This is a genomic window from Sorangiineae bacterium MSr11954, assembly GCA_037157815.1.
GTDB classification, from domain to species: domain Bacteria; phylum Myxococcota_A; class Polyangia; order Polyangiales; family Polyangiaceae; genus Pendulispora; species Pendulispora albinea.
On the sequence record CP089984.1, the window covers coordinates 7,598,701 to 7,656,371 of the forward strand.

The 57,671-nt window shown below is 66.0% G+C and carries 42 protein-coding genes (2 of these 42 only partly in view); 23 read left to right on the forward strand and 19 right to left on the reverse strand.

Going from position 1 to position 57,671, the window contains the following annotated elements; genetic code table 11:
- From def to LZC94_29420, 3 genes are all read left to right on the forward strand, one after another.
- Positions 1-267, forward strand: the 3' end of a protein-coding gene (gene def / locus LZC94_29410) for a peptide deformylase (GenBank protein ID WXB11962.1). 339 nt of this gene lie to the left of the window's left edge; only the last 267 of its 606 coding nucleotides appear in the window; its start codon lies off the left edge, out of view; its stop codon occupies positions 265-267.
- 104 nt (positions 268-371) lie between these two features.
- The gene (locus LZC94_29415) at positions 372-722 is read left to right on the forward strand and encodes a GFA family protein (GenBank protein ID WXB11963.1); all 351 of its coding nucleotides are present in this window, start codon (positions 372-374) and stop codon (positions 720-722) included.
- Positions 723-748: 26 nt separating this feature from the next.
- The gene (locus tag LZC94_29420; GenBank protein WXB11964.1) at positions 749-1,492 is read left to right on the forward strand and encodes a hypothetical protein; all 744 of its coding nucleotides are present in this window, start codon (positions 749-751) and stop codon (positions 1,490-1,492) included.
- Positions 1,493-1,966: 474 nt separating this feature from the next.
- Here the strand turns inward: LZC94_29420 and LZC94_29425 are convergent, their stop codons facing one another.
- The gene (locus LZC94_29425) at positions 1,967-3,364 is read right to left on the reverse strand and encodes a M20/M25/M40 family metallo-hydrolase (protein ID WXB11965.1); all 1,398 of its coding nucleotides are present in this window, start codon (positions 3,362-3,364) and stop codon (positions 1,967-1,969) included.
- 66 nt (positions 3,365-3,430) lie between these two features.
- On the opposite strand from LZC94_29425, the gene LZC94_29430 reads away from it, so the two are divergent.
- Positions 3,431-4,360: a helix-turn-helix domain-containing GNAT family N-acetyltransferase gene (locus tag LZC94_29430; GenBank protein ID WXB11966.1), complete on the forward strand. Its 930-nt coding sequence runs from the start codon at positions 3,431-3,433 to the stop codon at positions 4,358-4,360.
- 1 nt (position 4,361) lies between these two features.
- On the opposite strand, the gene LZC94_29435 is transcribed toward LZC94_29430, so the two are convergent.
- Complete coding sequence (locus tag LZC94_29435) at positions 4,362-5,273, reverse strand: LysR family transcriptional regulator (protein ID WXB11967.1); 912 nt, start codon at positions 5,271-5,273, stop codon at positions 4,362-4,364.
- A gap of 92 nt (positions 5,274-5,365) precedes the next feature.
- On the opposite strand from LZC94_29435, the gene LZC94_29440 reads away from it, so the two are divergent.
- From LZC94_29440 to LZC94_29455, 4 genes are all read left to right on the forward strand, one after another.
- The gene (locus tag LZC94_29440; protein WXB11968.1) at positions 5,366-5,794 is read left to right on the forward strand and encodes a hypothetical protein; all 429 of its coding nucleotides are present in this window, start codon (positions 5,366-5,368) and stop codon (positions 5,792-5,794) included.
- Between the two features lie 297 nt (positions 5,795-6,091).
- Entirely contained in the window at positions 6,092-6,907 is an 816-nt protein-coding gene (locus LZC94_29445; GenBank protein ID WXB20264.1) for a DUF4280 domain-containing protein, read from the forward strand.
- 4 nt (positions 6,908-6,911) lie between these two features.
- Positions 6,912-8,456 carry a hypothetical protein gene (locus tag LZC94_29450; GenBank protein ID WXB11969.1) on the forward strand — a complete coding sequence of 515 codons (1,545 nt, stop codon included), beginning with the start codon at positions 6,912-6,914 and terminating at the stop codon, positions 8,454-8,456.
- Positions 8,457-8,731: 275 nt separating this feature from the next.
- On the forward strand, positions 8,732-9,103 hold the full coding sequence (locus tag LZC94_29455; protein WXB11970.1) for a hypothetical protein: 372 nt from the start codon (positions 8,732-8,734) through the stop codon (positions 9,101-9,103).
- Positions 9,104-9,424: 321 nt separating this feature from the next.
- Here LZC94_29455 and LZC94_29460 read toward each other — a convergent pair whose 3' ends face one another.
- On the reverse strand, positions 9,425-10,093 hold the full coding sequence (locus tag LZC94_29460; protein ID WXB11971.1) for a TetR/AcrR family transcriptional regulator: 669 nt from the start codon (positions 10,091-10,093) through the stop codon (positions 9,425-9,427).
- A gap of 63 nt (positions 10,094-10,156) precedes the next feature.
- On the opposite strand from LZC94_29460, the gene LZC94_29465 reads away from it, so the two are divergent.
- Complete coding sequence (locus tag LZC94_29465) at positions 10,157-11,665, forward strand: MFS transporter (GenBank protein ID WXB11972.1); 1,509 nt, start codon at positions 10,157-10,159, stop codon at positions 11,663-11,665.
- Positions 11,666-11,705: 40 nt separating this feature from the next.
- Here the strand turns inward: LZC94_29465 and LZC94_29470 are convergent, their stop codons facing one another.
- Together LZC94_29470 and cpaB are read right to left on the reverse strand one after the other, a co-directional pair.
- Positions 11,706-12,608: an arginase family protein gene (locus LZC94_29470; protein WXB11973.1), complete on the reverse strand. Its 903-nt coding sequence runs from the start codon at positions 12,606-12,608 to the stop codon at positions 11,706-11,708.
- Between the two features lie 644 nt (positions 12,609-13,252).
- Positions 13,253-14,056: a Flp pilus assembly protein CpaB gene (gene cpaB / locus LZC94_29475; protein WXB11974.1), complete on the reverse strand. Its 804-nt coding sequence runs from the start codon at positions 14,054-14,056 to the stop codon at positions 13,253-13,255.
- Here cpaB and LZC94_29480 point away from each other — a divergent pair.
- The 3 genes from LZC94_29480 (at position 14,028) to LZC94_29490 (ending at position 15,712) form a co-directional block, all read left to right on the forward strand.
- Complete coding sequence (locus LZC94_29480; GenBank protein WXB11975.1) at positions 14,028-14,288, forward strand: hypothetical protein; 261 nt, start codon at positions 14,028-14,030, stop codon at positions 14,286-14,288. The two genes, cpaB and LZC94_29480, sit on opposite strands and share 29 nt — an antisense overlap.
- 14 nt (positions 14,289-14,302) lie before the next feature.
- Positions 14,303-14,836 carry a response regulator gene (locus LZC94_29485; GenBank protein ID WXB11976.1) on the forward strand — a complete coding sequence of 178 codons (534 nt, stop codon included), beginning with the start codon at positions 14,303-14,305 and terminating at the stop codon, positions 14,834-14,836.
- 111 nt (positions 14,837-14,947) lie between these two features.
- Positions 14,948-15,712, forward strand: coding sequence for a C39 family peptidase (locus tag LZC94_29490; GenBank protein ID WXB11977.1), 765 nt, complete (start codon positions 14,948-14,950; stop codon positions 15,710-15,712).
- 44 nt (positions 15,713-15,756) lie between these two features.
- On the opposite strand, the gene LZC94_29495 is transcribed toward LZC94_29490, so the two are convergent.
- From LZC94_29495 to LZC94_29545, 11 genes are all read right to left on the reverse strand, one after another.
- Entirely contained in the window at positions 15,757-16,983 is a 1,227-nt protein-coding gene (locus LZC94_29495) for an MFS transporter (GenBank protein WXB11978.1), read from the reverse strand.
- A 275-nt stretch (positions 16,984-17,258) separates the two neighbouring features.
- Complete coding sequence (locus LZC94_29500) at positions 17,259-18,263, reverse strand: helix-turn-helix transcriptional regulator (GenBank protein ID WXB11979.1); 1,005 nt, start codon at positions 18,261-18,263, stop codon at positions 17,259-17,261.
- A 648-nt stretch (positions 18,264-18,911) separates the two neighbouring features.
- Complete coding sequence (locus LZC94_29505; GenBank protein ID WXB11980.1) at positions 18,912-20,579, reverse strand: aldehyde dehydrogenase family protein; 1,668 nt, start codon at positions 20,577-20,579, stop codon at positions 18,912-18,914.
- A complete protein-coding gene (locus LZC94_29510) occupies positions 20,576-21,967 on the reverse strand; it encodes an FAD-dependent monooxygenase (protein WXB11981.1) in 1,392 nt (463 codons plus the stop codon). The genes LZC94_29505 and LZC94_29510 overlap by 4 nt, the downstream gene beginning before the upstream one ends.
- Positions 21,968-21,978: 11 nt before the next feature.
- The gene (locus LZC94_29515) at positions 21,979-22,794 is read right to left on the reverse strand and encodes a fatty acid desaturase (protein WXB11982.1); all 816 of its coding nucleotides are present in this window, start codon (positions 22,792-22,794) and stop codon (positions 21,979-21,981) included.
- Positions 22,791-23,348 (reverse strand): hypothetical protein, encoded by a 558-nt coding sequence (locus tag LZC94_29520; GenBank protein WXB11983.1) that lies wholly within the window; start codon positions 23,346-23,348, stop codon positions 22,791-22,793. The genes LZC94_29515 and LZC94_29520 overlap by 4 nt, the downstream gene beginning before the upstream one ends.
- Positions 23,341-24,675, reverse strand: a complete 1,335-nt coding sequence (locus tag LZC94_29525) for an FAD-dependent oxidoreductase (protein WXB11984.1) — start codon at positions 24,673-24,675, stop codon at positions 23,341-23,343. Before LZC94_29525 ends, LZC94_29520 begins: the two co-directional genes overlap by 8 nt.
- 1,034 nt (positions 24,676-25,709) lie before the next feature.
- Positions 25,710-26,498, reverse strand: a complete 789-nt coding sequence (locus tag LZC94_29530) for a M15 family metallopeptidase (protein WXB20265.1) — start codon at positions 26,496-26,498, stop codon at positions 25,710-25,712.
- A 339-nt stretch (positions 26,499-26,837) separates the two neighbouring features.
- On the reverse strand, positions 26,838-27,788 hold the full coding sequence (locus tag LZC94_29535; GenBank protein WXB20266.1) for a PEGA domain-containing protein: 951 nt from the start codon (positions 27,786-27,788) through the stop codon (positions 26,838-26,840).
- 21 nt (positions 27,789-27,809) lie between these two features.
- The gene (locus LZC94_29540) at positions 27,810-29,525 is read right to left on the reverse strand and encodes a hypothetical protein (protein ID WXB11985.1); all 1,716 of its coding nucleotides are present in this window, start codon (positions 29,523-29,525) and stop codon (positions 27,810-27,812) included.
- Positions 29,526-29,690: 165 nt separating this feature from the next.
- Positions 29,691-31,448, reverse strand: a complete 1,758-nt coding sequence (locus tag LZC94_29545) for a serine/threonine protein kinase (protein WXB11986.1) — start codon at positions 31,446-31,448, stop codon at positions 29,691-29,693.
- A gap of 1,099 nt (positions 31,449-32,547) precedes the next feature.
- Here LZC94_29545 and LZC94_29550 point away from each other — a divergent pair.
- Entirely contained in the window at positions 32,548-33,987 is a 1,440-nt protein-coding gene (locus LZC94_29550; GenBank protein ID WXB11987.1) for a hypothetical protein, read from the forward strand.
- 4 nt (positions 33,988-33,991) lie between these two features.
- Here the strand turns inward: LZC94_29550 and LZC94_29555 are convergent, their stop codons facing one another.
- On the reverse strand, positions 33,992-35,299 hold the full coding sequence (locus tag LZC94_29555; GenBank protein ID WXB11988.1) for a phytase: 1,308 nt from the start codon (positions 35,297-35,299) through the stop codon (positions 33,992-33,994).
- A 216-nt stretch (positions 35,300-35,515) separates the two neighbouring features.
- Between LZC94_29555 and LZC94_29560 the strand changes: the two genes are divergently transcribed.
- The 4 genes from LZC94_29560 to LZC94_29575 all read left to right on the forward strand — a co-directional run bounded on the left by LZC94_29560 (position 35,516) and on the right by LZC94_29575 (position 39,049).
- Positions 35,516-35,944 (forward strand): VOC family protein, encoded by a 429-nt coding sequence (locus LZC94_29560; GenBank protein ID WXB11989.1) that lies wholly within the window; start codon positions 35,516-35,518, stop codon positions 35,942-35,944.
- The gene (locus tag LZC94_29565; protein ID WXB11990.1) at positions 35,945-36,547 is read left to right on the forward strand and encodes a TetR/AcrR family transcriptional regulator; all 603 of its coding nucleotides are present in this window, start codon (positions 35,945-35,947) and stop codon (positions 36,545-36,547) included.
- A 93-nt stretch (positions 36,548-36,640) separates the two neighbouring features.
- Positions 36,641-37,876: an MFS transporter gene (locus tag LZC94_29570; protein ID WXB11991.1), complete on the forward strand. Its 1,236-nt coding sequence runs from the start codon at positions 36,641-36,643 to the stop codon at positions 37,874-37,876.
- 246 nt (positions 37,877-38,122) lie between these two features.
- Positions 38,123-39,049, forward strand: coding sequence for a 1-acyl-sn-glycerol-3-phosphate acyltransferase (locus LZC94_29575; GenBank protein ID WXB11992.1), 927 nt, complete (start codon positions 38,123-38,125; stop codon positions 39,047-39,049).
- On the opposite strand, the gene LZC94_29580 is transcribed toward LZC94_29575, so the two are convergent.
- Positions 39,006-39,479 carry a MarR family transcriptional regulator gene (locus LZC94_29580; GenBank protein ID WXB11993.1) on the reverse strand — a complete coding sequence of 158 codons (474 nt, stop codon included), beginning with the start codon at positions 39,477-39,479 and terminating at the stop codon, positions 39,006-39,008. The two genes, LZC94_29575 and LZC94_29580, sit on opposite strands and share 44 nt — an antisense overlap.
- Positions 39,480-39,592: 113 nt before the next feature.
- Between LZC94_29580 and LZC94_29585 the strand changes: the two genes are divergently transcribed.
- Positions 39,593-40,327, forward strand: a complete 735-nt coding sequence (locus LZC94_29585; GenBank protein ID WXB11994.1) for a DUF4336 domain-containing protein — start codon at positions 39,593-39,595, stop codon at positions 40,325-40,327.
- A gap of 8 nt (positions 40,328-40,335) precedes the next feature.
- Here LZC94_29585 and LZC94_29590 read toward each other — a convergent pair whose 3' ends face one another.
- Positions 40,336-42,648 (reverse strand): patatin-like phospholipase domain-containing protein, encoded by a 2,313-nt coding sequence (locus LZC94_29590; protein ID WXB11995.1) that lies wholly within the window; start codon positions 42,646-42,648, stop codon positions 40,336-40,338.
- A gap of 439 nt (positions 42,649-43,087) precedes the next feature.
- Here LZC94_29590 and LZC94_29595 point away from each other — a divergent pair, with 439 nt between their 5' ends.
- The 5 genes from LZC94_29595 to LZC94_29615 all read left to right on the forward strand — a co-directional run.
- Positions 43,088-44,044, forward strand: a complete 957-nt coding sequence (locus tag LZC94_29595) for a fatty acid desaturase (protein WXB11996.1) — start codon at positions 43,088-43,090, stop codon at positions 44,042-44,044.
- A complete protein-coding gene (locus tag LZC94_29600; GenBank protein ID WXB11997.1) occupies positions 44,041-44,748 on the forward strand; it encodes a hypothetical protein in 708 nt (235 codons plus the stop codon). The genes LZC94_29595 and LZC94_29600 overlap by 4 nt, the downstream gene beginning before the upstream one ends.
- A 10-nt stretch (positions 44,749-44,758) precedes the next feature.
- Positions 44,759-45,814, forward strand: coding sequence for an alpha/beta hydrolase family protein (locus tag LZC94_29605; protein WXB20267.1), 1,056 nt, complete (start codon positions 44,759-44,761; stop codon positions 45,812-45,814).
- A 319-nt stretch (positions 45,815-46,133) separates the two neighbouring features.
- Positions 46,134-47,273, forward strand: a complete 1,140-nt coding sequence (locus LZC94_29610; GenBank protein ID WXB11998.1) for an alpha/beta fold hydrolase — start codon at positions 46,134-46,136, stop codon at positions 47,271-47,273.
- 565 nt (positions 47,274-47,838) lie between these two features.
- Positions 47,839-57,671, forward strand: the 5' portion of a protein-coding gene (locus LZC94_29615) for an SDR family NAD(P)-dependent oxidoreductase (protein ID WXB11999.1). The gene runs 3,691 nt beyond the window's last position; the window shows 9,833 of its 13,524 coding nt (coding positions 1-9,833); it begins with the start codon at positions 47,839-47,841; its stop codon lies off the right edge, out of view.

Below are 57,671 nucleotides of genomic sequence, written 5' to 3' on the forward strand. Positions count from 1 at the left end.
TGCTTGAGCGTCAGCGGCTATGTGGCCTTGGTGGAGCGGCACCTCGAGGTGGAGGTGAGCGGCCTCGACGAAAATGCCGAGCCGCAGACCTGGCGCGTTCGTGGATGGCCCGCCCGCATCTTGCAGCACGAGGTCGATCACGTGGGTGGCACCCTGTACATCGATCGCATGAAGACGCGCTCGTTCGCCACCGTGGACCAGGCCAAGGAGCACTACGGCGACAAATCGATCGCCGAGATCGTTCAGGCGCTGAACATCGCGCGCTGAAACGCGGAGCGCGGAACAGGTGCTCGGAACAGGGCGCGCCGAACGTGGGCCCGATGCCGGGGCGGACACTTGACGAGTTGCACAGAAGATGTTTCGAACAAGTGATGAAAACGTACGCTGGCGGATGCCACTGTGGAAAAGTTCGTTACGAGGTCACCGCGGACATCGACAAGGTAATGCAGTGCAACTGTTCGATCTGCTCGAAGAGAGCTCATCTCTTGAGCTTCGTCGGCGCCGACCAGTTCCGGCTCCTCGCGGGCGAGGACGCACTGTCGGATTACCAGTTCGGAAAGAGGAACATCCATCACCTGTTCTGCGCGACGTGCGGCATCGAGTCGTTTGCGCGAGGCACCACGCCGACGGGTCAGCAGATGGTGGCCGTCAACGCCCGCTGTGTCGACGGTCTGGACATTTCCGGCCTCCCCGTCCAACACGTCGACGGGAAGAGCTTCTAAGCTTCGCGTGCTAAGTCATCGCTAAGGTGCAGGACGACGGGCTCACCGATATCAATCGATTTCCGACCACGCGCGCGTCGGCCATTCTCGGCGTCAAGAGCGCGGACGGGGGCGAGCGGGCGCGGAGCATCGAGGAGATCAGCCTCGCGTATTGGAAACCCGTCTACAAATACACGCGGCTGCGTTGGCGGCGCTCTCCGGAGGAGACGCAGGACATCACGCAGGACTTCTTCCTCAAGGCGCTCGAGAAGAATTTTTTCGCAGCCTACGATCCGAGCAAGGCGCGCTTTCGCGTCTTCGTTCGGGTGTGCCTCGATCGCTTCATCATCGATCGCGATCGCGTCGGGCGCGCCGTCAAACGCGGCGGGGTGTCCGGGTGGATGACCATCGATTTTTCGGGGGTCGAGGGGGAGATCCAGGAGAGCGCGGTGCTGGCGCCCGACGCCTTCGACGCGTTCTTCGACCGGGAGTGGATGCGCCACGTGCTCGGGATGGCCGTCGATCGGCTGTCGGCGGAGTGCTCGGCCAAGGGCAAGGAGCTCCACTTTCGCATCTTCGAGCGCTTTTACCTGCAGCGCCCCGCCGAAGAAGAACCAACGTATGCAAAGTTGGCAAAAGAGTTCGCCGTATCCGAGACCGACGTGACCAACCGACTCAGCTTCGCCCGCCGCGAATTCCGGCGCGTGGTGCTCGACACCTTGCGCGGGATCACGGCGAGCGAAGCAGAGTTTCGCAACGAGGCGCGGGCGCTGCTCGGCACCATCGAGTAGGGCGCGGCCCACGTCCAACTCGGGGCGCAGGCCCGTCCGGTGCTCGGCTCAGCGCCCCGCGGAATCCAGGTCCTTCGCGAGCTCCTCGTCAAAGCGGAGTTTCGCAACGAGGCGCGGGCGCTGCTCGGGACCATCGAGTGAGGGCGCGGCCCTCGTCCAACAAGGGGCGCGCGCCCGCCCGGTGCTCGGCTCAGCGCCCCGCGGGAGCCAGGTCCTTCGCGAGCTCCTCGTCAAAGCGGAGTTTCGCAACGAGGCGCGGGCGCTGCTCGGGACCATCGAGTGAGGGCGCGGCCCTCGTCCAACAAGGGGCGCGGGCCCGTCCGGTGCTCGGCTCAGCGCGCCGCGGGAGCCAGGTCCTTCGCGAGCTCCTCGTCAAAGCGGAGTTTCGCAACGAGGCGCGGGCGCTGCTCGGCACCATCGAGTGAGGGCGCGGCCCTCGTCCAACTCGGGGCGCGCGCCCGCCCGGTGCTCGGCTCAGCGCGCCGCGGGAGCCAGGTCCTTCGCGAGCTCCTCGTAGAGGTAGATGGCGCTCTTGATGGCCTTCTCCCAGTCCTGAAGGTGCAGGCTCTCGTTCTCGGAGTGCGCGTTGGTGTAGGGATCCTCCACCCCGATGAGCAGCGCCGGAACGCCGCCAAGCTCGTTGGCGAATGGCTCCACGAAGGGGATCGAGCCGCCGGCGCCGATGGCGAGCGGCTCCGCATCGTAGCCTCGTCGAAGCGCGCGGAAGGCGGCTTGAAAGGCCACGTGCGACGAGTCGGTGTACCACCAGCGCCCGTTGTGCTCCCCCGTGATCTCGATGTGCAGCCCCCACGGCGTGGCCTTCTTCAGCGCAAAGACCAGGCGGCTCTTCACGTCGTCGGGATCCAGGTCGGGCACCAGGCGAATGCCGACCCGCGCCCACGCCGATTCGCACAAAATGTTGCGCGCGTCCTTGCGGCTGCTCGCCTGAATGGCATTCACGACCAAGGACGGGTGGCGCCAGTTCGTCTCCCACCAATGCCGCCCGCCGAGGATCTCCACGCCCGGGAGCATGCCCGCCTGCTCGCGAAACTGCTGCTCCGTGCCCGGCAAGGACTCGATGCTCTTGCGCTCTGCCGCCGTGAGCGGCTTCACCTTGTCCAGGATGCCGGGGATGGCGATCGAGCCATCGGGGTTGGTCAGGCTGGTCAAAATCCGGCATAGGCCCATGACCGGATCGGGGACCGGGCCGCTCCACATGCCCGAGTGGAGCGACTGCTTGATCGCGCGCACCTCCACGTCCACCACCACGATGCCGCGCAAGGAGGTCGTGATCGACGGCACGCCGGTCTCGAAGTTGCCCGTGTCGGTGAGCACGATGGCGTCGGCCTTCAGCAAGGCCGCGTTCTTTCGCAGAAACTCGGTGAGGTGCCCGGAGCCAATCTCCTCCTCGCCCTCGATGATGACCTTCACATTGAGCGGCAGCGCGCCCGCGCCTTTGAGCCATGCGTCGACCGCCGAGGTGTGCACCACGATGCCGGCCTTGTCGTCGGCGGCGCCGCGCGCGTAGAGGCGGCCGTTTCGCTCGGTGGGCTCGAACGGGGGGCTCTCCCACGCCGCCGGATCCCCGGTGGGCTGCACGTCGTGGTGCGCGTAGAGGAGCACGGTGGGCTTGCCCGGCGCCTTGAGGAGATCGCCGTAGACGTAGGGGTGCGCGCCCTCGACCTCCAGCAGCTGCACGTTCTCGAAGCCGCGCTTTCGGAGGAGCCGCGCCGTGGCCTCCGCGCTCGCCCGCACGTGGCTCGGATCGAACCCGTCGAATGAAACGCTGGGGATTCGTACGAGCTCCTTCAGATCGTCCAGATACTCGCCCTTGTGGCCCTCGAACTGCTCGATTGCTCGGTCTGTCGCCATGGTACCGAGCCTTTAGCACGTCCGCTTGACGAAGAAGCAGCGCGTGTCATATCTATGACTCAGTCAATGAACAACTTGACCAAGTCTGACGACCCGGTAGGCGCGATCCGCGCATTCAATCGATTCTGGACGGCGAAGATTGGGGCTTTGGGAGGGAGCCATTTGCAATCGTCGTATTCGCTGACGGAGGCGCGCGTGCTCTTCGAGCTCTCGCAAAAGCCGGCCGTCGAGGTGGCCGAGCTGCGCCGGGGCCTCGAGCTCGACGCCGGGTATTTGAGCCGCATCCTCCATCGCTTCCGGACGGAGAAGCTGGTGGCGGTGGAGTCGTCAGAGGCCGATGCGCGCAAACAAATCGCGCGGCTCCTGGCCCGGGGCAAGGAGGTCTTCGGCGCGCTCGACGCCAAGGCCTCGGAGGCGGTGTCCAGCATCCTCACCAAGGTCACGGACGAGGACAGGCGCCGTTTGGTGGCGGCCATCGGCACCGTGCGAGCCATCCTCGAGGGCGCACCGCGGCCTGGCTCGTATCTTTTGAGGCCGCTGGGCCCAGGGGATCTGGGCTGGGTCGTGCGCCGCCACGGCATCCTCTACGCGGACGAGCACGGCTACGATCAAAACTTCGAGGCGCTGGTGGCCCGCATCATGGCCGACTACGCCGAGCATCGCGATCCCGAGCGCGAGAACGCATGGATCGCCGAGGCGGGCGGCGAGCCGGTGGGCTCCGTATTCTGCGTGAAGAAGAGCGCCACCGTCGCCCAGCTTCGGTGCCTCCTGGTCGAACCCTCCGTCCGCGGCATGGGCGTGGGCACCCGCCTGGTCGACGAGTGCCTCCGCTTCGCGCGCCGCGCCGGCTACAAGCGCGTCATCCTCTGGACGCACGAGGGCCTCGATCCGGCGCGCCGCATCTACGAGCGCGCGGGCTTCACCCTCGCCAATTCGGAGCCCGCAAACGCCTTCGGCCACGACGTGGTGGAGCAAACCTGGTCGCTCACCCTTTGAGTCATCCGCGCGCCTTCTTTCCGGAGCGCGGGGCCAGCGGGCACTGGTTCTTCGCCGCTTCGAGGATGGCGTCGCCGAGGAGGCGGGTGCGGAGCGAGACATGGCGAGACGCGGGGTAGACGATTTGGGCGAGATCGCCGCGGACCATGTATTTCGGGAGCACGCGGACCAGGGCGGCCGTGTGTTGGTAGTAAAAAGGGAGGATGCCCAGACCTGCACCGGCGGCGATGGCTGCCGCGACGGCGGACCGATCGTTGACGTGGATGGGACCCGTGACGCGGACGGTCTCCGTGCCCGAGGGCCCCGAGAGCTCCCAGCGTAGGTTTTTGCCGGTCGCGCGATAGAGAACGCAATCGTGGGCGGCGAGATCGGAGGGGGTCATGGGGGTGCCGCGGGCTTCGAGGTAGCCGCGGCTCGCGAGGATGCAGGCGTCGACGGTGCCGAGGGGACGCGCGATGAGGGACGAGTCGGAGAGCTTGCCCATGCAAACGGCCAGATCGAAACCATCGCGCACGGGATCGACCGTTCCGGTGCCGAGCGATAGCTCGATCCGCACGTCGGGATAGGCGCGTACGAATCGGGCAAGGGCGGGCGCCACCAAGGTGGTGCCGAGATCCGTGGGGGCCGCGATGCGCACGAGGCCATGAAGTCCGGATTGCTGATCGCGAATCCCGTCGCGCGCTTCCTCGAGCGCAGCGACGCCGGCCGCCGCCGCCTCGAAGAAGGAGCGCCCCGCGTCGGTGAGCCGAAAGCGGCGCCCGCCTCGCAGCACGAGCTGCACTCCGAGCTCGGCTTCGAGCTGGGTCAGGCTCCGGCTGACCGAGGATTTCGGGAGGCCTCGACGGCTCGCCGCCGCCGTGACCCCGCCCGCTTCGACGATCTGCACGAAGGTGGCCGCTTTGTTCAGATCCATGGTTCCAAATTTAGCAACGAACCGTTCGAAAGTACCGATCTTGTTCCATTTCGCGCCCGGACCGATAGTCGTGGAAAGGCAGCGCACACACCATGAAACCACGCGAACTCCCGCGCTCGGCGCGGATCCTCACGGGGCTCGTCGCCCTCGTCACGATGGTGGGGCCATACCTCGCCGACTGGAACGAAACGCACATTTACAATCCAACGTGGCCCCCGCACGCGAAGTTCCACAACGCGCAGACCATGCTGATGGGCGCGGCGTTGGGCGCGTGCACCTTGTATTTCCTACGTGGAGGAAGCGGGGCGCGCCCGCGCTTCACGGTGGCGGTCCTCCTGGCGGCGCTCTACTGGATCACACAGGCGCTCAGCATCCTATTTCCGGGTACTGCGTTCGTCGATCCGGATCGCGCGGGTACGGGGCTGGTCGCGGGGGTTCCGGTGCAGTTCGTGCTCGATGTCGTGCTCCTGGCGTTGCTCGGGGTGGCGATGGGGCTGCGTGCGGCCGCTGCGTCGCGTTGAGGTGAGGCGTCTCATGCGCCTGCGCATCGGTTGCGCCGAGCCGGCGTCCTGCGCCTCACGGCAGGCATAGCGCGATAAGAGAATACGTCCCGTTTCGAATTGCGGGAAGCGTTGAGGCACCTGGTGGCGATGTCAAACCGAATGCCGTGACCTCGCGACAGCGAAACACGGCACCGCGAGCGGGAAACGCGGCGCCATCCGAGCTATCTTGGGGCGCGACGGTGGAACGTGAAAATCCTGGTTCACGGATCGAAGCTTCGATGCACGCTCGGAAGCGCGGTGGCACCTCTCTCCGTGGTGCGTTCGAGCCTCGGCGTCGTCGGAGACGCCTCCATGGCGACGTCGCAAGACGCCTTGCCGCTCATCAACCTTCCCTCCTTCGGAACGTGCAGCGCGACCGCCTTGGCTTGCGTGCCCGCGCCGCCCCCTCCCCCGGCGCCGCCGTGGTCGAAGACGAGCGATGTCTTCGAAATCGATGGTTTCCCCGTCCTCACCGAGGCATCGAAATGCGCGTGCCAGTTGGGCGGGACGATTCAATCGGCGAGCGCCGAGCAGTCCGTCGTTGAAATCGCGTCGCCCGGGGGCGGTGGAACGGAGAAGGCCGGGCCATGGCACGACGAAGCATCTGCCAACGAGAAGAACGAGAAGGCTCGGGAGCTGGCCCGCGTGCGCGATTCGGAGACGGAGACGTTCTCGTACGAGCTGCGGCTTCATGACGATCACCACGATCCATGCGGCTCCACCCCGTACCGGCTCGAGCTCGAATCCGGACAAACCCTCCGCGGCACGACCGATGGGAGCGGGCTGATTCAGCAGCGACTTCCGAAGCGCCGTCAGACCATTCGAATCGTCTACGCGCCGGGCAGGCCAAGCGGAGCAAACGAGACCGAGCGCGTTCGCGAGATCACGGTAATCCCGGAGACGACGAGCGGCGACGACTACATCGCCCATCTTCGGAACTTCGGATTCGACGAAGCCGACGAACAGCGTACCCTACTCTCCTTCCAAGCCGCGCACCCGGAGCTCGTCCTCTCGGGGGCGCTCGACGAAAAGACCCGAGCCGCCATTCGCGCCATGCTCGACGGCCAAATGAAATTACCGAAGCGAGGATAGCCCCATGCCGGGACCCGCAGGCGTCACCGCAGTCGCACCGCGCAAATGTTACTATGCAGCCATCGACGGCACGAAGGCGAAGGACAGCGCCGTCTTTGGCGCGCTGCTCGAGAAGCACCGTGGCTGGCGGAACTTACTCAAGGATTTTCTGGCGGTCGCGAAGGGTGATCCGCGGCGACTCGACGATCCACGTCATCCGTTTCTGCCTATTTGTCTTTATGACGAAGGGGGCACGCAGGTCGCGGTCGTGAGCCCTGTAGGACGCGATGCACTCGGGACCGATCCCTTTTGGGCAACCTATCCAGGCCGCAATCCAAAGACAGGCGCTCCCGATCCCGTCGGACATCGGGCATGGTCGACGCGAGCCCCGACCGTGGGACGCCACACGGCTGCGGAAGAGAGCGCGCTCTACATGAGTCAGTTCATGTTGCGACCCCAAGTCGAAATTGTTCTGCCGGGGGCCGCAGGAGCACAAATGGTCGCACAATTGCCCGAAGGGAAGCCAACGCCAGGTTCGACCGTTTTCGCGGCCGATCTTCTGTATGTGAGCTCGCACGGTTGGCTCGGCGGTTTTGCGGGTGGAGACCACATGTCGGAGTGGGCAGCAGCGAGCCCGCCGGATGCGCAAGGCACCTTCCCTGCGAGCATCTATTTTTCAGTTGGCAAGTACGCGGACGCGGGCGAAGGTTTCTCGGGACCCAAATGGATCATCTTGGCCCAATGTTCGACCGTCAATAGCGCAACGTGGCCATTGTGGGCCCGTGTTCTGGCCCGGAGCAATCCTCATGTCCGCGGAATTTTGGCCTACGAAGAGACAGCTCCGCCACCGGAGGCTGCCGCAGGGATCGCTCGAACCTTTTTTGACAATCTCGATAGAAAGCAATCTTTCCTCGATGCGTGGAAAGGAGCAAACCGCGGACGCCATTGGGCAGCGATCGTACACCAGGACGCGCGTGAGGATCGTCTCGATGGTTGGGGAGCGTTTGCACCTCTCGCCGATGTGGCGACCACCGCTACCGTATCGAATTATCGTGGGTACATCGCAAATTCGCCCAACGGCGAACGCATCTTCGACGCCCCTCCGCCGTTCGAGCTGGTGATGGAAGTGTGGACAGACAAAACATCGGGCTTCCTGCGCGTCACGAGTGCAAATTTGGGCGGGCTCACGGAATACTGTTCGAACGGGGCTTGCCGGCTCACGATTCGAGCGCCTCGGGGCGAACGGATTCAAAAGACCACGGTGCGTTGGATACACATTCGACCGTCGCACGCTTACCAGCCATCGGTGGACGAGCTGTTCGTCTCCGTAACGTCTCCGGTTCCAGACGCGACGATACGGATTGGGAAGGGCTCCAAGGAGGTGGAGGCCCTCGCCGTTGCCGCCAATCAGTCCGAGATGACGCTCGATTTCCTTGCGCCGGCACGGGTTTCGAATAAACAGTTGCATGCACACCACTCGTATTTGTGGCCGCACGTCGAATTGGAGACCAATGCCCGCACGTCGACATACGATTTCAAGACCGTAGGCCTCTTGTTCTTCGAGCGATGAACGCGATGAAGGCGAGGAGCGTGTCGATCGTGATGACGGCATTGGCCGCGGTAGGATGTCGCGACGCCTCTCATCGGCACTCGCCGGCACCATCGCCGTCTGCATCCTCCTCGACAGCGTCTTCCACCGGCGCCGATGCACCGGACGCCTCGGCGCAGACGAAAAAGGAACATGGGCCATCCCTTTCGAACGAGGAAGAGGTCGCGCTCCTTCTGGAAATGAGGAAGGACCCATGGCTCATCGTCGATGCATCCCAAGCCTTCCTGGGAAGGGCGGTGTTCGATGTCGAGCGAGACGGCCAGGTATTCTATCGGGACGAGACCACGGGACTGAATCCTCGCATCGCGTGGCGAGGCCACGTCGACGCCGACGCCGTTCAAAAAGTCGAGGATGCCCTCCGCAAAAATAAGTTCTGCTCGCTCAAAGCACTCGAAAAGACGCGCAGGGTCAAGGTCGACGGTTTTTCGATCACGATGCGCGGCTTCGACTGTGGGGGACCGAATATGGCTGCGCCGCAATCCGTCGCTCTCCAGTACGCTGCATGGAGAGAGGATCCCCGAGCCAAAGCCATCTACCGTGCCGTGCGGGAACTGATGGATGCGACGTGCGGCCCATATTGTCCGCCTCCCCCCCAATTGCGCGAGTGATGCGCGGGCATCTCATGCTTCAATCGATCGGGCCATGTCGTGCGACCCGTTCGTGCCAACGTCGAATGACTCCCTCTGCAACACTCGCCGCCCTGCCCTCGACAGGCGCTTCCGTCATCGGCGAACTGGCGGATGAATCGGGCGACTGTTAGGCCGCGACTGTACGGCCCCAGGCTCGGGGGCGACGGATGCCGTTCCTCCCGCAGGAGCACGTGAGCGAGGACCGCTTCCCCACGGCTGGCTCGGTGTGAATGAGTATGCGACGGAGCGCGTCTCCTAGGAAGGGACCTTTCTCGGATGAGAAAAGCGCCGCGCGGAGCGCTATCCACGTGTCGCGTCCGTGTTCGAGCGAGGAGCCGCCGTTGCTGCGCCCAGGATTCGATCGCGGGATGCCCGCTTCGCAAAGGCAAACTCCTCGCGGTCGCCCATGAGCGCCGCGACATTTGCCGCGGCTTGGTGGGCGACGAGATCGAAGGAGAGCGCCGATGCGTCGACGTCCCGACCGAGCTCGCCCGCTTCTTTGGCTTCCTCGATCAGCTCTCGAAAACGCGCGCGCGTTCCGTTGCGATAGCCGCGAACGCGGTCGTGGATGCGCCCCGGACGGGCGCGGTATTCGCTGCTGGTCGCGTTGAGGAAGCAGCCGCCCGGCAAGGTTCTTTTTTCGACGAACGCGTACCAGCCATCGACGAGCGCCACGAGCCGCGCCAAGGGGCTGGCCTGGCGTAGCGCAGGCTCGATCACGGCTGCCTTGTAGAGCGCGACGGCGTGCTCCAAGGTCGCCATCTGCAAGGCTTCCTTGTCGCCGAATAGAACTTGGATATTGCCTTTGCCGACGCCCGCTTCGGTGGCCACACGGCCGATGGTCAAGCCCTCCAGCCCCTCCGTCGAGGCGATGCGGGTGGAGCAATCGAGGATCTTCGCGCGCGCTCTGTCGCCGCGTTGGCGCCTGCCATCGGGGACGCCTTTGTCGCTTGGCTGCGATGGACCCATTGACGCTTTCTCCTCCTGGTTCATATACGTTCGTACGTATATATTAATTCACGAGGAGAGTCCATGCAATCAAGCACCGCAGCCCAGGATCCAACCAAAGCCGAGCCCGCTGAACGGGCCGCCGGCGAGCTTCGAAAGGAACGAGAGCCGCGCGCCAGGCGCTGGCAGGCCTTGGCCGTTTTGCTGACGGGGAACTTCGTTACCGTCCTCGACCTGTTCATCGTCAATGTCGCGCTCGACAGCATTCGAAAGGAGCTCCACGCGAGCTTGGCGGACGTTCAGCTCGTCCTCGTCGGTTACAGCGCCGCGTACGGCGTGCTCTTGATGAACGGCGCGCGGCTGGGCGATCTCTTTGGGCGGCGGCGCATGTTTCTGGTCGGAATGGGGCTGTTCACGGTCGCCTCCGCGCTGTGCGGTCTCGCGCAGGCTCCGGGTGTGCTCATCGGCGCACGTGCGCTGCAGGGCATCGGGGCGGCGCTTCTCATGCCGCAGGTCTACGCGTCGCTCCGCGTGTCGTTCGAGGGCGAGGAGCGCCGGCGCGCGTTCAGCATCATGGGCGCCGTTCAAGGTGTTGCGGCGTCCATTTCCCAGCTCGCGGGGGGGTTGCTCATCGAGCATGGCCTGGGGGGCTTCGGCTGGCGGCTCGTTTTTCTCATCAATGTTCCGATTGGCATCGCCGCCGTCGTCGCCGGTCGCGCTCGGATCGTCGAGACCCGAGCTCCCGTGCCGGCAAAGCTCGATGTGGGCGGCGCCGTCTTGGCTGCGCTCGGCCTCGTACTTCTGCTCGTGCCCTTCATGGAGGGCCGCGAATACGGGTGGCCGTGGTGGTCGATCGCGGCCCCGGCGCTGTCGGTCCCGCTCTTTGTTTACTTCGTTCGCCACGAGAAGGCGCTCTCCACGCGCGGCGGCGTGCCCATCATCGAAATGGCGCTATTCCGAAATACGAAGTTCGTAACGGGGGTGGCGGCGGTGTTTCTCTTTTATTCATCCATCAGCTCGTTCTTTCTGTCGTTGACGATGCTGCTCCAGACGGGCCTCGGCATGTCCCCCTTGGCCGCGGGCGCGGTGTTCACACCCTCGGCGATTGCTTTTTTCGCGGCCTCCCTCGCGGGGCCGCGCCTTTCGCGCGTGCTCGGCGGCAGGGCGCTGCTCTTGGGCGTGCTCGTGTTCACGACGGGGCTTGGATTGTCGGTCATCGCCGGTGCGGTCGCGCCGGAGGATCGGGCGCTGGTCATTTCGTCCCTGGTGCTCAATGGTGCGGGGCAGGGATTGGTCATTCCGCTCGCCCTCGAGGCGGTATTGAGCCGCGTGGGTGACGAGCACGCCGGCATGGGGGCGGGCGCGCTCACGACGATGCAAGTGGTGGGATCGTCGGTGGGGGTGGCCCTCGTCGGTGTCCTCTTCTTCTCGATGATTGGCGAGGCCGGGGCAGCGCCCGCGGGTCTGCGCGCCGTCATCTATGGCCACGCCTTCGCGAAGGCGACGCTTTACAATATTGCGGCGTCGCTCATGAGCCTGGTGATGTTCGCGCTCCTTCTTCGAAAGGCGCGTCGCCCCGATCACGCGAGGTGACCGCGCGCCGCGCCGCCGCCAGAGGACGGCGGGGCGCCCGTCACGTGAGCGCGCGCACCACGGTGTTCGTGAGCTCGCCCGCGAGGGCGCCGGTGGGGTCGAGATCGGGATCGAGGACGGCGATGTCGATCCCGATGCAGCGGGTGGAGGCCGCGAGGGTGGAGAGGAGCGCGGCCAGGTGGTTATGGCCCAAGCCGCACGGGTCGGGGCTGTCGACGGCGGGCATGACCTCGGGGTCGAGGATGTCGGCGTCGACATGGATCCAAAAGCCGTCGCGCGCGCGGTCTTCGAGGTGGGCCAGTGCGTCCTTCGCGGTTTGCGGCGCGCCGTTCGAGCGCACCTTTCCGGCTTCCCAGACGTGCACCCCCAGCTCGCGAAGCTCGGCGAGGCACTCGTCGGCGTCGCGGATGCCGAGGACAGCCACGTCCTCGTCGCGCACATAGGGCATCCGCCCTTCTAGATCCGTGAGATCGCGCTGACCGCGGCCCGTCACCAGCGCGAGATCTTCGCCGGCGGCGGCGCCGATCTGCGTGATCGGGACATTGCCGGGGTGGCGAAAGTCCGAGTGGCCGTCGAGAAATCCCAGGCCGTAGCGGCCGCGCCGGCGGAGCGCGAGGGCGGCGCCGAGCAGGATGCTGCAGTCGCCTCCGAGCACCACGGGGCAGCGGCCGCGGTCGATCAACAGGCCGATGCGCTCGGCCAGCTTTTGCGTGTAGTGCGCCAGGGCGGCCGCGTTGAAGACACCATCGCCGGGCTTCCACTGCCGCAAATCATACCGCGGCGCGGTCACGCAGCCGGCGTCCTCCGCCCCCAGGCGGGCGACGATTCCATGATCGCGGAGGGCGCCGGGCAGCTTGGAACAACCGGGGACGATGCCGGGCGCCGGCTGGCGCAGGCCGAGGTTCGAAGGGGCGTCGAGCACGGCGTAGTGGTGGTGGAGCATCGTCACCAGTATAGCATGATAGACAGGTTACTCAACCGAGCGCGGGCGGGGAGCGGCTGGTCGTGCGATCCACCCGGAACGCGATCAGGCAGCGGTGCGGCTGCGGCCGAGCTACGAACGTGCTCAGCGCAGCGTGCGGCTGCGGCCGAACGAATCGACACAGCGCGCGGCTGCACCCGCATTACGAACTGTGCGCAGCGCGCCCGGCCGCCGCCAGAGTGCGAAGGTGCGCCGCCGCACCGATCTACGACCATGCACGCGGCTGCACCCGCATTACGAACGGTGCGCAGCGCGCCCGGCCGCCGCTGGATTGCGAAGGTGCGCCGCCGCGCCGAGCTACGACGATGCGCGCGGCTGCACCCGCATTACGAATGGTGCGCAGCGCGCCCGGCCGCCGCCAGATTGCGAAGGTGCGCCGCCGCGCCGAGCTACGACCATGCACGCGGCTGCACCCGCATTGCGAACGGTGCGCAGCGCGCCCGGCCGCCGCCAGATTGCGAAGGTGCGCCGCCGCGCCAAGCTACGACCATGCACGCGGCTGCACCCGCATTACGAACTGTGCGCAGCGTGCCCGGCCGCCGCTGGATTGCGAAGGTGCGCCGCCGCGCCGAGCTACGACGATGCGTGCGGCTGCGGCCGGCGATTTACTTGGCGGCGCCTGGGCGGGGCGTCTCGCGCATCGAGGAGCGCTGGGCGCGGAGCTTCGGATCGTAGAGCTCGTTGGAGGCGATCTCGGGAACGACGGCCAAGGTGCGCTGATCGCCGGGGGCGCGGAGCACGACGGAGAGGTTTCCCTTCTCGCCGGCGAGGGCCAAGATCTGCGCCTCTTGCAGGGTCAAGCTGAGGGTCAACAGGGTGCTCTCGGCCTTGTCGTTGATGTACGCGACCGACGAAGGATCGAGGCCCTCGGCCGTGGAGACGTTCAGCCCCGAGGCCAGCACCTGCGCGCGCTGAATGAGGACGACCGACGACTTGCCCGGCATATTGTCGGACTCGATGCGTCCGTCCTTGACCACGGCCACCACATCGACGTAGTCGCCCGGCCGGATGAGCGGCGCGTTCGAATCTTCGCGCGAGGTGCGGATGGTCACCGCCCGGCTGCCCGGCTGAATGGCCGCGCTCAGCGAGCGCTTCTCCTCGCTGGCCGACAGATCGCTCCACATGAAGGTCTCGCCCTCCATCACCCGGTTGCTGCAGTGCATACCGATGATCTTGGCGCGCTCGGCTTCCTTGATGGCCCGATCCTCGACGTACGCCATCGGGACCTCGTGAACGACGATCATTTCGTCGGTGATGACGGTGCCGCGCTCGATCAGCTTGGCCGCCGCGAGCAGCTTGACCTTGTCACCGCCCGATTGCGTCATCTCGAACCTTCGCTGGTAGAACGCCAGGCAGAAGATGCCGATGACCGTGGAAATAATGGCGAAGAACAATGCGGTGCGTTTCATCGACGAACCTTCAGCCTACCTCAACAGACGAAAACTGGCTACGACCGCTAGAAAATGGCGCTCGCGTAACCATGGTACGGTTCGCGTCAAGGAAAACCGGATGCGACGGATGGGCGCGGAAAACCACACCAAATTGCAAAATGTTCGCGATCTCGCGCAGCTCGAAGCGGGCGCGATGGGCCCCACCGCACCATCCACCGGGCAAACGACTGCGGCACGACATCTGCAGTGACATGACGTAGCACAATGGCGCTCGCGTCGGATCCCAAAGTACCCCCCACCTGCTGCTCGCCCGAACCCCGGATCGGCCCGAAGAAGGGAAGCGTCCCGCCCAAGGGGAACACCGCGCCGTCCACCCCGCTGAAGATCCTGGTGGTGGACGATCACGGGTCCTTTCGCGAGATGCTCCGGGAGATCATCGTGGGGCTCGGACACGAGTGCCGCATCGCGCGCGACGGCCTCGAAGCGTGGGAGATGCTCCAGGCCGAGCGCGCCGACGTGGTGCTCAGCGATTGGCAGATGCCGCGCATGAACGGCGCCGATCTTTGCAGCCGCATTCGCTCGGCCGACGGTGAGTTCAATTACACCTATTTCGTTTTGCTCACCGGCCTCGCCGACAAAGCGCACTTCCTGCGCGCCATGGAAGCTGGCGCCGATGGCTGCTACACCAAATGCATCGATCCGGACGAAATCCAGGCGCACTTGGTCTCCGCCGGGCGCATCGTGGCGCTCCACCGCCGCGCCTCGGCCGGGCGACAACCCATTTCGCGATCGAGCTGATTCCAGGGTCGATTCCTATCGAATCGATGTGGTAGCAACATTGGAATGCGTGAGCCTCGAGCTTCGTTCCTTTTGTCGTCAGCGTGTGCAGGTGTGCTGGTCTTTTCCGCCGTGTCCATCGGTGCGTGCTCGGGTGAGAGCAGCAGCCCCATTCCGCCGGGCTCCGAGCCCGACGCGGGTCCCAATCCCAATCCCAATCCGAATCCCCATCCCAATCCGCAGGACGCAGGATCGTCCGATTCGGGAAAAGCGGACGCACAGACGCCCCCGACCGTCTCCCTTCCCCTCGATGTGCCGTGGATTGCGCAAAAGCCCGAGCTGCCGCGCGGCTGCGAGGTGACGTCGCTCGCGATGCTGCTGCACTACGCGGGCACACCTGCCAACAAAATGGTGTTGGCGGATCAAATCGTGAAAGTCCCGTACATGAAGGATGGACTGCACGGCAATCCTTACGATGGCTTCGTCGGGGATATGTACACGTTCAGCAACCCTGGATATGGCGTCTATCACGGACCGGTGGCGCGCTTGGCGGAGCGATACTTCCCGGGGCGCATCTTGGATCTCACGGGGGCGGAGCTCGATGGGCTGCTCACCGATCACGTGGCGAGGGGGCGCCCGGTTTGGGTCATTTCCAATGCGCGGTTTCAAAAGCTCGCGCCTTCGGATTTCGAAACATGGCACACCGCGAGCGGCGACGTATCCATCACCTGGCACGAACACTCGGTGGTCATCACGGGCTTCGACACGGCATCCGTCTTCATCAACGATCCGCTCGATACGTCGGCCGGCAAAAACAAGAAGCTGAACCGAAAAGATTTTCGCGAAGCGTGGGAGCAAATGGGAAAGCAGGCGATCACGTACAAGGCCGAGCGCTGATACGAGTGCCGCGGCCGCGGCGGCCGGCCTCGGGCGGCCTCAGGCTACACCGTGCCGCGAGCGCGCCAGAGCACCGCGGCCAGCGCAGGAAGCACGGCCAACAGCGCGAAGGTCGCCGATGGCCCCACGGCCGCGAGCAGCGCGCCGGCCAAGGCGGGTCCGATGGCGCCGCCCGCCAGCGCCGCAAAGTTGAAGAGGCCGATGGCCACCGGCCGATCGCCCGCAGGTACGAGGGTGCCCACCACGGCCACGAGCACCACCTGCGTTCCGGTGAAGCCGACCATCGCGCTGCCGAGCGCCACCACCAGCGCCGCGGGGTGATGAAATGCGGCCGCCGCGAGCAACAAGCCCGTGATGCCGGCCAGGGGAAGCGCCAAAACGGCGTGGCGGCTCGGGCCCGAGGAGGGATGCCGCGCCACGAAGGAGCGCGTGACGAACGCACCAACCACCGCGGCCGGGGCCATGGCCAAGCCGACCACCGGACCGTTCCAGCCGTGGACGGCGCGCAGCAAGGTGGGGGTCGCAAAGAGAAGCGTGAAGTACGCGGCAAAGGCGGTGAAGGCCAAGGAGCTGGTGGACACGAAGCCTGGCGCGCGGATCACGTCACGGGGAACGAAGCCGTCCGGACGTTGCTTCACATGCGCGACCAGCGCGATGGCGCACACCGCGAGGACGGTGGCGGTGGCCAGGACCACGGACGGGCCCAGCGCCGTCGCGCGCGACTGTATGAGCAGGAGCAGGGTGATTCCAATGACCGACACCAGCGCAGCCCCGCGCGCGTCGAAGGGCCCCTGGGAGCGGCCCGCGGGCGCCGCGGCTTGCACCGGCCACGCGGCGAAGGCCGCCAGAACGGGCAGCGCCACCACCGCGCGCCACCCCAAAAAGGCGTCGATCGTACCGCCGAGCAGAGGGCCGCAGCCCGAGGCCACACTGACGGCCGCCGCCACCGACGCGAGGGCCCTCGGCCTTTGCTCCGAGGGCAGCGCCACATTGATGGTGCCATACGTGGACACGAAGGCCGCCGAGGTGCCCGCGCCCTGCAGCATGCGCCCGGCGATGAGCAGCGCGAGCCCATTCGCCACCCCCGCCAAAACGCCGCCCACGGTAAAGAGCACGAGGCTGATGCGAACGACCGATTGCAGCCCATACCGCACGCTCACCCGCCCAAAGAGCGGCATGCCCACCGCCATCGCCAAAGCAAAGCCCGCGAGCACCCAAGCGCCCACGCCCGGCGCAAGGCGGAGCCCCGCCCCGATACTGGCGAGGGCCACGGCCGGCGCCCCCTGGCTGGCAGCGGGTACAAAAAGGTAGGCCGCAAAAGCGCGACCGAGACGCGCGGCCTCGAGCGCTTCGCGTGGCCCTACGCCGGGAGAACTACCGGTTTGCTCCTTCGAACGTGCGGTCATGGATCATGCCTCTTCAATGCTCGCGAGGGCCACGGCAGGCCGTTAGCGGGTAACTGGCGCCGGAGACGAAAAGATAGGCCGCAACGCCGCGACCGAGACGCACGGTGTCGACCGCTTCGCGTGGCCCTACGCCGGGAGGACTACCGGTTTGCTCGTTCGAACGCGCGGTCATGGATCATGCCTCTTCGTTCGTGTTCGTCGTTGGTTGGGAAGGATGCGGCTGGACGGCCTTCGAGATGAAGGGCTTCGTCTCCGCTCGCCCGCATACCAAGACGCAGCTCCTTGGTATAGCTCGTCCGCGGGCGCTCTCGATGGTAGTCGGCCAGCAGATCGGAGAGCTTTCCCTTGGTGTCGGCTTCGTCGACTGGATTGTAGAGGACGAGGCGCTTGGACGATTCATCGCTCAGCTGCAGGGAGCAATATTCGAATACCAATTTTCCGAACCGGCGATGCCGGAGCTCTTTTCGCCCGCTGCGGCGCACCAGGATGTTGTGATCCGCCCACCAGCGGACAAACTCCCGACTTTCCCTCCGCAGCCGCTCGATGACCGCGTTCACCCCCTCCGTCCCGGCATAGGGCGCGACCGCCATGCGGAAGCGGGCGAGCATGTATTTCGCTTCTTGTTCCCAAGCGGGGATCAGCTCCCGCGCGTACGGGTTCAAGAACATGTAAAATAACGTATTCCGATCGCGCACGGGCACGTCCGAAAGCCGATAAATGGCTCCCGCGGCGTCGTTCCAGCCGAGGATGTCCCACTTGTAATCGTCGATGTAGGCGGGCACCCGATCCAAGCTCTCCAAAAGCCGGCTGTATTCGGGCCGCAAGGACTCCTCTCGTACGCTGGTCCCCCGGCCGGGATCCGTGAGCCCCAGGAGCTCGAACATGTACCAGCGCTCGTCGGGATCGAGTCGGAGCGTCTGCGCAAGCCAACTCAACGTATTTGCGGAGACGCGCACATCGCGCGCCTGCTCGAGGCACGCATACCAAGCCACGCTGATTCCCGCGCGCTCTGCAACTTCTTCACGCCGCAACCCCTTGGCGCGCCGGCGCGGCCGAGGTTCGATTCCGAATTCGGCGGGGGACAGCCGGCTACGTCGATTCTGCAGGAACTTCGCGAGCTCTGCTCGCCTTGCCCTATCGATCATTGGATGTTTCGTTGACGATCCCACTCCGTTGTCAACTTCTCATTTGGAATAAATGATTCCTGTGTACCGTCCCAAAAGGCTAAATCTACCAACCCGATGAAATTCGACGATCCGGACGAACCTCGGACGCATTTGTCAGGCACACGCGATGCGCTCTTGGGACGAGCCCAGCGATCCATCTTTGGGATAATCCACGGCCCTGAGATCTGTCAATTCATCTCGAGGCCCGTAGAAGGTATCGTAGACTGAACTGCCAATCGTACGGGCGATTTCCAAAATGGGAAGAATCGCACGAAACGTGTACATACAACATCTAACTTCAATTGATGAACCAATCCTGCCACCTCAGCTGTCGCATGAACTGTCGCCGAAAAGGCGGCAGGGCATACGAAGGAGCAAAAGGCGTCAGGATACGCGACCACGCAGGCGCGAAAGGCATCAGGATACACGAGCACGTGGCGCCGAGAGCACGCGCGTCAACGGCGCAAAGGCGTCTGGCGCACGCCAGTGAATGGCGCGAAGGCGGCAGGACACGAGAGCACGAGGCCGTAATGGCGTGATTCGCCGTACTTTCATGTTGGTTTCAGGATTAGGGCGCTCGATCGTTCATCCTTTCACGTCGTATCGCTTCATCGTTTCCGTATCGTTTCAGCCCCCGAGGGCCCCCAGCAGCAACCGAGGTAGGGCGGGCAATCCCTGGTGTTCCACGTTCAACATGCTCTGTGAGACGCGCCCTCCGGTCTTATGATCGGCGAACCAGGGAGGCTTGATGGGCGAGGCCACCGGGCCTTCGATCACGGCCTTTTGCACACCTTCGAGCATGAGCGTGTTGTGGGTAAAACCGCGACCACTCTGCTCGCTGCCGCCACCTCGCGCCCCCCAAGGCGCGCTGCAGAGCGCATACACCACCGCGGCCCAGTGGTTGATGCCGACCGCGCCATATCCCAAGTCGTCCACGGCGCGTCGGAGGCCGCGTTCGAAGTCGGAGTTGCGCCGCGACCGCGACGGTACGATGACGGTGGCATTGAGATCGCCCCAAAGCTTGGTATTCGCGAATCGAACGGCTTGGTCGAGAAAATCAAGCTCATCGGTCGAATCCAGCGCCAGATGCCCCATCACAGCACAGAACGTCTCACCTTGGTAAATCGGATCATCCGATCCGGGATCGAGCTCGTCGATCACCGCCCACGGTAGGACGCCGTTCTCGCGTACGCCGAAGACGTCGACATGGGTTCGCCCGTCGAGCACCGCGTCGTACCGTTGGGCAGCGCCCGGGTAGAAGGCATACCGGGCCGGGGTTTCGCGGAGACGGCGGCGGATGGCCTCTTTGAAGGCCGCGCGCTGCGGCCAGCGCGACGACGTCAGCACCACGCGCAGGGCATTGCAGTTGAACGACGCATTGTTCGTCAGCATCGCGGCGATGCTGCGCGCATGGAAATCGAGCTCGCGCTCGGAGTAGTGCCCCGGCACCACCAGGGCGGGGCTCACATTGCCGAGCTCCGCGGAGAGCGTCTTGACGCCACCGCGTCCATGACCATTCGCGCCAAAGGCCGATGCAATGCGATCGTACGTCTGCCGCGACCCTGTTAAATGGATGTGCGACACCTCCGGGCGCTCGCACAAGGCGCGCCCCACATTGGCGTCGCCGCGCACGATGGCCACCGCAGCGCGATCGATCAGCGGCGCGTAGACGTGCTCCAAGAAGGGGGTCAGGTACTCGTTCACCGGGCTCATTTTCAGGATGCTCGCCCGGCGGTGCACCATCACCTCGGTAAGCAAATCCGTGGCCGGCAGCGAGGAAACATTTCCAGCGCCGAGAACCACCGAGAGGCGCGGCTCCTGGTTGGTTCGGTAGGCATACGCCTGTGCGCCGAGGATTCGCTCGATGTCCCAGCCTTGCTCGAACTGAACGCGGCAACGAAAGCCGGGCCACGCGAGGTAATCCATCGGCGCCACCGGATGGATGCTCAGATCGGGCGAGCTCGGAAGGCCGTGAAAGCGCGGGAGCGCGGGCCTCCCAGCCTTTTGAATCTGCTCGAGCGATGCCGCGAGCTGCTTCAAGCTGCGGAGCAGAATGTTCGGCCCTGCGAGCCATTCATCGGCCGTGGCCGGCGAGCCGGCCTCGATGCGCTTGGCCTTGCACGCGGCGCGCACCCAATCCTCGGCGACGGCGGCCGTGCGCTCCGCCATTTCCCGAGCCATGCGCGCTTTGTCGGCGAGGGGCGTGTAGTGCCAGTCGCGCGCGCCCCCATGCAGACGCTCGACCAGCGGTCCAATGCGGCCGGCAGGCTCTTGGGATTGCCATTGCAAACTCATCGATCCACCGTTGCCGCTTCAGACCGTGAAGACACGGAACCCATCGAAGCGTGGGAAGAGTTAGGGGAGCTCGGAGAATTGGAAAGGCTGCTCGAGGTGCTCGACGGCTTTTTTTGCAGGTCGTCGTCGCCCACGAGGTGCATGACCTTCAAGAAGCGGTGATAGGCGTCGGGATCGCGCACGGCGGCCGCGATGGCGTCACGGGGTGAGCTCGAGGGATCGCCGTACTCGGGACCGCTCACGACCGTCGTTGGATAGCTTCGGTCGACGGATGTCGACATCTGCCAAGGTATGCGATTCAGCGCCACGACTGCGCGCTGCACGGCCGGGCACTCCAGCTGCCCGTGGTTGGCGCGAAGGGTCTCGCCGAGCATTTTGGCGGTCATGGCCGCGACGCTCATGCCCTGACCGTACACGGGATTGAACGCGCAGAGCGCGTCGCCCACCACCAAGAGCCCATCTGGCCAATCCGAAAGCCCATCGAACCGTCGAAGACGGTTTGCGGTGTTGCGGTATCCGCGCGCCGGTCCTGGAATGCGATCGGCGATGGCGTCGTGCAGGCGCGGATCGCGCAAGCTTCGAGCGAACGCCAGGAAGCCCTCGCGATCGATGGGCGGATAATCGCCGCCCACGCCCGTCAGGGTGATGATCCATCGCCCGCCCTCGATGGCAAAGATGGTGCCGCTTCGCGTGTTGGTGGGGGGCGTGGGGTGAAGGATCAACGCATGCGCGCCGGAGAGCCTCTCGGGGGCGGCTGGAACGATGTGGCTGGCATAGCCGAGCGAGGCATCGACCACCGTCTCCTCGGCGCGCGGGATCCCGAGGGCCTCGAGCCACACGGGCGCCTTCGACTCCCGCCCGCTGGCGTCGACGACCAGATCGGCGTCGAGGCCCGTGGTGCTTCGCTTGCCGACCCGGCGAACGTCGACCCCCGAAATGCGGCGGCCCTCCATCCGCAGGGAGGCCACCTCGGTCTCTTGGAGGATGCGAATGCGGGGGTGGGCGGAGACCTTGGCGCGAACGACGTGTTCCAAGACCTCACGCGTGCACGAAATATTCGAAAGACTATGGTGCTCGCTCGCTTGGGGCATCCAGCCCGCGGCGCTGAGCCAAGCCACGTCGCGGTGCCAATCGATGGATACCCCGCCCGCCGCGAGCAGCTCCGCCTCCAGGCCGGGGAACATGGTGCCCAGAATGCGCAGCCCGCCCGCGAGCAATTGGTGCACGAAGCGGCCCTGCGGAACCCCGGCGCGGGCCTCGGGCTTCTCCGGGAGAGCGTCGCGCTCCACCAGGATCACCTCGAGGCCGGCCTCGGCCAAGCTCTCGGCGCAGAGCAAACCGGCCATGCCTGCGCCGAGCACGATGGCTTTTTCGATTTGGAGCGTCATACGCGACCCTTTTAGGAGAGAAGACGGTTCATCGCGGTGACCGGCCCGGGGATCTTGATGCGCGGCGCGATGGATTCATGAAACGCGGGCAGCTCGGTCCAATGGAGACCCGGCTTGATGTGATGCGCCAAGTGGTAGCCATTGTTGAAGAACACGAGGTTCAGAAGGCGGTTGGTCTTGGTGTGCGAGCTCTCGTAGGGATCGGTGCCGGTGAGCGAGATATGATCGTCGTAGGTCAGGCAGATGAACGTGAGCCAGACCGCGATCATCGGGATGCCGTACACCGAGAGCACGATGGGGCCCGCGGCCACCAGCAAGGCCGCGAAGACGGCCCAGCAGAGGAGCGTGTGCCAGATGCTGCCCGACAGCTTCTTCTTGAAGCGGCGCCCGATCCGGATGCAATGGTAATTGTAGGTGAAGAAGTAGTGCAGAATGTAGACGAAGCGGTGCATCTCGCTCCCGTCCCGGTAGACCCAGCGTGATGGATCCTTGGTGGGATCGGTGTAGTGCAGGTGGTGCCCGAGCTCGTGGTGCAGACGGAATTTCGAGGCGAACATGCCCGTCTGCAGGAACATGAAGACCTCGAGGATACGATTGGCCACCGCGCTCCGGAAGATCGGCACGTGGGAGTGATTGTGCACGACGGTCGCGACGGCCACCTGCGGCAGGAACAGCACGCCGGCGATGATGAGGGTCTCGCGCAGCGCGGGCTTGAACCAAATCACCGCGAGCTGCGCGATGGCGACCGCGAGGATGAGGAGCAGCGGGGCGATGTCGGCGCCGTAGCGCAGGCCGAAGGCAGCAGAGGGCGAGTTTTTGGCGCTCATGGGATCGTGGGATTGGAGGTCTCGAAGGAAGATGCGGGTACGGTCGGCGAGGGACGGCGCGGGGAGCGCAGACGCGCGATGGTGCGCGCGTCGAAGACGCTCCATTTGGCGTCCATGGTTCCAATTTGCTGGTTCGATTGCCACCAGGAGCTGGCGCACTGCAGCTGGGTGATCTTGCCCTTCCGCTCGACGGTGTCGTGGATGCGCATGCGCATGAAGAGCGGCTCGTTCAGCTCACCGAACGAGGAGAAGACGATGCGCATGTCGTTGAGCACGAACACGCTGCCCTTGGGCGCGCCGTAATAGATGTGCGACACGGCGGTCCCCATCTGGCGCACGGCCTCCACGAGCATCAACCCGGGGACGTGATCGAGCGGGTGCTCGAAGAAGAAGGCGTGCTCCGTGTCGATGACCATTTCGGCCTCGTAGAGGTCACTCCGGCCATCGACGCGATGAATGTCGGACACGAATACGTTTTCGATCTCCGTCTTGTGGACCAGGGTCTTGTCGATGGGAATCACGCGGCGCGCGGCCGCCAAGATCGGCTCAGACATGTGCGTACACTTCCTTGCTAAGATCGATTGCCATGGGTCGTTGAGAACCAAGGACGTCGTCGACGGCCTGCTCGGCCGAACGAACACAAGATTCCAATGAAGTCCCGCGAAGGTAGTCTCCCGCGAGCGCAATCCTGCGGCCGCGGAGGGCGCCCTCGAGCGCGCCGACGAGGGCGCCGTGATCGGGTGAATACGCGCACAATCCTGGGTCGAAGCGCCGGACGGCGTACGCCAAGCGGGAGCCGGAGGGCACCTCGGCGTACCGCGACAGGAGCGCTTCGCCCTTGCGGACGAGATCTTCGTCGGACATCACACCGACCTCGCGCCGGGCCGTGCGGCCGCTGAAGGTGTATCGAACCACGTTCAACGCGTTCATGCCGTATGCGCCCGCGTTGCTGAGCGGCACGGAGGGGTCGAATACGAACGCCCTCTGCGCGGAGGTGAAGATGTCGCGGTCGTATTTGGCGAGAACGACCGTCACCGGGAAATACCGGACCGATTGCAGCGCGCGCGCCGCCCGGGGAGCGGCCGCCTCGAGGAGGGCCGCGCTCGCGGGCGCGGGGACCGCGAGGACGACCCCCGAATAGCGCCGTGTCTCCGTGCGCCCGTCGCGCGCGACGCTCAATGTCACGTGACCCGACGGCTCCTGCCGGAGCGATTCGACCTTGGCGTTCAAGACGACGGGGAACGCGCGCTCGATGCGCTCGAGGACGGGGCCGAAGCCGGCGGTCAATTGGTCGTACGAATCGAGCCACATACCGAGGTTCGCGCCGAAGTTGCCAATGTAAGCTTCGTCCGGCTCGGCCGCGTTCATACGAACCGTGATGGGACGCAGGACCGCCCGCGCGAACGCGTCGCTGAACTGGCTCGACAGCCGCGCATCCCCGCGCTTCGGCAATTTGGAGAAGAACGGCCCGCCGAGGAATCGATTGCGCGCATCGAGGAAGATGCGCGCCGAATAGTGCGCGAGCCTCGCGATATCGCGGCGGGGAACGCCCTTCAGATAGCGAAGCATCGACCGAAGCCGCTTGGAGCTGTCCAAGGTAACGACCGAGCTCCCGGCCGCGCGCGAGGTATTGATTCCAAAGCTCTCGTACCCATGCCCCCCGTAGAGCGCGACGAGCTCTCGGAATTGCCGATACGTTTTGCCGATGTTCTTGCCGCCGAATTCGACGGCGTGGCCATCGAGCGATCCATGTCCGATGCGGCCGCCGAGGATCGAGCCGCTCTCGAGGAGCTCCACCGCGTATCCGCGTTTGGCGAAGACATGGGCGGCGGCGAGACCGGATACACCACCTCCGACAACGGCGTACGTATGCGAGGTCATTGTCTAATCCCTTGATGGGTCTTGCGCGCCATCACCGCGGCCAGCGGGCCGAGGACAGGGGAATCCCGTCGCCGGTCGCCAGGGCGGCGCAGCTCGTCATCGACGGCGAATCACCGGGGGTGGTGAACGCGGTCAGGTCCGTGGACTCTTTTCGTGACCCGGAAACTTGTGCAAATCGCGGGCGTTGGCCAGAGATACGCGATCGTAGGATTGAAACTATCCGCTCTCCGGCCGCCCGCGCGACCTCCCGGCGGAAACATGGCCATCCGAACGTGGCAATTCGGACCCATCGCGCCATGGTGGCGCGGAATGTGCGGACGCTTTTTCGATGGGGGCCGGCACGTGGACCAAGGATCCGCGCGAGCGCGCTCGAGAGCACCTTTCAGGCCATTGTCCGGCCACGAGGCGTTCGCCTTCCGGCGGGGCTGCGGCGCGGCACGTGGCGGGCGCGCGGGAGCCTCCGGGGCGATCCCGTTCCATGCGCGGTGACGGTGACTCGAAGTGCGCGACGGTTACGAGCTCACAGGGCGAATTGCGACGGTCCGAACTGCGTCGCGACGGTTCTCCAAACGAATCGCGACGGTCCGGACTGCGCAGCGACGGTTCTCCGAACAAATCGCGACGGTCCGGATTGCGCAGCGACGGTTCTCCGAACGAATCGCATCGGTCCGGACTGCGCAGCGACGGTTCTCCGAACGAATCGCATCGGTCCGGACTGCGCAGCGACGGTTCTCCAAACGATTCGCACCGTTCCGGAATGTGTCGCGACGGCTCTCCAAACGAATCGCATCGTTCCGGAATGTGCCGCGACGGCTCTCGCAACGAATCGCGACGGTTCTCCAAACGAATCGCATCGTTCCGGAATGTGTCGCGACGGCTCTCGCAACGAATCGCGACGGTTCTGCGAACGATCTTCGAAATGCGAAGAGTCGATTATGAATCGATAAACGTAAAAAGCGCGCGGGCCTCGAGGGCCTCGCGCGCTTCTCACTCATACGATGACGGAGCTCGCGGCGGTCGTGCGCCGCCGAATGTCAGTCGATGGGGAAATTGAAATACGTCTTGGGGAACGGCTCGTTCTTGAGGGTGAAGTGCCACCACTCCTCGGCGAGGCCCTTGAAGCCGTGCTTGTCCATGATGCTGTGGAGCAGCATGCGCAGACCGCGATGCGTCTCGGGGAGCGCAGGGTTGAATGCATGCGATTGCACATCGAAGCAGTCGTAGCCCGTGCCGAAGTCCAAGGTGTTGTCCTTGAACCGCTGTGCAGCGGGAAGCGTGCATTCACGGAGGGCATCTCCGTCTTTGTAGACTTCTTGCTCACCGGCGGGCACCGATACGATGGTGACGTCGAAGGTGCTCCCGCGCGTATGGCCCGATTTCTCGGCGATGTACCCGTCGAGGAACAAGCGCGACTTGTCCACCGTGGGGTAGAACTCCTTGCGCATCTTCGTGTCACCGAGATCTTTGGCCCACTCCACGAAGTGATCCACCGCGCGCTGCGGTCGATAGCAATCGTAGACCTTGAGCGTGAGGTTCATCGGTTTGAGCTCGGCCTGCACCCGGGTGAGCGCGATGGCGGCGGGCCACGTCAGGTAGCATTTCGGCGCGTTGTAGCCGCGAATCGGCTTGCCCACGAAATTGTGATCGGTGAAGTAGCGCATCTCGATGATGATCGACGGATCGAGATCGCCCAGCGAGACGAATGCCCAGTTGGGGCGGTGCGTGAGATCTTTCTCCGTCAGCTTTTGCTCCTCCCCTCCTCCTTCCGCGCCTCCCCCTGTCTCACCGCCTCCCTGCCCTTCACATGCCGGCAAAAAGACCATACCCACGCTTGCGAGAACGACCGAAGCAAGTTGCATACGGAGATTACGGCGCGTCCTTGTCATGGACTCCTCCTTCGTTGTCTCATACGTATCAGGAAGAGCCCACTCCGGCGATGGCATTCGTATTCAAAATCACATCGATTTCAAACTTCGGTGTGCACCTGTAGGCGCTACCGCCGTCGCTCGCATCGATCGCACATCGCTCACCGTCGCGAGCCGCGCTCGCATTTGGTCACGCCCACTCGCGGGCATGCGTCGCGTCATCGTGTTACTCCGCGGAGCGGATTACATTGCGGTAATGTGACCGCGGCGTCTCGAACGAAGTTCCGCTAATACTGGCTAGAATCGACCGACGATGCTCACGCCGCCCGGAGTCAATCGCGCGGACGCCGACGCCTCCGTCGACGACGGGGCCGGCTTCGACTTGAAGACGGTGAAATACAGCGCGACGCCGCCGGTGATCAGGGTCGCCGCCGTCAGCACGTCGGCCGTGATGGAGAGCGTCTTGGTCTTGCTATGCGCGTCCTCGATCTCCGGCTTGGTCACGAGGTAGCGGTCCCGCACGTCCTCCTCGTTGGAGTGCGCCTTGAGCGCCAAAAACCCCGTGACCCCCGCGCCGATGGCGAGCGCGCCCGTCGCGCCCCACAGGATGTACGGCGTGAGGTCGGTGGTCTTCTCCGGGGCCGCTTGGCCCTGCGGCGGCTCGGTGAGCTCCAGGTTGACCTGCGCGTTTTCGCTGCCAACGAAAACGATGGACTTGGTGGCGGGGAACAAGCCCTGCTTGGTCGCCGAGACCTTGCGGCGGCCGGGATTGACCAGGATCTTGTCCGACAGGGGCGATTGTCCTACCGCCACGTCGTCGATGGTGATGGACGCACCGGCGACGTTGGTGGTGATGGTCACCGACGCGATATTGGGTTTGAGATCGTTGATCTGCTTATTGACCTCGGCCCGCCGATCGTCGGTGATCTCCTGGCCGCCCTCGGACAGATAACGCTCGAACGCGCGGAGGGCTTCGACGTAATCGTTGGTAGCCTGGTAGCAGAGGCCGATGTTGTAGAGGATGCGGTAGCTCGGGGCGAGCGCGTAGGCGCGCTCGAACTCGGCGCGCGCGGCTTGCGCGTTGCCTTCGTCGTAGAGCTTCATGCCGCGGGTGTAGCGGGTGCGCGCCTCCTCCATCTTCGAGGTCTGCGCGGAGCGCCCGGAGGGCTCCTGCGCGTAGGCGGCGACCGGCGCGGAGGCGATGGCCAGAGCGAGGAGGAGCGAGATGCGACGCGAATGCTTTTTCATCACGATATCGACCTTCCCTTATCACTTAAAGATCGAGCAACTCGTCTGGTCGCCGACCAATCCGCCGTTGCCGCCGTTGGCGTTGCGGTCCCATTTCAGCGCGCTGAATTTCCATTCGAGCGTCGAACCGAACGGCTCGAGGCAGACCACCGACGTCTCCGTGGGGGAGTCGCCCGTCGTCAAATCGAAATCGAGCTTGGAGAAGATTCCCTGGAGATCGACGCTGTTCCCGATCGCCAACTGCTGCGTGACTTGCGTGATATCGGTGGGACCGACGAGGCGTTGGTCGCCGGACATGAGCCGCGGTATGGCCTCGGCGATCGCCTTACCCGTGATCGGCTGGCCCGGGTTCTTCTGAGCCGCCGCGTACATGGCGTAAATCGTGGCGTAGATGCTGTCGTACTCGACGACGTAGTTGTTGAGACCTTTGGCGACGAAGTCTTCTTCCGGCGTCTTGTAATTGCCTCGATAGTTGATCGTGAAGTTGTCGAACGCGTTCTGGTTCCAGAACGACTGGTCTACGCCCACGATCCGCTTGCGAAGGTCCTCTCGCTTCGCCGCGTCCGCGGTATTCCGAACGTAGTCGCCCGATTTTTCGAAGGTCGGCGAGGCGATGACGTAGATGGGCCGAGATTGCGCCGGATCCCACCGACTCTCGACGACCGGGCCGATGCCCTTCGGCTTGCCATTGGTCTCCCAAAAGTCATTTCCCTTGTCCGTCGCGATGATGATGTGCGGACGGAAGGCTACGAGCTCGCTCGCGACCGGGGCCAGATCGACGTTGGGATCATCGTTGTACGCGGTGTGGCTGAGCCGCTTGAAGTTGGAGCCGTTCTGGGACGGCGACTTCCCGTTATTGAATCGAAGCTTGTCTTGAATGACGTCGGCGATCGAGCTGAAGACGACCGCCGTGCTGGTGACGAGCGCCACCCTGATATCCCCGGTGATCGGGTTGGTCGCCTGCGTCCGGAGCTTGTTCTCGACGAGCTGAACGAGGGCAGCCTGCGCGGCCCCTTGAGCGCTGGCGGGGGAGCTGGTCCGCCACACGAGCCCGTTGTCGTCGAGGGTGGATATCACGGGCGAGAGCGAGAGATTCGGCATCAAGAATATGCCGTACGGTTTGACGTATTGGTCCACGACCTTGACCGTGGTCGAGCTATAGGAGTTGGTGATGACGGCCTGAATCCCGAGATCCTTGACGATGTGGTCGTAGGAGCGCTTCACGCGCTCGTCGTCGGGGGTGCCGTTGCGGGTCTCATCGCATTCGAGACCGATGATGGGGCGCGACGTGCCGTTGGGGCCACCGGGCAGGCCCGCGATCGAAGCATTCACCTCGGTCAGCCCCATTTCGACCATGTTGTACGAAATCCGGTGGGCTTCCGCCTCCGAGCCGGTCTTCAAGCCGGTGAACGCGAAGAGGATCGCGTTGTCCTTCATCTTCGCGTTCTTTGGAATGAGCGTGCTGCACTCCTCCGAGAGGACGGGGACGCAGGGACCGCCGAGTTGTTTGCAAATGTGCGGAGTGCCGTCTTTTGCCGCGGTGCATTTCTCGTTGGACGTGCAGCCGGTGCTGGTGACGTCGACGCACACACTGTCTTTGGAACAGAATGTTTGCCGAAACGCCCCACCGCGCGAGGTGCAATCCAAGTCCGTGGTGCACTGGAATTTGTCGCTCTTGAGGGCGATCGTGCAGCCGGATGCCCCGGTGCTCACCGCGACGAGAGCAAAAAAGGCCATCGAGAGAGCGGTACGTGCCCCTAATCTCATTTTACCCATATCCCCATACCTGCTTACTAAAGTGAAGAAACGCGATATGACGGGTTGTCGTCGAGCGGCGCGAGTTCGGGTGATTTCATGGCCGACGCCCCCAACCGATGTACGTTTGGGGGCGAAGGACGGTGACTACTTCTTCCAGGGATCTTCTTTATCGAGCGCTTTGCCCCGATTTCCCCCCTGCGCGGGCGGCGGGGCGGGAGCAGCAGGCGGCGATGCGGCAGGCGCCGGCGGCGATGCAGCGGGCGGCGGGGCGGGTTGCGTCGCGGTCACGGGCGGCGGGGGCGGCGACGCGTGCGCCCTCGGGGCCGGAGGACGCCATTGTGGCGCGGGCGCGCGGCGCTCTTTCTCCAGGCTCACCTCGACATGAACGCTGGCCGCGCGAAACGACACCGCCATCGTCTTGGTCACGAATCCGTCGGATTCGACGCGCGCGGTGTGATCGCGCCCATCCCTCGGAAAGATGCCATGCGGCGGCTTGCCGGAAGCACTGGTAATAAGCTTATCGTCGAGGAAGACTTGCGCGTTGGTCGGAGAGAGATCGAACGTAATCTCGGTCTCGAGCTCTTGTTTCGCCTCGGCGGGTGTCTGCACGGGCGATCCCCCTGCAGCGGCTCCGGCCCCAGGTCCCACGCCCGACGCGGCAGACGCGACAGGAGCGATCGATGTGGCCACGGCCGGCGCGGAGGGCGCGCGCGCGACGAACGCCGCCGCCACCAAACCCAACGCCACCATCACCCCTGCCCCCACGACACCCCAATTAGCGCGAAACCCACGCGGCGGCGGTGGCGTGAGCAATGACGACGACACGGAGCGGTTGCTCTCCGTTTCGATGATCGCGCTCGCGGGCTCCAGCCGCGGAAGTGGCACGATGTGCGTGGTCCCCGTGGTCGAGGGCGGCGGCGCCGACAAGCGCGCGTCGATGGCCGCGCGCACCTCTCTGCGCCGATCGGCGAAGATGCGGCTCACGAGGCCCGAGACATCGGTGTATTTGCATCCGCCCAAGGTGGTGAGCAGATCCTCGAGATCCGAGTGCAGCGCGGCGGCCGTCGCATAGCGCTGCTCGACGTCGACGGCCATGGCCTTCTTACAGATACGAACGAGCTCCTCCGGCGTTCCGGGCAGCGGCACCGGCGCGGGGATCTCGCGCGCGGCCAGGCGCTGGAGCACTTCCATCTCGGTCGCGCCCGACCACAATCGTTTGCCGTTGATGACCCGCCACAGAATGGCACCCACCGAAAAGATATCGGCGCGCCGATCGATCTGGTTCGGCGAGATGAGCTGCTCGGGCGCCATGTACCCGATCTTGCCCTTGATGGTGCCAGCCTCGGTTTGGCTCTTGGAGTCGCTCGCCTTGGCGATGCCGAAGTCGAGCAGTTTGACGGCGCCGTCGTAGGTGACGAAGATGTTCTGCGGCGACACGTCGCGATGGATCACGTTGAGCGGCGTGCCATCGAAATCTTTGAGCTCGTGGGCGAAGTGGAGCCCCGCGCACGCATCGGCGAGGATGCGCAGCATGATCGGCAACGGGCGCTTGTTGGCCGGGAGCCGGTGGAGGAGCTCGTCGAGGCTGTGGCCTTCGAGGTACTCCATCGCGAAGAAGTACCGTTTGCCATCGAACCCGACCTCGTTCGTTTGGGCCACGTTCGGATGGTTGATCCGCGCCGAGAGCCGGGCCTCGTCGAGGAACATGGTGCAGAACTCGGGGTCTCGCGCCATCTCCTCGCGCAGGAACTTCAATACCTGCAGCTTATTGAAGCCGCCGGGCCCTTGAATGACCGCGAGAATGACATCCGCCATACCACCGCGGCCCAGCTCGAAGATGAGCCGATAGCGTCCCGCATTGCCCGCGTTGTTGGACATGACGGCCGAGCCGGGAATCGTCACGTGCGAGGGCGTAGGCCCCGTTGCCGTGGACTCCCTCGTAAAACTCTCCATCTGTCTACTCATCGCACCCCAAAGCAGGACCGATGGTAGCATGAACCCCTTCTGCTAGATGGCCTATCACAGCCATCCGAGTACAAATATTTTTGCCGTGTACATGGTATTGGCCACACACGATCACAAATTCTGGTGGTGTAAGGCGCGGTCATCGCGCGAAAATGGCCGCAGATGTCGATAGCGCATCGCGCCACGCTCCGCGGTTGCGCCGGAGGGGGGCTAGCATTTCGTGCTTGCTTCCTTAAATGGGTCGTCATGGGCCATACGATATCTCGATATGCGCCGCACTCTTCTCACCAGACTGAACGGTAAGTAGCCCAGCCCGCGGCGGCCCGCGATTGCTCGGCTCGAGCGGCGCGCGCAAGCATGCCGAATTCGGCGCTCCGGGACCGTTCTCGGCACAAGACGCAAACGTCCTTCGACGAGGTCATGGCCCGTTGTTATCGTCGCGCCGCGTCTGGAGGGACCATGAACCAAAGACTCGTGGGTAGACTCGCGCGCACGGCTCTCGCAACGGCCGGCGCCATGATTTTCGGATGCTCCACCGAAATGCCGCGCGATGATTCGCCGCCCTCGCCGGAGACGAACGAGAGCGTCGGTATATTGCCTTTGCACGAAGGATCGAGCGCGGGCCCGCTCGTCCTCGAATGGAATGAAGATGCCTCGGCGCCGCTCATCGCGCGCCGCGATGCGTTCGCCGCCCATATCACCAACACGCGCCCCTTCGCGGTCGACGTCGACGTATTGGTCACGGCGCGCGTTCGCGGCCGCACGATCGACCACTATCTCCGCCATGTGGTGCTCCCGGCGAGCGGCACCGAGCTGCTCGCCATTCCAACGAGCGCCATCCCCGTGCCCCATGTCGGAGCGGCCGCCGATGTGCAGCTCGTGGCGCTGCTCTCGGAGCAGGGCCTCGCGAAGGCCGTTCACTCCACGGGATTGCAAATCGCATTTTCGCCGGATCGCGCGATCGCCTATGCGTCCGCGCGCGATTCGTATGGGCCGGCGCAGGCCGCGTCGGGCGCGGCGCCGTTCATCGGGTCCGATGCCCCCCTCTGCCACGGCGGGCGATATCGTCGTGGGCGATCCCATTTTGCTACCGCCCGATTCGCGCGAGGACGGCGGCGGCGCTGGCGGAAGCGCGCCCCTGGAGCTGCAAGGTACGGCTCCCCTCGGCCCGGCCGCGGAGCGAACGTCGATTGTACTTTGCACGAAGTGGAGCGGCTCGTTCTCCGATACGCACCTGGGGGAGGATTACGTGGACGAGGGGCACGTCGAGCGCCTTCGAGCCGAGGGGCGCGCGATCGATCGCTGGGTTCGCGATCCGCACCCTGCGCGCTTTGCCTCGGCGACCGTGAGCGGCTCGGCGGGCGCCGTATGGAAGGGCGCGCTGGATATCCAGGGCTGTACGCCCACCCTCTCCGTGGCGCCCGGCGCCTATTCGTTCACGGTCACCACCAAGCTGGTCTCGGGCACCACCACCTACGATATCTACAAGGTGTTCGAGCCTACGCCGGGTAAGAGCTGCACGCCCACGCGCATCTCCAACCCGCCCAAGCGATGGTGCGAGAGCAACGATTCGGTGATGACCAGCTTCACGGTGCAGAACGTCACCCGCGACGTGCGGCGGGTGGACGTCCCCGCGGGCCCGGAGACGCCGTCGTCGCGCGTCGCGTCGGTGGCCGGGCAGGTGCTGGCCACCCCCGATCGCGGCCTCAAATCGAACGACACGTATACCATTTATGCCAACAGCGGCTGTCCTTATTACAAAGATCCGAGCACCGGCGTGGTCTGGTACAACTGGGACGAGGCGTGCGGCGGGAGCACGGCGTACTTTGGTTTGAGCCAAGCGGCCGATCACCACGATATGACCACCGTGAAGTACGTGATCGCGCACGAGCTCGGGCACCAGATGCAAACGCACCAGGCGAGCTGGATGCTCTCCGGGGGCGGCGATTATCCGCCGGCCGCCTCGGCCCCCGCCGCGTGCAAGTGCGATTTCGTGGAGGCCGCCAACAAGCTGCATTGTTTGCAGTCGCGCCACGCCTGGTGGACGGCGGAGATCGAAGGGTGGGCCCACTTCTTCGCGCAGCGCACGTTCAACGAACGCACGCGCGACGATCCCGTGTTTGCATATTACAAAGAGGTGCGCACGGACGACGGGATCACGCACCGGCCTCCCTTCGTGACCAACGCGCTCACCCCCGTGAAGTGGATCCCCAACCACTGCCCGCTGGCCAACAAGAGCAGCGAGTGGGATCTGCTCGTCTTCCTGACCGCCCTCCACGGCGGCAGCGCACCGAACGCGCTATCCATGAGCGAAATCTTCGGCGTCTACGAGAAGCTCCGCAGCACCTCGGCGCCGCGCACGTGGAGCGGTATGGATGGCGCGGCCCTCGCCTACTTCGGAAACGATCCGAACCATGTAAAATACAAGCGATTCCACGAGGCCGGCCTGGCGTCGGGCGTCGGCTTCTCGGAGTAGCGGATCACCGCTGCGCGCGCGGATCGTAGCCGGTGTCGATCGCGAGCTCGTTCGGGCCGGCGATGTGCTGCCAGGGGACGAGCTTCAAATTGGTGGCCTTTGGCTCGCCGGAGAGCCCGTCGAGATCGTCGTCGTAGCCGTCTTGCACGATCAAGACGCCAAAGGGAAAACCCGGTAGCGCGACATTCGAGACCTCGGCGCCGTCGCACTCCTGCACGGCGTCGATGCCGCGCGCCGGGTTGGCCCCGATGGAGAAGCTGCCCAGGTACGCATTTTTCCCCTCGCGCGCGAACACGGCGAAGGTGTCGTCCAGCCCCGGCTGCGGCGCGCGCGGGGGCTCTCCATGCGCTCTTCCCTGGCTGGAGGCGATCAAATACCCCTCGCCGCCGGAGGCGTAATAGATGCTCAGGCCCTCCACGTCGCGCGCGATCGTGCTCTGCGGATCGAACGCGGTGGTCTCGTAGAACGGGCGCGTCTCGGCGGCGCCGGTCTGGAGATCGATGCGCCAGATGCCCACGTCTTCCTGCCCGGCGTAGAGGATGCCCGTCTGCTGGTCGACGGCCATACCCTCGAACTGAGGGCTGAAATCTTTGGTGGGATCGGCCTCGTTCTCCTGGGTGAGATCTTGGTCCTCGTAAATGTAAGGGAACAACCACCTTCGCACGAAGGTGGCGCCGATGCGGCCGCCGGGGACAGCGGTGAGCTCGAATTGGGCGATCACCGCCTCGTTGTTTTGATTCACCAGCGCATGGAGCTCGTCCCGGCCCTTGTCGCGGTAGAGGGTCAAGCCGTAGGCGGTGTTCTTGCCGTTATTGGGGTTATCGACCGTCTGGTGCTCGCGATCCGCAGGATCCGGGCGGGTCGGGAACAGCCGCGCGAGCGAGGGATCGGTGATGTCGACCAAGGGCCCGCCCGCGGCTTGGGGGTCGATCTTCCAGATGCGCAAGGAGTCCTGGAGGCGATCGGAGGCGACGGCCACGTCGATTCGAACACCGCCGCCCATATCGAAGTCGTATTGCACATCGACATTGTTGTAACGGTTGATGGGCTCGCCCTCGGCGCCGACCGCGCTGGGGTAGCTCTTCACCAATCGCCCCGAGAGGTCGTAGACGCGCAGGCCGCCCTTCTTCGCCGCCGCCACGATGAGCGACTTGGCGCGGTTCGTCGGATGCACCCACACGGCCGGATCATCCATGTCCGCCGGCTCGCCCTCGCGCGGTGTTTCGACGGCGGCGCTCGGTGGCTCCGAGCTGCACGCGCCGAGCAGGAGCGCCATGGCGGTGCAAACGAGGAAGCACGGTCGAAGTTTCATGGCATCGTCTCCGGGGGTTTCCGCGCGAGTCTTGTACCTCGGACGGTATGGCGAAAAGGTTCCGTTCTGGTGAACGGAGCGTGCGATCCCGGCGAGCCCCGGTCTCACGGGAGCGGCTCACGGGAGCGGCTCGTGCGGCACGACATCGCCCGACACCTTGACCTAATGACCAACGGTCATTAGTTAATGACCATCGGTCAGTAAGGAGGACCAGCCATGGACGTTCACTTTGGGATCCGGCACCTCGCGCTCCGTGTCGCGCACGTGGATCGCGCGGCCACCTTTTACGAGCAGGGCCTGGGGATGCGGCGCTTTACCTCGCAGGACAGGGGCCACATGGCCGTGATGACGTCGCCCGGCGCGCGCGACATTCTGACGTTGTCCGAGCCCGAGGTGCCCACGGAAATCGAGGGCATCCCCATCGGACGCCCCGGCGAGATGGGCGGCGTCGATCATCTGGGCTTCGAGGTGCAGGATCACCTGGCGGTGAAACAAGTCGCCGATCGCTGCATCGCCGCCGGCGGCACCTTCGTGGGGGCGGTCGAGATGGTACCGGGCTTTCCATCCGTGTTTCTGCGCGATCGGGACGGATACCTCCTTCAGCTCTATGGCCTCGCCCCGCACCTGCGTGCGATGTTCGGGTGAATGCCCCCGAAGACCGCCTCGAAAGCCTCGCCCAAGACGCCGCCGCGCCGCCGTCTTTTGCCGGACGCGCGGCGGGCCGAGCTGATCGAGGTGGCCATCCGGTTGATGCGGGAGCGGGGTGACGCGAGCCCCACCATCGCCGATGTCACGGCGGCTGCCGGTGCGGCCAAGGGCACGTTCTACCTGTATTTCGACAATTGGGACGAGCTGGTCCTGGCCATTCGCGATCACTTCGCCGCGGGCTGGAAGGAAGATGTCCTGGCCCGCGCCGCGCGCAACAAGAAGAGCACATGGCACGCGTTCCTCGACCTAGAGGCCGCACGCTTCGTCGACGCGCTGGTGGCGATGGGCCCCCTGCATCAGGCCATTTTCCACGGCCCCGCGGCGTTTCGGCAGGCCGGTACGAACAGCCCCGCCGTCGCGCTGCTGGCGCAGCTCTTGGAGCAAGGGGCGCGCGATGGGGCCTTCGACGTCGACGATCCCCAGGCCACCGCCTCGCTCCTCTTCGGCGCCTGGCATGCGGCGGGAGACGCCATCGATGCCGGTGGCGATCGCGAGCGGCATTTGGGCGCGCTGCGACACCTGATGCGAAAGTGGTTATGAGCCCGGCGCGCCCGCGCGGGCCGCACGAAACATTTGCGTGGACGCGGGGCCTTCCCAGCCGCCATTTCATGCTCTAAACAATCCCGTCTCCGTATGTCGTTCGACTTTCGTCCGCTGCGCCGACGCGATTTTCGACTGCTCTTCGTAGGTCAGTTCGTTTCGTTCTTCGGCAGCATGATCACGTATGTCGCGCTGCCGTATCAGATGTACCAATTGACCCACTCGTCGTTGGCGGTGGGGTCGGTCGGGGTGGTCGAGCTGGTGGCGCTGCTCTCCACGGCGTTCATCGGGGGCGCGTTCGCCGATTCGATGGACCGGCGCAAGCTGCTCTTGGGGGCCGAGTCGCTCCTGACCTTGGCGGCGCTGGGCCTGGTGATCAACGCCCTGCTCCCGGAGCCGAGCGTGTGGGCGCTGTATGGAATCGCCGCCATCATGTCGGCGCTCAACGGGTTTCACCGGCCGGCGCTGGAGGCGCTCTCCCCGCGGCTCGTGCCGCCGGAGGAGATCGGCGGGGTCGTGGCCTTGTCCTCGCTCCACCACACCGTGGGGATGATCGGCGGACCTGCGCTCGGCGGGCTGCTCCTCGCGCACGCGGGCTTGCCGTGGACCTTCGGGGTCGACGTGGCCACCTTCGTGATCTCGCTGGGCGCGCTGGCCATGATGCGCGGGATCCCCGTCCCCGCCGAGGCGGCGCCGCCGAGCTTTGCCCGGGTCATCGAGGGCTTTCGTTATGCCGCCAGCCGGCAAGAGCTGCTCGGCACGTACATCGTCGATATCGTCGCGGTGGTCTTCGGCATGCCGACCGCGCTCTTCCCCGCGCTCGCCGAAGCGCATGGCTGGGGGAGCGGCATCGGCTGGCTGTACGCGGCGCCGTCGGCCGGTGCGTTCGTCGCCACCGTCACCAGCGGCTGGACGCGATCCATCCGGCGCCATGGCTTGGCGATCGGCATCGCGGCCTCGGTGTGGGGATTGGCCATCGCCTGCGTGGCGTTGACGGACCGCCTGGGGCTGGTGCTGTTCTTCCTCGCGGCCGCCGGTGCGGCCGATATGGTGAGCGGTTTGTTCCGCGGGCGCATTTGGAACGAGACCATTCCCGATCATCTGCGCGGCCGGCTCGCATCCATCGAGCTGGTGAGCTACTCGAGCGGCCCGCTGTTGGGGAATGCCGAAGCCGGGGCCGCGGCCGCGCTCTTCGGGCTGCGCGGCTCGATCCTCTCGGGCGGCCTTCTGTGCATCGCAGGCGTCGCCGTGTGTCTCTATTTCCTGCCGCGCTTCGCGCGCTACGATGCCGAGGCGTACATGGCGAGCATCGGCTCGGCCGCGCGATGATGTCGAGATAACGGCAATAGGAAACAGCTTGGCGCCACCGCGATAGCGTTGGAACCAACCGCCTGGATTCGGCTATAACTCCTCCACGAGTGAGGGGAGGAGCGAATCGTGACGAGCGTGGCCCATATATCTACCGGTCATGTGGATGGCGGAAAGCCCATGTTGGGCCCGTTGCCACGGCGGGACTTCAGGGTGTGGACCGATAGGGTATTTCCTACGCTTCGGGCGCTCATCAAAATTGGGCATATGTCCATCCAGGTCGAGGGCATCGAGCACGTGCCCCGCCGCGGTCCAATCATTTACGTGCCCAATCACTCCGGGTGGTTCACCCTCGATACGCTCGTCGGCGCGCTCGCCATCGCGGACCACCTCGGCCTGGACCGGCTCCCATGGGCCGCGGTGGTCGATCAGCTGCTGCGGACCCCGAAGCTCGGGCTCTTCTTCGAGCGAATCGGGGGATTTCCCGCATCCTGGCTAAAAACGCCGGAGGCGATGCCACCGGAAATCGATGCGCTATGCATCTATCCGGAGGGGCCCGAGGGCAACTGCAAATCGTTTTTACACGCCTATCAAATGCGGCCTTGGCGGACGAGCTTCATCCACCTCGCGGCCCTGCGCGGCGCGGCCATCGTGCCCTTGGCCATCATCGGCGCCGAGGAGTCCCTCCCTGCCATTTCGGGGCTCCCCTTTCTGAGGCGGTACATCGGCACGATTTTGCCTTTGCCGCTTACGCCGATACCGCTCCCCGCGAAATGGAAGTTCGTCTTTCACGAGCCCGTGTACATCTCCCGCTCGGATCTCGGCCCCGAGGGCGGTGATTTCGAGGCGCGGCGCGAGCGCGCACGGGAGCTCGCCCTCGGCATTCGGGCGCGACTTCAGCTGACATTGGATCGCGAAACGGCGGACCATAAGCTGGTGCGCTTCTCGAAGATGATCCGCCGCTTGGCCAACTATGGCCCGCCTCGTCTTCAGCGGGCCATCGCACCTGCACCTCCGCTCGAATCCGCGTCGGGGCCCGCATCCAGCTCGTCGGGGTCCGGTCCGTCCTCGCGAAGGGTCCGCCCTCCGCTGTTCGCATTTTCTCGTTCGGCTTCTCCGATGGCGGCGCCGGAGGCCTCTTCGTCGCCCTCTATTTCTCCTCCGCCGCCGTCTCCGCTTCGACAATCGCGGTGAGCGCTTCGTGCAAGGCGGTCATGCGCGATGCACCGACCAGGGCGCGCATCTCGCTGCCGATTTCGGAGAGCACGCCGAGGCCGTCGAGCAAGGCGCGCTGACCGCGCTTGCTGAAGCGCACCAGCTTGGCGCGCGCGTCCTCGGGATCCGGTACGCGCTCCAGCATGCCAAGCGCGACCAGCTCATCGACGAGCTGACCGGCCGCTTGCTTCGTCACCCCCAGCCGTTTTGCGATTTCCGTAAGGCGCGTGCCCTCCAGGTCGATATGCGGAAACAGCGCGGTGTGCGCCACCCGCACCGGCTGACCCGAGCGCTCGCGAACCCTGGCGATGGCGCGCTCGTTGAGCAAGCGCGCGGCCTTGAAGAGCAGCTGCACCGTGGACCGTGCTTTCTCCGCCTCGAGCTTGTGACGGTAGGCGTCGTCGGGCATTGCCTTGCTTACGATGGGCGCGCCAGATGGTCAAGCGCCCTTGACATCCTAGTCAGGCCTCCTTGACAATTTAGTCAGGCATGCTTGACTATATGCATCACGGAGGAACGAACATGCTTCACATGATCACGGACGTCTTGTGGACCTTGGAGGACACGATCCGGCTCGGGGGCGGGATGCAGATGCCGGCGCGCGCGACCATCGTGCGCCTCTCCAAGGGCGGGCAAAGCGGCGAGAGCAAGCTCGTGTTGCACTCGCCGCTGGCGATCGACGACGAGACCGCGCGCGGCATCGCGCGCCTCGGGAAGGTCGAATGGATCGTGGCGCCCAACTGCATGCACCATCTCTTCTTGAAGGGCGCTTGCGAACGATGGCCGAACGCGCGCGTGCTCGGCGCGCCGGGGCTCGAGCGCAAGCTCGGCGAGGGCGTGCGCTTCGAGGCGCTCCCCTCGGAGGGGCCGCTGTTCGACGGCGAGATGGCCGTGCGCCGCATCGACGGCGCGCCATCCTTGGCGGAGCACGTCTTTTTTCATCCGGGCTCGCGCACCCTGGTCGTTTCGGATCTGGTGTTCAATGTGCACGCGGCGCCGGGGTTTTCGCTGCCGCTCTTTCTTCGCATCGTCTCGGCGTGGAAGAAGCTGGCGCAGAGCCGCGTATGGCGTCTGCTCGTCAAGGACCGCGCGGCCGCCGCCCAGAGCGCCGAAGACGTGCTGCGCTGGGATTTCGATCGCCTGGTGATGGCGCACGGCGATGTGGTCGAGGCGAACGCCCGCGAAGAGCTCGCGACCGCGCTCACGTGGATGCGGCACCTACCGAGCCCGCCGCTCTCGGCCCGCACCACGGGATAGCGACCCGGTCACGCGTGGCTGCTGCGGCAGAATGCCTGGTAGCGCTCCTTCACCTGGGCGATGAAGGGAGGCAGCTCCGGCCGCACGTGCTCGACGATTTTGTCGGCCTCGAGGTAATCGGCGATACCGAACTTCTCCAGGGACGGGTTGAAGGTGATATGGGCGCCGCGTGACTCGCGGGTGCCCGCCTCGCGCATCATGAAGAGCATCGCGCGAAAACCATCCTGCGCGCGGCGGATGGGCGAGAGCTGCGAGAAGATGCGGGTGGCCTCGCGGGCGTGCGTCTCGCGCGCGAGCTGGCACGGGCTGGGGATCACGTTGGAGGCCACGATGAAGTCGGCCCCTTCGCGCACGAGGGCGTTCACCGGCACGTTGTTGGCGACGCCCCCGTCCACGCAGCGAACGCCGTCGGCGAGGATGTGCGGAGGGAACACGGCCGGGCACGCGGTGCTCGCGAACATGGCGTCGATGGCGGGGCCATGGCGAAAGATGCGCGCGCGGCCGGTCTGGATGTCCGTGGCCACCGTGACCACCCGCAGCGGCATGTCTTGCAAGTAGCGATGCTCGAGCAGGTTCTTGGCGATGAAGCGCGCGAGGGGCCTTCGCGTCACCGGGAAGAACGCAAAACAAAAGGCGCTCTCGCGCCGGAGGGCGACGAGGTTGTCGAGCCCCTCGAGCCCGCGGCTCGCGTACGCGCACGCGACCATGCTGCCCACGCTGATCCCCGCCAGGATATCGATGGGGATCCCCTCCTCGTGGAACGCGCGCAAGAGCGCCACGTGCGCATAGCACCACGCCGAGCCGCCCCCGAGCGCCAGGCCCACGCTCTGGCGCGCGATCGTTCGCGTGAGGCGCTGCAGCGCGCGCCGGCCCTCCGACGGGAGGGCGCCGTAGCGCAGATCCGCGCCGTGCGCTGGGTCGACGAGCAAACGCATGGCGCCGTCCCGGACCATGTTGGTCTCGCCGGCGCGGTGCTGCGGCCGGAGCTCGACGTACTGCGCGGGCGCGAGCTTCGGCGTCTCGAGCGGGAACGAGCGGCGCGGATCGCTCGTGAAGTAGACCGACGACGAGATGCGCTCGGCGATGATCGCGTCCCACGAGGGCCTGGCGAGCCAGTCGATGGCGCGCTCCATCTGCGTGTAGAGGATGCAATAGCGCGCGCCCAGACGCTGCGTGCGCTCGTCGAGCGCGCGCAGGGCGCGGGTGGGATCGTCGGGCAGCGCCAGAACGCCGTCTCGCGCCGCGAGCGGGTGACCCTCGGGGGCGATCTCGAGCAAGGCCGCGCGCTTCTCGCCCCGCGCGGCGAAGGCGTCCGGAAGGAGCGCCGCCACCTGCCGCATGGAGTACGGAACGTGGCCCGCGACCAGGATGCAATCTTGGGGCAAAGGCGGCGCGCCATACGCATGCACGCCGTTCGCCTGCGTACCGTTCGCCTGCGTAGCGTTCGCCTGCGTAGCGTTCGCCCGCGTGCCGAGCGCCCGCCGCACGGAACCGCACGCGCGGCGGAGCGCTTCGAGATCCGTGCGCGCGATGGCCAGCACCTCCGTCTCGTACGTGGCCTCGGCCGACTCGGTGCGCGCGGTCTTGGCGAGGAGGTCCATCTCCCCGAACGACACGCCGCGCTCGAGGAGCACGGTGCGCTCGCGCGCGCCGCCCGCGGCGACATGTTGCGTCAGCTCCACCTCGCCGCGCACGACCAGGTAGCCATACTCCGAGGGCTCCCCCTGCCGATACAGGAAGGTTCCGGCCGCGAAGCGCAGCAAGGTCGCCTCGGCGAGGAGCCGCTGACGAAGGGCCGACGTGGAGTTTCGGAACAAGGGTGCGTGCTGCACCAGCTCGTCGAGCTCGCGCAACCTCTTGTCCTTCGAGAGGCGGATGGCGAGCTCCGGCCGCAAGCCCGGCGCTGCGAGCTCGGCGCGAAGCAGCGCGTCGTCGTCCCACACGGCGACGGCGGTGTCGCGCCGGGTGCCGTACGAATAAACGTGCGGCTCGCCGAGGATCAACCCGGCGCCAAAGACGTCGCCGCGCCCGAGGCTGCGGAAAACCTCGCGCAGCCCTTCGCCCCAAAACGCGTCGACCTCGCCCTTGAGGATGAGAACGAAACGATCGGCGCGCTCGCCGTCGCGCGCGACGAGGCGATCGGACGCCATGCGCTCGAGCCGCGCGGTGCGCGCGAGCGCCTCGAGGTGCGGTTTGGGGAGCGCGCGAAAACTCGGCGATATGCCGATGATTTCCTCGAGCCGCACCCACTCGTCGACCTCGGGCGAGGAAGCCACGGCCTCCCAAAAAGTGGCGGTCGTCTTTGCAACGTCGCACGTCATGAAGACATCCTCCCTCCCGAACCGGCCTTTTTCACCGGATGGGCCTTTCGCGCGAAGCCCCGGCGCGCATTCGAAACGTACACGAAATATTCATATCGAACTCATTCAACTAAAATACGGACATAACAAATCAATCGTCGAAGCTCGACCTTCCGATCACGGTTCGGATTCGTATTTTTGAAGTTGTCAATCGAACGCCCCGAGGTTGATCCGTCACGGCGGTCGAGCGATATCCCATTAATAACACTTGCGTTCCTCCACGTATGATCTAAGTAATGCGACGCGTTGAGCGGAAGTTGAGCGGAAGTACTCCAATGAACTCGCACCGATCGGGTCCTGGATCATGGCTTCGAGCAATCTTCGCAGCAGTTCATCTGCGCCGCCGATGCACGGCGCATTGCTGACTCGATATCGCGACCCCGATGGGCGGAGGAGCGCGGTGCAACTCGTGGTGTCGCTCGCCGTGTTCGCCGCGGGGTGGGCGCTCGCGTGGGCGAGCCTGCGCGTCTCCTACGCGCTGACCGTACTGGTCGCAATCCCCACGGCCGGGTCCCTGGTGAGGCTCTTCGTCCTCCAGCACGATTGCGGCCACGGCTCGTTCTTCGCGTCGCGCAAGGCCAACGAGGTCGTGGGGTTCGCGCTGGGTGTGCTGACGATGACGCCGTTCCAGTGTTGGCGTCGCTACCACTACGTGCACCACGCGTCGTCGAGCAACCTCGATCGCCGAGGCTTCGGCGATGTCCGGATGCTCACCGTGCGGGAGTACATGGAGCTCACGCCCTTTCGGCAGTGGGTCTACCGCCTGTACCGCTCGCCCTTCGTGCTCTTCGGCGTGGGGCCCTTCCTCTTGTTCGTGCTGCGGCAGCGCCTGACCTATTACATCCCCAAGGACTGGAAGGTGGAGCGCCTGAGCGTCCACGTCACCAACGCGGCCATCCTCGCGTGCGTCCTCGGGATGATCCTGCTGGTGAAGCCGGCGCCGTTCTTCGCGGTTCACGTGCCCGTCATGGCGTTCGCGGCCTCCATGGGCGTGTGGCTCTTCTACGTGCAGCACCAGTTCGAGGACACCTACTGGCGCCGGCGAACGGATTGGGACTTCGTGGCGGCGGGGATGCGCGGAAGCTCCCACTACGATCTGCCCCCGGTCCTGCGATGGTTCACGGCGGACATCGGGATTCACCACATTCATCACCTCGACTGCCGGATTCCCAATTACCGGCTCCGGGAGTGCCTCGAGGCCAACCCCGAGCTCGCGAAGGTCCCGCGCCTCACCTTGCGCGCCAGCCTGGCGTGCGCCTCCTTGAAGCTCTGGGACGAAGATTCGCAGAGGATGGTGCGGGCATACGCGCTCGCGCACGAAGTCTACTCACTCCAGCAGGGAGAAAAAGGGCTATGAGCATGCACGCGATGGCCGTCGCGATGGGGCAGACCGTACTGGGGGCTGCGCTGGGCTATCTCGCCGCGACGTTGGTGGAGTCGTACGCGCACCACTACATCTCCGACGCGCGTCCCCGCGCCGTCCGCAAGTGGCAGAACTACCCGCGGTTGTTCAAATACCTCATTCGAACGCACTATTCCCACCACAGCGTGCACCACCTGCGGACGTACCGGCAGGATCACGTCACCCAGTTCCGCTCGGACGAAGAGCGCCGGGTGCTCGACCTCGAGCTCATGGAGCGCGGCGCGCACGGGCAAATCGTCATGAAATCGAATTATGCCGTCAAGCTGCATGGGACGGGGGCGTTCGTCTTCATCGCGCCGCTGGTGCCCGTCTTGCCCGTGATTTATCTGCTCTTCGGGCCTTGGGGGCTCTTCGGCGGCTTTCTTACGATGTCGTGGCCACCCCTGTTCAGCAACTATTTCCATCCCTATTTGCATATGCCGCACGACACCGCCATCGCGAAGGCGCCGCGCCTCATTTCCCTGCTCCTGCGGACGCGCTACGGCCGGGCCATGGCGCGCAATCATTTCATGCACCACCGCTACATGAACTCCAATTTCAACCTCATGCTCGGCGGGGACGTTCTGCGCGGGGTGGCGCGCCGCCCCGATCAGAAAGATACGCTCGAGATGCTACGAATCGGCCTCCGCATCGACTGACGGGGTGATCATGCTGCGCGCGCACTGGCTCGATTATTTGCTTTCGTTGGTGATGGCCCGCCGTCCTCTCTTCGGCTCCGGCTGGGGCGATTCGGCGCGCCTCGATCGCTTCTTGATGGGCTTGGGGCTGGAGGAGCCGCCCGAGCCCCTGGCGATCGCATGGTCCCCCTCGCGGGAGTACCGCGGCTTCGTGGTCCGCGACGGCACCTTCGAGTCGCCCATCGCGGAGCTTCCCCATGCCGCGCACCGCGGGCACTTGCGCGCGCTCTTGCCGCGGCGGCAGCGCTTTGCGCGCCCTCGGGCCATGTATGTGTCGCTCGCGGGATCCGGCGAAGAAGGGTTTGCCGTGCGCCTGCGCCTCTTCGGCCCCTTGGTGGAGCATTTCGGCATTGGCGTGCTCCTGCTCGAAAATCCGTTCTACGGGCTGCGGCGGCCTCCGGGGCAACGGGGCTCGGCGATCCGTACGGTGAGCGAGCACATGTTGATGAACCTCGCGATGGTGAAGGAGAGCCTCGGCCTGCTCGAGTCGCTCGCCGAGCAAGGGCACACCCGGCTAGGGGTGACGGGCTTCAGCATGGGCGGGGCCATGGCCGCGCTGACGGCGGCGATCACCCCGCGCCCGGTTGCCGTGGCCATCTTCTGCGCGGGGCGCGCGCCGAAATATGCGTTTACGCGCGGGCTGCTCACCCGCTCGATCGACTTCGAGCACCTGGGCCTGACGGAAGGCGGCCGCGAGGCAGCGCGGGGCAGGCTGCGCCGGCTGTTCGCCACGGCGGATCTCGATCGGCACCCCGTGCCGCGCTGTCCGAAGGCCGCGGTGATCGTGGGCGCGCGCCACGATGGCTATGTGAGCCCGGAGGAAGTGCAGAGGCTGCACGAGCTGTGGAAGGGAAGCGAGGTTCGATGGCTGGACACGGGTCACGTGGGCGCCATGCTCCGCCACACGGTGGCTCTGCGCCGCGCGGCGGTCGATGCCATCGATAGGCTGGTGGTGGTGCGAAGGGAAGACACCATCACCCCGGGCACCCCGAGCGTGGCGGAGCGCCCGAATTGCGTGTCGTTGTGACCGGCCCCATGGCGCTTTTCTCTTGCGCTTCCCGCAGGCGACGCCAAATTCTGGACGCAAGTACGAATTAGGCCGCGGCCCGCTCGAGCCGATTGCACGCTCGAGACGTCGAACCGACGCGGCATGTGACGTGACGGAAACAATCGTTCAACGGGGGGAGAGGGCGGTGGCTTCGAATTGGTCGCGGTATGCGGAAGGAGGGCGGTATCTCCCCTAGAAAGGCGGTACGGCAACCCCAAGTGCCATAACGAACGGAACTTCGTTCGACGTTCATGCGACATCATGTCGTCGATGGGCAGCGACCAAAGGAGCAGAGCACATGGCCAATATCAATTTACCGAAGACGCCATTCGACCTAAAGAATCCACTGGATGCTGCGCAACAGGCCGCGCAAAAGGCGCAGCAGGCCGCGCAGGACCTCGCGCAACAGGCGCAGCAGACGGCACAACAGGTCGCGCAACAAGCGCAGCAGACGGCACAACAGGCCGCGCAGCAGGCGCAGCAGACGGCGCAGCAGGCCGCGGATGCGGTGGGGCAGCTGACGGGTAAATTCCTCTCGCCCTTGATGAAGTTCAACCAAGCTTTCTTCGAGTCGTGTCTGCAGCCGGAGCGCCTTCCGCCCGGCGCGCAAGACGCCTACGTCGAAACCGCCAGCAGCGTCCAAAAGCCTCCGCCCGGAACGAACCCCGTGGTGCTCATCCACGGCACCTTGGCCAACCGTTACAATACGTTCCGGAACTTGTCTCCGGAGATCAAGGCGGCAGGATTTGCGGTTTTCGCCCTCAACTTTGGCGGGCTACCCACCCTTCCGAAGGTCATCGGCGGCGCTGCGGACATTCGGGAATCCGCCAAAGAGCTCGCGCGATTCGTCGACGACGTATTGAGCAAGACCGGTGCCAAGAAAGTCGACCTGGTGGGCCACTCCCAAGGCGGTGGCATCCTACCCCGCTGGTACATCAAATACCTGGGCGGAAAGGACAAAGTCGACAAGCTGATTGGGGTCGCCCCCGGCAACCACGGCTGCTCGGCAATGGGTCTGTCGACTCTCACCTACATGATCTGCAATCTTCTTCGCATTCAAAATATCTTCAGCGCGCCGGCCAACGCGCTCGTCGGCCCGGCGCTGCTTCAGCAGACCGACGGCTCGCCGAGCAATCTCCATCCGGAGTTGGACGAGGGCGGCGATTGCTGCGACGGCGTCCACTACGTGAACATCGTGACGATCCGTGACGAAGCCGTCACACCGTACGGGAACGGCTATTTGAAAGCGGGGGACGGTCAAAAGGTCACCAACCTGACCCTCCAAGATTACGATGGGTACAAGTTCGACATGACCGAGCACCTCGGCATGACGAGCAACCCCGTGGTCATCGAGCTCGTCAAGCGCGCTCTCGCTGGAAAACCGGTCGACACGAAGAGCGTGATGGTCACGCCGTCGCCCCTTTATTTCACACCGTAAGCTCCACGAAGCTCACGCCTTAAGCCCTTCGACCTTGCGGCGCATGCCCCGGCGGCTCCCGATGTTTCGAGCCCGGGGCAGCGCTTTCAATATCGAAATTCGTTCGCCCCAATCATAAATCCGCGACAATTTCGAGCGCGCGCGTGCAAGCCGCGACAATTTACAATATCCGTGGTGGCGGCCGTGGATCGCGTCCGGTCGCTCGTTCGGCGCGCGTAGCCATGCTCGGCCCGAGAGGTCGATGCATCAGGTCGAGCGCGATGTCGCCGAGACGCCGCTCGCCTGCGCTGCGAGGCACATGACGATTCCGTGACGGAGAACAGCTCCTCGGACGTCGCGAACTTCGCGTAGACTCCGCGGCGCGCCGTCTCGTTTCGAGTGAAGTTCCGCAGCATCGCTCGTCGATCGAAATTCGTTCGTATACGCATCTTCGTCGATTCGCTGGATCACGCAACTACGCGCTCGGGGGATTCGAAATGAACAAGGATGGACTCGAAGTTGTATTTTTAACCCGAGCAGGAGAGCCGAAATCCTGCCTGTCCCGCGCGTCCGCATCGGGGGCGACATGAGCGCGCGCGCGGCCATCGTCCGGATCCTGCGCGAGACGATCGGAAATCACCTCGACTACCCCGCGAACGATTTCGACCTCCACACCGCATTTCATCGCTACGGACTCGACTCCCTCGGCGCAACGAAGCTGGCCGCGGCGCTCGGCCCCCGACTGGGGAGCCCCGATCGCCCTTGCACACCCGTTCTCTTTTGGGAGTACCCCACCCTCGACGCGCTGGCGTCGTACTTCGCGGGCGAGCCTGTCGCGCGCACGACGCGCGACCCGAAGGAGACGCTGGCCCGCGTCGATGCGGTCGATGGATCGGAGCCGATCGCCATCGTGGGGATGGGGTGCCGCATGCCGGGCGCTCCGACCCTCGACGCATTCTGGCGGCTTCTGAGGGACGAGGTGGACGCCATCGGCGAGGTGCCGGACGGCCGCTGGACCGAGAGGTTCGCCGACATGGATTTGGGGACCGACGTGGCCGCGCTGCAGCGCGGTGGGTTCATCGACGACATCGCGGGGTTCGACGCGCGCTTCTTCGGCGTTTCGCCGCGCGAGGCGGCGCTCATGGATCCGCAGCAGCGGCTGATGCTCGAGGTGTCGTGGGAGGCGCTGGAGGACGCCGGCATTTCGCCCTTGGGGCTCAAGGGCACGTCCGCGGGGATCTTCACGGGGGCCATCTGGGCCGACTACGAGACCTTGCTGCGGCGCGCGGGCAAAGACGGGCGCGACGCGCACACGTCGACGGGGCTGCATCGCAGCATTCTGGCCAATCGCGTCTCGTACGTCCTCGGGCTCCACGGGCCGAGCTTGTCGGTGGACTCCGCGTGCTCGTCGGGTCTCTTGGCCGTTCATCTGGCGTGCGAGTCGCTCCGGCGCGGGGAATCCACGCTCGCTCTGGCGGGCGCGGTGAACTTGAATTTGCTGCCCGAGAGCACGGTCGAAGTGATGAAGTTCGGCGCGCTCTCCCCGCGCGCCACCTGCTTCACCTTCGACGCGCGGGCCGACGGCTATGTGCGGGGCGAGGGCGCGGGCGTGGTGGTTCTGAAGCGGCTATCGCGCGCGCAGGCGGACGGGGACCGCATTTATTGTGTCGTCCGCGGGAGCGCCGTAAACAACGACGGGGCGAGCAATGGCCTGACGGCGCCGAACCGGCTGGCGCAAGAAGCGGTGCTGCGCGAGGCGTACGCGCGCGCGGGGGTTTCACCGCGCGAGGCGCAGTACGTGGAGGCACACGGGACCGGCACGCCATTGGGCGATCCCATCGAGGCGCGCGCCTTGGCCTCGGTTCTGTGCGAGGAGCGCGCGGCGGGCGAGACCTTGCGCGTGGGGTCGGTGAAGACCAACATCGGGCACTTGGAGGGCGCGGCGGGCATCGCGGGCCTGATCAAGGTCGCGCTCGCGGTGCACCATCGGTCGCTGCCGGCGAGCCTTCATTTCGCGGAGCCAAATCCGAACATCGCGTTCGAGGATCTGCGGCTCGAGGTGCAGACGGTGACGGGATCGTGGCCGGGAGCCGCGCGTACGTTGACGGCGGGCGTGAGCTCGTTTGGCTTCGGCGGGACCAATGCGCACGTGGTCGTGCAGGAGGCGCGCTCGGAGCGCGCGGAGCTCTTTGCCTTTTCGGCGGGGAGCGCGGAGGCCCTGCGCCGCGAGGTGGAGGGGGCGGCCGCCGCCGTGGATCGCGCGGGCCCGGCCGGTGCGGCGGACTTGGTGCGGCTGGGCGGAGCGCGCGGAACGAACCGGCTCGCGGTGGTGGCGCGCTCGCGCGCGGAGCTTTTGGAGCGGCTCGAGGCGTTTTTGCGGGGGGAGCGCAGGCCGGGGGTTTCGTCGGCGACCGATGCGGGCGCGCGGCGCGATTTGGGGCCCGTGCTCGTGTTTTCGGGGCTGGGGAAGCAGCGGCCGGGGATGGGCAGAGAGCTCCTCGATACGGAGCCGGCGTTTCGCGCGGCCCTGGAGCGCTGCGACGCCGTGGTGCGGGCGCACCTCGGGTGGTCGTTGATCGAGGAGCTGCGTGCGCCGCCCGCCGCGGCGCGTTGCGAGGACGTCGGGGTGATGCTTCCGTGCATCGTGGCGCTCGAGATCGGGCTGGCCGCGGTGTGGCAGGCGTGGGGCATTCGGCCGGGCGCCGTGGTGGGCTACAGCTTTGGCGAGATCGCGGCGGCGCAAGCGGCGGGCGCGCTGGGGCTCGAGGACGCCATGTTGGTCGCGTGCCACGAGGGGCGGCTGACGGCGCTCACGCGCGGAAAAGGCGCCATGGCGCTGGTGGGGTTGCCGTGGGACGCGACGTGCGAGGCGCTCGACTCCTTCGCGGATCGCGTCTTTCCTGCGATCCACAGCGGCAGCCGCTCGACGGTGGTGGCGGGCGCTCCCGAGGCGGTGGATGCGTTCTTGGCGCACCTCGAGCGGCGCAATGTGTTCCATCGGCGGGTCGATATGGACGTGGCGCCGCACTCGCCGTGCGTGCGGGGGCTGCAGGACGAGTTTTCGACGTCCATCGCGGGGATTGCGCCGCGGCGGGGAGCGGTTCCGTTCATGTCGACGCGCACGGCGTCGTGGCTGGATCACGAGGCGTGCGGGCCGGCGCATTGGGTCGAGAACTTCGTGGAGCCGGTGCGGTTTGCGCAAGCCATCGCGCGCCTGGGGGAGCTCGGGTTCGAGACGTTCATCGAGGTGGGGCCGCATCCGCTGGTGCGGCGCGATATCGGCTCGACCTTGGAGGGCGCGGGGCGCGCGGCGACGATTCTCGGCTCGCTGCACGAGGACGAGGACGATCGCAGCGCGATGCTCGAGTCGCTGGGCGCGCTGTTCGTGCTCGGGCAAGGGCCCGATGCGGAGCCTGCCCATCGGCGGCCGGCGGCGTTGCCGGTGGTCCTGTCGGGCAAGTCGGAGGCGGCGCTGCGGGCGCAAGCGGGGCGGCTTCGGGAGCATGTGGCGGCCAAGGACGACGCGGCGTTGTCGGATATCGCGTATTCGCTGGCCACCACGAGGGCGCACTTCGAGCATCGGGCGGCGATCGTGGCGAAGAGCCGCGAGGAGCTGGTGGTGGCGCTCGAGGGCATCGCGGAGGGTCGAGCCGTCGCCGGATCGGTGCTCGATGCGTGCGCCGCGGGATCGCGCGGCGGGCGCAAGCTGGGCGTGCTGTTCACCGGGCAAGGGAGCCAGAGGGCGGCCATGGGGCGGGCGCTCTACGAGGCGTTTCCGGTTTTTCGCGATGCGCTCGATGCGGTGTGCGCGCGGTTCGAGGCGCGCGATCGCGGCGTTCTCGATGGGCCCGATGTTCGCGGGGTGATGTTCGCGGCGGCGGATTCGGAGGCGGCGGGGCGGCTCGATCGAACGTCGTATGCGCAGAAGGCGCTGTTTGCGCTGGAGGTGGCGCTCTTCCGTTTGCTCGAGGCGTGGGGGCTGGAGCCGGATCTTTTGCTGGGGCACTCCATTGGCGAGCTGGCCGCGGCGCACGTGGCCGGCGTGCTCTCGCTCGAGGACGCGTGCACCCTGGTGGGCGCGCGGGCGGCGCTGATGCAGGCGCTCCCGGGGGGCGGGGTCATGGTCACCGTGCAGGCCTCCGAGGGCGAGGTGCTCCCCTTGCTCGAGGCTTACCAGGGGCGCGCGGGCATCGCGGCGCTCAACGCTCCATTTTCCACCGTGATCTCCGGGGATGAAGATGCGGTGCTCGGTGTGGCGCGGCACATCGAGGCGCTCGGACGCAAGACATCCCGGTTGCGTGTCAGTCATGCGTTTCATTCGCATCACATGGACGGCATGCTCGACGACTTTCGTCGGGTCGCGCAGGGGCTCACGTTTCATGCGCCGCGCATTCCCATCGTCTCCAACCTCTCCGGTAAGGTCGCTTCCGAGGGCGAGCTTGGCTCCCCCGAGTACTGGGTCCAGCACGTTCGCCATGCCGTGCGTTTTCTCGATGGGGTGCGCGCGCTTCGGGCGGAGGGTGTTTCCACCTTTCTCGAGCTGGGGCCGCATGGGGTGCTCTCCGGGTTGGGGCAGGAGGTTCTCTCCGAGGAGGCGCAGGGGCTCGCGTTTTTTCCTGCGCTGCGAAAGGGTCAGCCCGAGGTCGAGGCAACGCTGGCGGCGCTCGGGGGATTGCACGCGCGCGGGCATCGGATCGACTGGGGCGCCTTTTTTGGGCCGCTGCAGCCTCGTCGGGTGGAGCTCCCCACCTATGCGTTTCAGCGTGAGCATTTCTGGGTCGATGCATCGCGCTCGCTTCGCGCCGGCGTGACCTCGGCGGGGCTCGACTCCGCCGAGCATCCGCTGCTGGGCGCGGCGGTGGCGCTGGCCGATTCGGAGCGGGTGCTTTTTACGGCGCGCATCGGGGTGGCCGAGCATCCTTGGCTGGCGGGGCATCGGGTCTTCGGTGCGGTGATTTTGCCCGGCACGGCGTTCGTCGAGCTCGCGCTGGCGGCGGCGCAGCGGATCGGGCTCGATCGGGTGGAGGAGCTCACATTGGAGGCGCCGCTCGCCTTGCCGGATGGCGGTGCCGTGTCGGTGCAGTTGGCGCTGGAGCCGCCGGACGAAGCGGGGCGCCGGGCGCTTTCGCTGCATGCGCGCCCGAGCGATGGGGCGCACGATGCCCCGTGGACGCGGCACGCCACGGGGGTGGTGGGGCGTGCCGGTGCCGAAGGCGGAGATGCGCTTGCGGAGCTGCGCGATTGGCCACCGCGGGGTGCGGTGCCGGTTGGGCTCGATGGGCTCTATCCGCGCTTGGCCGAGGTGGGGCTCGCGTATGGGGCGGCGTTCCAGGGCCTGCGCGCCGCTTGGAGGCGCGGGGATGCGTTGTTCGCCGAGGTGGGGCTCGCGGGAGACGCCGGCAAGGACGCCGATCGTTTTGGTTTGCACCCTGCCCTGCTCGATGCCGCGTTGCATGTGCTGGCGATCGATAGCATGCAGGATACAAGCGATATCCGGCTGCCGTTCGCGTGGAGCGATGTGGCGGTGCGGGCGGTGGGGGCTTCGTCGGTGCGCGTTCGCGTTGCACCGGGTGGGGGTGCCGGTGAGGTCTCGATGGCCGTCGCCGATGCGGGGGGCGAGCCGGTGGCGACGGTGCGGGCGTTGACCTTGCGGCCGGTCTCGGCCGAGCAAATTCGGCGGGCGCTTGCCGGGCGGCGGGACGATCTTTTGCGCGTCGATTGGACCGAGGTGGGCGCGCCGGCGCCTTCGGGGGCGCGGCGGTGGGTGTTGGTCGGGCGTGATGGGGTGGGTCCAATGTCGGGGCTTCGGGAGGCGGATCTGCGCTATCCCGATCTTTCTGCGCTTTGCCGTAAGGTCGAGCAGGGTGCGCCGCTGCCGGATGTCGTCGTCGTTTCCTTCGGGGCGACGGCGGGGTCCGAGGCGCGGGCAGGCGGGGCGAACGACACGTATGCGGCGGGCCAAGGTGCCGGGGTGACGGCGGAGGTCCACGAGGCGACGCTTGGTGCGCTTTCGTTGCTGCAGGCGTGGATGGGAGATTCGCGATTTGCTTCGTGCGCGCTGGTGCTCCTGACCCAGGAGGCCGTGGCCGTTCAGCCCAATGAGGGCGTCTCCAATCTCGTTCATGCTGCGCTTTGGGGGCTCTTCCGCTCGGCTCAGTCCGAAAATCCGCATCGTTCGGTGGTCCTCGTCGACGTCGATCGCGCGGATGCGTCGCGGCCGGCCCTCCGTTCCATCCTCGATGGCCTTGGCGCGCCGGACTCGCTGGGATCTCAGCTGGCGCTCCGCGAGGGGCGATTCTTCGTACCGAGGCTCGCGCACCTTCGCTCGGGCGATGCGATTTTCCCTCCGGCAGCCCCCTCGGCCTTCGCGCCGCATGGCACCGTGCTCGTCACCGGCGGCACCGGAGCGCTCGGTGCCCTGGTGGCGCGCCATCTCGTCCACGTTCACGGGGTTCGACACCTCGTGCTCGCCTCCAGGCAAGGTCCCGCGGCGCCCGGCGCCGATGCGCTCCAGCGCGAGCTCGAAGCCTCCGGCGCGCACGTGACCATTGCGGCGTGCGATGCCGCCGATCGCCCCGCCCTCGAAGCGCTGGTGGCGGCCATTCCACCCGAGCACCCGCTCACCGCCGTCGTTCATACGGCCGGGGTCCTCGACGATGGCGTCGTCTCGTCCCTTACGCCGGAACGGCTCCGCGCCGTCTTGCGCGCCAAGGTCGATGCGGCGCTCCACCTCCACGAGCTGACGGAGTCGCTCGACCTTTCGGCGTTCGTGCTCTTCTCGTCCGTCGCCGGCGTCGTGGGGAGCCCCGGCCAGGCCAACTACGCGGCCGCCAATGCCTTCCTCGACGCCCTCGCCCACCATCGCAGGGCGCGCGGCCTCCCCGCGCTCTCCCTCGACTGGGGTCTCTGGGCGCAGAAGTCCGGCATGACCGCCCACCTCGGGGAGCCGGAGCTTCAGCGGCTCGCGCGCAGCGGCTTTCTGCCGCTCTCGGCCGACGAAGGGCTGGCGCTGTTCGACGCGGCGCTCGCGCGACCCGAGCCCGCGCTCGTCCCGGCGCGGTTCGATGTGCGCGCGCTGGCGAATCAAGGCGATGCTTTGCCCGCCGTGCTGCGGGGGCTCGTCCGTGCCCGCGCGCCGCGAGCCACCGCGGGGCATGCGCCGCATGCCGCGGCCGTCTCGTCGCTCCAGACGCGGCTGCAGGCGCTGTCGCCGTCGGAGCGTGAGCGCGCTTTGCTCGACGTCATTCGCGCGGACATCGCCGCGGTCTTCGGGCTCGCATCGCCCGGCACCCTCGAGCCTCAGCGCCCCTTGCAGGAGCTCGGGCTGGACTCCCTCATGGCCGTCGAGCTCCGAAACCGACTCGCCGCCACCTCGGGCTTGCGACTCCATGCGACCCTCCTCTTCGACCACCCGACGCCGGCCGCCCTTGCGCGCTTTCTCTCCGCGCAATGGCCCGGTGCGGGATCGGAGCAGCCCGCGTCCTCGTCGTTTGCGGCATCGGCCGCGGCTGCGACGGGCGCGGAGGCTTCGGCGACCTCGAGCTCCGAGGATCCCATCGCCATCGTCGCCATGGCTTGTCGCTTTCCGGGCGGGGTCCGCAACCCCGACGATCTCTGGCAGCTCGTGCGCGACGGACGCGACGCGATCGCGAGCTTCCCCGACAACCGCGGCTGGAAGCTCGACTCCCTCTTCGACCCCGATCCCGATGCCCCAGGCAAGAGCTACGCACGCCACGGCGGGTTCCTCTACGACGCCGATCGCTTCGAGCCCGCCTTCTTTGGCATCAGCCCGCGCGAGTCCCTCGCCATCGATCCGCAACAGCGGCTCCTGCTCGAAACGTCGTGGGAGACGTTCGAGCGCGCCGGGATCGATCCCGCCTCCCTGCACGGCTCGCAGACCGGTGTCTTCGTCGGCGTCATGTACAGCGATTACGGCCTTCGCCAGGCCCCCGTCGATCTCGAGGGCTATGTCGGCATTGGCAGCGCTCCCAGCGTTGCCTCCGGACGCATCGCCTACACCTTTGGCTTCCACGGTCCCACCCTCACCGTCGATACCGCCTGCAGCTCCTCCCTCGTCGCCCTCCACCTCGCCTCTCAGGCGCTCCGGCAAGGTGAGTGCTCTCTTGCGCTCGCCGGTGGCGTCACCGTCATGGCCACACCGGCGACCTTCGTCGCCTTCAGCAGGCAGCGCGGGCTCGCACCCGATGGCCGCTGCAAGTCCTTCTCCGCCGACGCCAATGGCGTCGGCTGGGCCGAGGGCGCCGGCATGCTCCTCTTGGAGCGCCTCTCCGATGCCAAGCGTCTCGGGCACCCCATTTTGGCCGTGCTGCGCGGCTCCGCCGTCAACCAAGACGGCAAAAGCCAAGGCCTCACCGCACCCAATGGCCCCGCGCAAGAGCGCGTCATTCGTCAGGCTCTCGATGCTGCGCGCCTTTCACCTCACGACATCGACGCCGTCGAGGCCCATGGCACCGGCACCTCCCTCGGCGATCCCATCGAGGCGCAGGCCCTCTTGGCCACCTATGGTTCCGCGCACTCCAAGGAGCAGCCTCTTTGGCTCGGCAGCCTCAAGTCCAACCTTGGTCATACCCAGGCTGCGGCGGGCGTCGCCAGCGTCATCAAGATGGTCCTCGCCATGCAGCACGGGGTGCTGCCCAGGACCTTGCACGCTCAGAATCCTTCGCCCCACATCGATTGGTCGCCCGGGTCCGTCCAGCTTTTGAACGAGCCCGTACTTTGGCTCCCCAATGGCCACCCCCGGCGCGCTGGTATTTCTTCGTTCGGCATCTCCGGAACCAATGCTCACGCCATCCTGGAGGAAGCACCGACCGAACCTGCCGCAGCAGCGGCCGAACCTCCCGGAACAGCGGCCGAAGGCGAAAGCGGCCCCGTGACCGAATCGTCCACGCGCCCGCCCCCGGTCTTGCCGGTGCTCCTCTCCGCCAAGTCCGAGCCCGCGCTGCGCGCCCAAGCCGAGAACCTGCGCCAGCACCTCGCCGATCACCCGCAGCTCGAGCTCCTCGACGTCGCCTTTTCGCTCGCGACCACCCGACCGAGCTTCGACCATGGCGCCACCTTCGTCGCCCGTGATCGCGAGGAGCTCCGCGCCTCGCTCGAGGCCTTCGCCCAGGGACATACGCCCTCCAACAGCCGGGCGGATCGGCGCACGGACGGAAAGCTCGCCGTGCTCTTCACGGGCCAGGGAAGCCAGCGGCCCGCCATGGGGCGCGGCCTTTACGATGTCTTCCCGGTGTTTCGGGACGCCCTCGACGCGGTGTGCGCGCGGGTGGACCGCAACCTCGACGGTGAGGGCCGGAGCGCGCTGCGCAACGTCATCCTGGCCGATGAGGGCTCCGAGCTCGCTGTGCACCTCGACCAAACGGTGTTTACGCAGTCGGCGCTGTTCGCCCTGGAGATCGCGCTCTTCCGGCTCCTCGCATCGTGGGGCCTCGAGCCGGATCTTCTGCTCGGGCACTCCATTGGGGAGCTCTCGGCCGCGCACGTGGCCGGCGTGCTCTCGCTCGAGGATGCGTGTGCCCTCGTGGGCGCTCGGGCGCGTCTCATGCAGGATCTCCCCGGCGGCGGGATCATGGTCACCGTGCAGGCCTCCGAGGGCGAGGTGCTTCCTTTGCTCGAGGCTTGCCAGGGGCGCGCGGGCATCGCCGCGCTCAATGCGCCTCTTTCCACCGTCGTCTCCGGCGATGAAGATGCCGTGCTCGGTGTGGCGCGGCACATGGAGGCGCTGGGGCGCAAAACATCCCGGTTGCGTGTCAGTCATGCGTTTCATTCGCATCACATGGACGGCATGCTCGACGACTTTCGTCGGGTCGCGCAGGGGCTCACGTTTCGTGCGCCGCGCATTCCCATCGTCTCCAACCTCTCCGGTAAGGTCGCGTCCGAAAGCGAGCTTCGTTCCCCCGAGTACTGGGTCCAGCACGTTCGACGCGCCGTGCGCTTTCTCGATGGGGTGCGCGCGCTTCGGGCGGAGGGCGCCTCCACGTTTCTCGAGCTGGGGCCCCATGGGGTGCTCGCCGCGCTGGCGCACGATGCCTTGTCGGAAGACGATCCGACGCACGCCGCCTTTCTGCCGGCCCTCCGCAAGGGCCAGCCGGATCTCGAGCCGTTCGCGGCCGCGCTGGGCGGCTTGCGTGCGCGCGGGCACCGACTCGATGCGGGGGCCTTCTTCGAGCCTCTGCGAGCGCGTCGCGTGGAGCTCCCCACGTATGCCTTCCAGCGCGAACGCTTTTGGCTCGATGCCGCCGACGCGCGGAGCGCCGATGTGACCTCCGCGGGGCTGGACTCCGCCGACCACCCGCTCCTCGGCGCCGCCGTGCCCCTGGCCGACTCCGATGGGTTCCTCTTCACCGCGCGCATCGCCCTCTCCGAGCATCCCTGGCTGGGCGACCACCAGGTGTTCGA

Bases quoted from the DNA above. Each gene is read 5' to 3' on its own strand.
- LZC94_29415 (WXB11963.1), top strand. From the start codon at position 372: ATGAAAACGTACGCTGGCGGATGCCACTGTGGAAAAGTTCGTTACGAG.
- LZC94_29425 (WXB11965.1), bottom strand. From the start codon at position 3,364: ATGGCGACAGACCGAGCAATCGAGCAGTTCGAGGGCCACAAGGGCGAG.
- LZC94_29430 (WXB11966.1), top strand. From the start codon at position 3,431: ATGAACAACTTGACCAAGTCTGACGACCCGGTAGGCGCGATCCGCGCA.
- LZC94_29435 (WXB11967.1), bottom strand. From the start codon at position 5,273: ATGGATCTGAACAAAGCGGCCACCTTCGTGCAGATCGTCGAAGCGGGC.
- LZC94_29440 (WXB11968.1), top strand. From the start codon at position 5,366: ATGAAACCACGCGAACTCCCGCGCTCGGCGCGGATCCTCACGGGGCTC.
- LZC94_29450 (WXB11969.1), top strand. From the start codon at position 6,912: ATGCCGGGACCCGCAGGCGTCACCGCAGTCGCACCGCGCAAATGTTAC.
- LZC94_29460 (WXB11971.1), bottom strand. From the start codon at position 10,093: ATGGGTCCATCGCAGCCAAGCGACAAAGGCGTCCCCGATGGCAGGCGC.
- LZC94_29465 (WXB11972.1), top strand. From the start codon at position 10,157: ATGCAATCAAGCACCGCAGCCCAGGATCCAACCAAAGCCGAGCCCGCT.
- LZC94_29470 (WXB11973.1), bottom strand. From the start codon at position 12,608: ATGCTCCACCACCACTACGCCGTGCTCGACGCCCCTTCGAACCTCGGC.
- LZC94_29480 (WXB11975.1), top strand. From the start codon at position 14,028: ATGGCGAAGAACAATGCGGTGCGTTTCATCGACGAACCTTCAGCCTAC.
- cpaB (WXB11974.1), bottom strand. From the start codon at position 14,056: ATGAAACGCACCGCATTGTTCTTCGCCATTATTTCCACGGTCATCGGC.
- LZC94_29485 (WXB11976.1), top strand. From the start codon at position 14,303: ATGGCGCTCGCGTCGGATCCCAAAGTACCCCCCACCTGCTGCTCGCCC.
- LZC94_29500 (WXB11979.1), bottom strand. From the start codon at position 18,263: ATGATCGATAGGGCAAGGCGAGCAGAGCTCGCGAAGTTCCTGCAGAAT.
- LZC94_29505 (WXB11980.1), bottom strand. From the start codon at position 20,579: ATGAGTTTGCAATGGCAATCCCAAGAGCCTGCCGGCCGCATTGGACCG.
- LZC94_29510 (WXB11981.1), bottom strand. From the start codon at position 21,967: ATGACGCTCCAAATCGAAAAAGCCATCGTGCTCGGCGCAGGCATGGCC.
- LZC94_29515 (WXB11982.1), bottom strand. From the start codon at position 22,794: ATGAGCGCCAAAAACTCGCCCTCTGCTGCCTTCGGCCTGCGCTACGGC.
- LZC94_29520 (WXB11983.1), bottom strand. From the start codon at position 23,348: ATGTCTGAGCCGATCTTGGCGGCCGCGCGCCGCGTGATTCCCATCGAC.
- LZC94_29525 (WXB11984.1), bottom strand. From the start codon at position 24,675: ATGACCTCGCATACGTACGCCGTTGTCGGAGGTGGTGTATCCGGTCTC.
- LZC94_29530 (WXB20265.1), bottom strand. From the start codon at position 26,498: ATGGTCTTTTTGCCGGCATGTGAAGGGCAGGGAGGCGGTGAGACAGGG.
- LZC94_29535 (WXB20266.1), bottom strand. From the start codon at position 27,788: ATGAAAAAGCATTCGCGTCGCATCTCGCTCCTCCTCGCTCTGGCCATC.
- LZC94_29540 (WXB11985.1), bottom strand. From the start codon at position 29,525: ATGGCCTTTTTTGCTCTCGTCGCGGTGAGCACCGGGGCATCCGGCTGC.
- LZC94_29550 (WXB11987.1), top strand. From the start codon at position 32,548: ATGCCCCCCTCTGCCACGGCGGGCGATATCGTCGTGGGCGATCCCATT.
- LZC94_29555 (WXB11988.1), bottom strand. From the start codon at position 35,299: ATGAAACTTCGACCGTGCTTCCTCGTTTGCACCGCCATGGCGCTCCTG.
- LZC94_29560 (WXB11989.1), top strand. From the start codon at position 35,516: ATGGACGTTCACTTTGGGATCCGGCACCTCGCGCTCCGTGTCGCGCAC.
- LZC94_29565 (WXB11990.1), top strand. From the start codon at position 35,945: ATGCCCCCGAAGACCGCCTCGAAAGCCTCGCCCAAGACGCCGCCGCGC.
- LZC94_29570 (WXB11991.1), top strand. From the start codon at position 36,641: ATGTCGTTCGACTTTCGTCCGCTGCGCCGACGCGATTTTCGACTGCTC.
- LZC94_29575 (WXB11992.1), top strand. From the start codon at position 38,123: ATGTCCATCCAGGTCGAGGGCATCGAGCACGTGCCCCGCCGCGGTCCA.
- LZC94_29580 (WXB11993.1), bottom strand. From the start codon at position 39,479: ATGCCCGACGACGCCTACCGTCACAAGCTCGAGGCGGAGAAAGCACGG.
- LZC94_29585 (WXB11994.1), top strand. From the start codon at position 39,593: ATGCTTCACATGATCACGGACGTCTTGTGGACCTTGGAGGACACGATC.
- LZC94_29590 (WXB11995.1), bottom strand. From the start codon at position 42,648: ATGACGTGCGACGTTGCAAAGACGACCGCCACTTTTTGGGAGGCCGTG.
- LZC94_29600 (WXB11997.1), top strand. From the start codon at position 44,041: ATGAGCATGCACGCGATGGCCGTCGCGATGGGGCAGACCGTACTGGGG.
- LZC94_29605 (WXB20267.1), top strand. From the start codon at position 44,759: ATGCTGCGCGCGCACTGGCTCGATTATTTGCTTTCGTTGGTGATGGCC.
- LZC94_29610 (WXB11998.1), top strand. From the start codon at position 46,134: ATGGCCAATATCAATTTACCGAAGACGCCATTCGACCTAAAGAATCCA.